The 46040-nt window shown below is 67.5% G+C and carries 37 protein-coding genes and 1 pseudogene; 17 read left to right on the top strand and 21 right to left on the bottom strand.

The features are described 5' to 3' along the window. The first annotated feature begins 2 nt into the window (after positions 1 to 2). The 4 genes from AOZ53_RS21665 to AOZ53_RS21650 all read left to right on the top strand — a co-directional run bounded on the left by AOZ53_RS21665 (position 3) and on the right by AOZ53_RS21650 (position 3592). On the top strand, positions 3 to 539 hold the full coding sequence (locus AOZ53_RS21665; RefSeq protein ID WP_054432010.1) for a YaeQ family protein: 537 nt from the start codon (positions 3 to 5) through the stop codon (positions 537 to 539). Positions 540 to 708: 169 nt separating this feature from the next. After that, a complete protein-coding gene (locus AOZ53_RS21660; RefSeq protein ID WP_054432009.1) occupies positions 709 to 1308 on the top strand; it encodes a TetR/AcrR family transcriptional regulator in 600 nt (199 codons plus the stop codon). 124 nt (positions 1309 to 1432) lie between these two features. After that, positions 1433 to 2131, top strand: a complete 699-nt coding sequence (locus AOZ53_RS21655) for an SDR family oxidoreductase (RefSeq protein ID WP_054432008.1) — start codon at positions 1433 to 1435, stop codon at positions 2129 to 2131. A gap of 48 nt (positions 2132 to 2179) precedes the next feature. After that, positions 2180 to 3592, top strand: a complete 1413-nt coding sequence (locus tag AOZ53_RS21650) for a DHA2 family efflux MFS transporter permease subunit (RefSeq protein WP_054489270.1) — start codon at positions 2180 to 2182, stop codon at positions 3590 to 3592. Between the two features lie 19 nt (positions 3593 to 3611). On the opposite strand, the gene AOZ53_RS21645 is transcribed toward AOZ53_RS21650, so the two are convergent. Continuing rightward, positions 3612 to 4235 carry a chorismate--pyruvate lyase family protein gene (locus AOZ53_RS21645; protein WP_369815886.1) on the bottom strand — a complete coding sequence of 208 codons (624 nt, stop codon included), beginning with the start codon at positions 4233 to 4235 and terminating at the stop codon, positions 3612 to 3614. Positions 4236 to 4364: 129 nt separating this feature from the next. Here AOZ53_RS21645 and AOZ53_RS21640 point away from each other — a divergent pair, with 129 nt between their 5' ends. Then, positions 4365 to 5096, top strand: a complete 732-nt coding sequence (locus tag AOZ53_RS21640) for a pseudouridine synthase (protein ID WP_054489268.1) — start codon at positions 4365 to 4367, stop codon at positions 5094 to 5096. Between the two features lie 89 nt (positions 5097 to 5185). On the opposite strand, the gene AOZ53_RS21635 is transcribed toward AOZ53_RS21640, so the two are convergent. Continuing rightward, positions 5186 to 6091, bottom strand: a complete 906-nt coding sequence (locus AOZ53_RS21635) for a LysR family transcriptional regulator (protein WP_054489266.1) — start codon at positions 6089 to 6091, stop codon at positions 5186 to 5188. 336 nt (positions 6092 to 6427) lie between these two features. Here AOZ53_RS21635 and AOZ53_RS21630 point away from each other — a divergent pair, with 336 nt between their 5' ends. From AOZ53_RS21630 to adeC, 3 genes are read left to right on the top strand one after another with little or no spacing between them, the layout of a single operon-like run. After that, a complete protein-coding gene (locus tag AOZ53_RS21630) occupies positions 6428 to 7621 on the top strand; it encodes an efflux RND transporter periplasmic adaptor subunit (protein ID WP_054432004.1) in 1194 nt (397 codons plus the stop codon). A gap of 14 nt (positions 7622 to 7635) precedes the next feature. Continuing rightward, positions 7636 to 10818: an efflux RND transporter permease subunit gene (locus AOZ53_RS21625; protein WP_054478982.1), complete on the top strand. Its 3183-nt coding sequence runs from the start codon at positions 7636 to 7638 to the stop codon at positions 10816 to 10818. Next, positions 10815 to 12305 (top strand): AdeC/AdeK/OprM family multidrug efflux complex outer membrane factor, encoded by a 1491-nt coding sequence (gene adeC, locus AOZ53_RS21620; RefSeq protein WP_054489264.1) that lies wholly within the window; start codon positions 10815 to 10817, stop codon positions 12303 to 12305. Before AOZ53_RS21625 ends, adeC begins: the two co-directional genes overlap by 4 nt. Positions 12306 to 12378: 73 nt before the next feature. Here the strand turns inward: adeC and AOZ53_RS21615 are convergent. Both AOZ53_RS21615 and AOZ53_RS21610 read right to left on the bottom strand, forming a co-directional pair. Beyond that, positions 12379 to 12631 (bottom strand): annotated as a pseudogene (locus AOZ53_RS21615) (GlsB/YeaQ/YmgE family stress response membrane protein). Between the two features lie 143 nt (positions 12632 to 12774). After that, positions 12775 to 13389 (bottom strand): SCO family protein, encoded by a 615-nt coding sequence (locus AOZ53_RS21610; RefSeq protein WP_054432000.1) that lies wholly within the window; start codon positions 13387 to 13389, stop codon positions 12775 to 12777. Between the two features lie 221 nt (positions 13390 to 13610). Between AOZ53_RS21610 and AOZ53_RS21605 the strand changes: the two genes are divergently transcribed. Next, positions 13611 to 14348 (top strand): class I SAM-dependent methyltransferase, encoded by a 738-nt coding sequence (locus tag AOZ53_RS21605; RefSeq protein ID WP_197286506.1) that lies wholly within the window; start codon positions 13611 to 13613, stop codon positions 14346 to 14348. A gap of 144 nt (positions 14349 to 14492) precedes the next feature. Here AOZ53_RS21605 and AOZ53_RS21600 read toward each other — a convergent pair whose 3' ends face one another. The 4 genes from AOZ53_RS21600 to AOZ53_RS21585 all read right to left on the bottom strand — a co-directional run bounded on the left by AOZ53_RS21600 (position 14493) and on the right by AOZ53_RS21585 (position 19984). Continuing rightward, positions 14493 to 16559, bottom strand: a complete 2067-nt coding sequence (locus AOZ53_RS21600; protein ID WP_054489262.1) for a M3 family metallopeptidase — start codon at positions 16557 to 16559, stop codon at positions 14493 to 14495. A gap of 199 nt (positions 16560 to 16758) precedes the next feature. Beyond that, positions 16759 to 17610, bottom strand: a complete 852-nt coding sequence (gene folD / locus AOZ53_RS21595) for a bifunctional methylenetetrahydrofolate dehydrogenase/methenyltetrahydrofolate cyclohydrolase FolD (RefSeq protein ID WP_054489260.1) — start codon at positions 17608 to 17610, stop codon at positions 16759 to 16761. After that, positions 17607 to 18233 (bottom strand): response regulator transcription factor, encoded by a 627-nt coding sequence (locus AOZ53_RS21590; RefSeq protein WP_006219003.1) that lies wholly within the window; start codon positions 18231 to 18233, stop codon positions 17607 to 17609. Before AOZ53_RS21590 ends, folD begins: the two co-directional genes overlap by 4 nt. Further along, entirely contained in the window at positions 18230 to 19984 is a 1755-nt protein-coding gene (locus AOZ53_RS21585; protein WP_025138923.1) for a PAS domain-containing sensor histidine kinase, read from the bottom strand. Before AOZ53_RS21585 ends, AOZ53_RS21590 begins: the two co-directional genes overlap by 4 nt. Before the next feature lie 357 nt (positions 19985 to 20341). On the opposite strand from AOZ53_RS21585, the gene aceE reads away from it, so the two are divergent. From aceE to AOZ53_RS21560, 5 genes are all read left to right on the top strand, one after another. Beyond that, positions 20342 to 23050 (top strand): pyruvate dehydrogenase (acetyl-transferring), homodimeric type, encoded by a 2709-nt coding sequence (gene aceE, locus AOZ53_RS21580; RefSeq protein ID WP_054489258.1) that lies wholly within the window; start codon positions 20342 to 20344, stop codon positions 23048 to 23050. 12 nt (positions 23051 to 23062) lie between these two features. Next, positions 23063 to 24724: a dihydrolipoyllysine-residue acetyltransferase gene (gene aceF, locus AOZ53_RS21575; RefSeq protein ID WP_054489256.1), complete on the top strand. Its 1662-nt coding sequence runs from the start codon at positions 23063 to 23065 to the stop codon at positions 24722 to 24724. Between the two features lie 12 nt (positions 24725 to 24736). Next, positions 24737 to 26506: a dihydrolipoyl dehydrogenase gene (gene lpdA, locus AOZ53_RS21570; RefSeq protein ID WP_054489254.1), complete on the top strand. Its 1770-nt coding sequence runs from the start codon at positions 24737 to 24739 to the stop codon at positions 26504 to 26506. Positions 26507 to 26690: 184 nt separating this feature from the next. Beyond that, positions 26691 to 27464, top strand: a complete 774-nt coding sequence (locus AOZ53_RS21565; RefSeq protein ID WP_054431995.1) for an SDR family oxidoreductase — start codon at positions 26691 to 26693, stop codon at positions 27462 to 27464. 133 nt (positions 27465 to 27597) lie between these two features. After that, positions 27598 to 28506, top strand: coding sequence for a LysR family transcriptional regulator (locus AOZ53_RS21560; RefSeq protein WP_054489252.1), 909 nt, complete (start codon positions 27598 to 27600; stop codon positions 28504 to 28506). Positions 28507 to 28569: 63 nt separating this feature from the next. Here AOZ53_RS21560 and AOZ53_RS21555 read toward each other — a convergent pair whose 3' ends face one another. From AOZ53_RS21555 to rfbG, 8 genes are all read right to left on the bottom strand, one after another. After that, entirely contained in the window at positions 28570 to 28764 is a 195-nt protein-coding gene (locus AOZ53_RS21555) for a putative motility protein (RefSeq protein WP_054489250.1), read from the bottom strand. Positions 28765 to 28896: 132 nt separating this feature from the next. Beyond that, on the bottom strand, positions 28897 to 29784 hold the full coding sequence (locus AOZ53_RS21550; RefSeq protein WP_054489248.1) for a hypothetical protein: 888 nt from the start codon (positions 29782 to 29784) through the stop codon (positions 28897 to 28899). 120 nt (positions 29785 to 29904) lie between these two features. After that, complete coding sequence (locus tag AOZ53_RS21545; RefSeq protein ID WP_054431991.1) at positions 29905 to 30405, bottom strand: acyltransferase; 501 nt, start codon at positions 30403 to 30405, stop codon at positions 29905 to 29907. Positions 30406 to 30424: 19 nt separating this feature from the next. Then, positions 30425 to 31180 carry a cephalosporin hydroxylase family protein gene (locus AOZ53_RS21540; protein WP_054431990.1) on the bottom strand — a complete coding sequence of 252 codons (756 nt, stop codon included), beginning with the start codon at positions 31178 to 31180 and terminating at the stop codon, positions 30425 to 30427. Beyond that, positions 31181 to 32005 carry an NAD-dependent epimerase/dehydratase family protein gene (locus AOZ53_RS21535; RefSeq protein ID WP_054489246.1) on the bottom strand — a complete coding sequence of 275 codons (825 nt, stop codon included), beginning with the start codon at positions 32003 to 32005 and terminating at the stop codon, positions 31181 to 31183. Next, positions 32002 to 33246, bottom strand: coding sequence for a class I SAM-dependent methyltransferase (locus AOZ53_RS21530; RefSeq protein ID WP_054431988.1), 1245 nt, complete (start codon positions 33244 to 33246; stop codon positions 32002 to 32004). Before AOZ53_RS21530 ends, AOZ53_RS21535 begins: the two co-directional genes overlap by 4 nt. After that, on the bottom strand, positions 33243 to 33800 hold the full coding sequence (gene rfbC, locus AOZ53_RS21525; protein WP_054431987.1) for a dTDP-4-dehydrorhamnose 3,5-epimerase: 558 nt from the start codon (positions 33798 to 33800) through the stop codon (positions 33243 to 33245). The genes AOZ53_RS21530 and rfbC overlap by 4 nt, the downstream gene beginning before the upstream one ends. Continuing rightward, complete coding sequence (gene rfbG / locus AOZ53_RS21520) at positions 33797 to 34867, bottom strand: CDP-glucose 4,6-dehydratase (RefSeq protein WP_054489243.1); 1071 nt, start codon at positions 34865 to 34867, stop codon at positions 33797 to 33799. The genes rfbC and rfbG overlap by 4 nt, the downstream gene beginning before the upstream one ends. 254 nt (positions 34868 to 35121) lie before the next feature. Here rfbG and AOZ53_RS21515 point away from each other — a divergent pair, with 254 nt between their 5' ends. Then, entirely contained in the window at positions 35122 to 35871 is a 750-nt protein-coding gene (locus AOZ53_RS21515) for a class I SAM-dependent methyltransferase (RefSeq protein ID WP_054431985.1), read from the top strand. A gap of 78 nt (positions 35872 to 35949) precedes the next feature. Here AOZ53_RS21515 and rfbF read toward each other — a convergent pair whose 3' ends face one another. The 5 genes from rfbF to AOZ53_RS21490 form a co-directional block, all read right to left on the bottom strand. Then, positions 35950 to 36720 carry a glucose-1-phosphate cytidylyltransferase gene (rfbF, locus tag AOZ53_RS21510; protein WP_054431984.1) on the bottom strand — a complete coding sequence of 257 codons (771 nt, stop codon included), beginning with the start codon at positions 36718 to 36720 and terminating at the stop codon, positions 35950 to 35952. Further along, on the bottom strand, positions 36717 to 40118 hold the full coding sequence (locus tag AOZ53_RS21505; protein ID WP_054489241.1) for a bifunctional class I SAM-dependent methyltransferase/glycosyltransferase: 3402 nt from the start codon (positions 40116 to 40118) through the stop codon (positions 36717 to 36719). The genes rfbF and AOZ53_RS21505 overlap by 4 nt, the downstream gene beginning before the upstream one ends. A 246-nt stretch (positions 40119 to 40364) precedes the next feature. Beyond that, positions 40365 to 42044, bottom strand: coding sequence for a flagellin N-terminal helical domain-containing protein (locus AOZ53_RS21500; RefSeq protein WP_054431982.1), 1680 nt, complete (start codon positions 42042 to 42044; stop codon positions 40365 to 40367). 279 nt (positions 42045 to 42323) lie between these two features. Continuing rightward, entirely contained in the window at positions 42324 to 43928 is a 1605-nt protein-coding gene (locus tag AOZ53_RS21495) for a methyltransferase regulatory domain-containing protein (RefSeq protein WP_054460763.1), read from the bottom strand. A 194-nt stretch (positions 43929 to 44122) separates the two neighbouring features. Beyond that, positions 44123 to 44878 (bottom strand): RNA polymerase sigma factor FliA, encoded by a 756-nt coding sequence (locus tag AOZ53_RS21490; RefSeq protein ID WP_035360284.1) that lies wholly within the window; start codon positions 44876 to 44878, stop codon positions 44123 to 44125. Positions 44879 to 45308: 430 nt separating this feature from the next. On the opposite strand from AOZ53_RS21490, the gene flhD reads away from it, so the two are divergent. Continuing rightward, positions 45309 to 45632, top strand: coding sequence for a flagellar transcriptional regulator FlhD (gene flhD, locus AOZ53_RS21485; RefSeq protein ID WP_006219025.1), 324 nt, complete (start codon positions 45309 to 45311; stop codon positions 45630 to 45632). 31 nt (positions 45633 to 45663) lie between these two features. After that, positions 45664 to 46040 (top strand): FlhC family transcriptional regulator (locus tag AOZ53_RS21480; RefSeq protein WP_054489287.1); only part of this gene is annotated, 377 nt, incomplete at its 3' end.

Below are 46040 nucleotides of genomic sequence, written 5' to 3'. Positions count from 1 at the left end.
CCATGGCCCTGCGCGCCACTATCTACAAGGCCGACCTCAACGTGGCCGACACCGATCGGCACTACTACGGCAGCCACTCGCTGACGGTCGCCCGCCATCCTTCCGAAACCGACGAGCGCATGATGGTGCGCATGGTGGCCTACGCGCTGCACGCGCAGGAAGAGCTGGCCTTCACCAAGGGCCTGAGCGACACCGACGAGCCGGACCTGTGGGTCAAGGACCTGACCGGCGCCATCACATTGTGGATCGAAGTCGGCCAGCCCGAAGAGCGCCGCATTCTGCGCGCCTGCGGCCGCGCCGAACAGGTCATCATCTACTGTTACGGCGGCTCCGCCAGCAAGATCTGGTGGGACGGCGTGCGCAACAAGCTCGAGCGCACCCGCAACCTGAAGGTCATCAACCTGCCGTCCGAGCAGACCCGCGCCCTGGCCAGCCTGGCCGAACGCACCATGCAGCTGAACGCCAATATCTCGGACGGGGTGGTGTATTTCTCGGCCGACAAGGGCGAAGTCAGCATCGAGCCCGAAATCTGGCGCTGACGCCGCCAGGCTTTTTGTCCCCGTTTTTCCAACGGCCGGCCCGGCTTTCCGCGGCCGGCCGTTTGCCGTCCTGGGCGGCCACGGCAATTAGTGCGCCGCAACAAAAAAGGCGTGCAAAGTGCGCGGGGCGGATTTATATTATGGGCATCATATTAAAGGAGTCCCGACCATGGCCGGCCCCGCTTCCCGTAAAGAGCTGTCGCACGAGCGCATCGTGGACGCGGCCGCGCGCGCGATCCGCCGCGAGGGGTATGCCGGCGTGGGCGTGGCCGACGTCATGAAGGAAGCCGGGCTGACGCACGGCGGCTTCTACGCCCATTTCCCGTCGCGCGACGCCATGTTGGTGGCGGCGATGGAACGCGCCGGCCGCGATGGCGCCGCCCGCATGACGCAGGGCATGGCGCGCCGCCGCGCCGAAGGCGCCAGCCCGCTGCGCGCCCTGGTCGAGAGTTACCTGTCCGAGACCCACCTGACCAGCTGCGAGGGCGGCTGCCCGATTTCGGCGCTGGCGTCCGAGATGCCGCGCCAGTCGCCCGAGGTGCGTGAGATGTCCGCCAGCCGCGTGCAGGGCCTGGTGGAGGTGGTCGGACGGGCCTTGCCGGCCGACGCCGCGCCGCACGTCGCCATGGCGGTCACCAGCAATCTGGTGGGCGCCATCCAGCTGGCGCGCGCGCTGGGCGACAACGCGCAGGGCCGCGCCATGCTGGCGGCGGCGCGCGAGTCCATCCTGGCGCAATACGACAGCGAGGGGCGGCAAGCGTCGCACTGACCCGGTTCATCCCAGGCCGCATCGCGCGGCCATTCTTTCCATCGTAAATATGATGATCATCATATTTATATAACCGGCCGGCATCACCGGCCACAACCCGAATGCAGCACCCAGGAGATCCATCATGGAATTGAAGAACGCCACCGTCCTCATCACCGGCGCCAACCGCGGCATCGGCCTGGCCTTCGCCCGCGAGGCGCTGGCCCGCGGCGCCCGCAAGGTCTACGCCGGCGCGCGCGATCCGGCCAGCGTCACGCTGCCGGGCGTGCAGGCCATCAAGCTCGACGTCACCAGCGACCAGGACGTGGCCGCCGCGGCCGCGCTGGCCCAGGATGTGACGCTGGTCATCAACAACGCCGGCATCGCCGCCATCGGCGGCTTCCTGGCCGAGGACAGCATCGAATCGGCGCGCCGCCACCTGGAAACCAACCTGCTGGGCTCGCTGCGCGTGGCCCAGGCGTTCGCGCCGGCGCTCGCGGCCAACGGCGGCGGCGCGCTGCTGAACGTGCTGTCGATCGCCAGCTGGATCAACCGGCCGCGCCTGGGCGTGTACGGCATGAGCAAGTCGGCCGCCTGGGCCCTGACCAACGGCCTGCGCCACGAACTGCGCGAGCAGGGCACGCAGGTGCTGGGCCTGCACATGGGCTTTGTGGATACCGACCTGACGCGCGACCTGGACGCGCCCAAGCTCGCGCCCGAGGACGTCGTGGTCCAGGCCTTCGACGCACTCGAGGCCGGCGCCGAGGAAGTGCTGGCCGATGACGCGACGCGCCAGGTCAAGCAGGGCCTGTCGGCCAGCCCGGCCTCCTATCTGCTGGCGTAAGCCGCTCCTTTTCCTTCCGATCCCTCGTTTCCTCCAAGCCCGACCGCCATGCACTCCCACGCCACCCCCGCGGCTTCCGCCGCCTCGCCGTCCGCGGCCGCGTCGCCCTGGCCGATCTTCTGGATCGCCAGCGTCGCCGTGTTCCTGGCCTCGCTCGACGCGACCATGCTCTACGCCGCGTTCAGCGCCATGCGCGCCGGCTTTCCCGAGGCCTCGGCCGCCGACATGTCGTGGGTGCTGAATGCCTACACCGTGGTCTACGCGGCCATGCTGATCCCGTCCGGCGGCCTGGCCGACACGCACGGGCGCAAGCGCATGTTCATGATCGGGGTGCTGCTGTTCCTGGCCTCGTCCGCCGCCTGCGGCCTGGCCGGCACGGTCGGCTGGCTGATCGCGGCGCGCGTGGCGCAGGCGGTGGGGGCGGCGCTGCTGACGCCGGCCTCGCTGTCGATCGTGCTGGCGGCGTTCCCGGCCTCGCAGCGCTCGGTGGCGGTGAGTCTGTGGGGCGCCGTGGCCGCGCTGGCGGCGGCGGTCGGCCCCAGCCTGGGCGCGTTCGTGGTCGATGCCGCGGGCTGGCCGTGGGCGTTCTACATCAACCTGCCGCTGGGGGCGTTGTCGCTGTGGTTCGGCGCCGGCCGTCTCAAGGAATCGGTGCGGCCCGAGGCGCGCCGCCGGGTCGACGGCGTGGGCATGGCCCTGCTGATGGTGGCGGTGGGCGCGGTGGCGCTGGCCATCGTGCAGTCGGAATCGCCGCACTGGAGCCGCGGCGAGCTGTGGATGGTGGCGGCGATGGGGCTGGTGTCGCTGGCGGCCTTCGTCGGCTGGGCCCGCACCACGCCGCATCCGCTGGTCGACCTGGCCTTGTTCAAGCACCGCACCTATCGCTACGTGAACCTGGCCACGCTCAGCTTCGGCATCGCCTTCGCGATGATGTTCTTCGCCTTTTTCTTCTACATGACCGGGGTCTGGCACTACAGCCTGCCAAAGGCCGGCCTGGCGGTCACGCCGGGGCCGCTGCTGGTGATGCCGACCGCGATCATCACCGGCAAGCTGGCCGCGCGCCTGGGCCATCGCCCGTTCCTGGTGGGCGGGTCACTGGTGTACGCCGCCAGCGGGCTGTGGTTCCTGCTGGTGCCGGGCGCCGAGCCCGCCTATCTGGCGCATTGGCTGCCCGGGTTGATCCTGAGCGGGCTGGGCGTGGGCCTGGTGCTGCCGTCGCTGGCCGGCGCTGCGGTCAACCGCCTGCCGCCGCAGCACTACGCGGTCGGCAGCGCCGTCAACCAGGCCACGCGCCAGATCGGCGCGGTGCTGGGCGTGGCGCTGACCGTGCTGCTGCTGGGCAAGGGCGCGCTCAGCCATGCCGATTTCGATCCGCTGTACCTGGGCCACGTCGGCCTGGCGCTGTTGACGGCCCTGCTGTGCCTGGCGGTGGATACCCGGCCGCGTCCCGCGCATGCCTGAGCGCGGCGCGGCGGGCCGGTCAGCGCGGGGTGCGCTGGTGCGGCACCAGGGGCGGGGCCTGACGGCCCGCCTGCAGGGTCCAGAAGTCGGGCAGGAAGCACTCGGCCACCAGCAGCGGCTGGCCCTGGCGCCAGAACACCGAGCGCCGCGCCCAGACGCGCTGCGCGTCGCGCTCGCGGCCATTGCGCACCAGCACGCCGGCGGCGGTGGCGTGGAACGGCACCGGCGAGGCCAGCAGACGGCAGGCGAACGGCGATCGCACCACGGTGCTGTCGTGGTAAAGCATGTCGGCCAGCGGTCGCGTCAGCAGGCGCCGCATGCCTTGCCAGGCGCCGTGCGAGGCGCGCAGCGGCGTCAGGCTGCGCGCCGGCACGCTGTCGATGCCGTCGACCGACATCAGCACCTCGCGCACCCACACCGGCGCGCCGGGGGCGATGCGCATGGCGCGGGCCTCGTCGGCCGGCGCGCCGTCGGCGTATTCGGCCAGCACCCGCAGGCGCACCTGGCCGACCTGGCGCAGGCCGGCGGTCAGGGCGCCGGGACGGAACAGCCAGTGGCGCTGGGTGAGCGACAGGCGCGGCGGCGCGCTGGCCAGCCAGCCTGCCGCGAGGGGAGGACGATGTGTTGCTGCTGAGGTCATCATGGCTGCGTATTATGCCAAGGCCGGGGCGCCGGTTCGATGCCGGCCCCTGTGGCCGATTGCCGCAGGCCCCCGCATCGGCCCGCGCCGCCGCCTGGGGACGCGGGGTGCGCTCCGCATACAATACCGGCCATGGAAAAAGTACGAATCTCCAAGCTCATGTCCGAGCGTGGACTCTGTTCGCGCCGCGAGGCCGACAGCTATATCGAACGCGGCTGGGTGCGGGTCGACGGCGAAGTGGTGTCCGAACTGGGCGCGCGCGCCTTCCCCGACCAGGTCATCACGCTGGAACGCGCCGCCCAGGCGCGCCAGACGTCGCGCGTCACCATCCTCATCAACAAGCCGGTCGGCTACGTCTCGGGCCAGGCCGAAAAGGGCTACACGCCCGCGGTGGCGCTGATCGACGCGCGGTCGCGCTTTGCCGGCGACCGCAGCTCGCACCGCTTCGAGCGCGGCCACCTGGACGGCCTGGCCGTGGCCGGGCGGCTGGACATCGATTCGCAGGGCCTCCTGGTGCTGACACAGGACGGCCGCGTGGCCAAGCTGCTGATCGGCGAAGACTCCAGCATCGACAAGGAATACCTGGTGCGGGTGCAGGGCGAGCTGTCCGAGAACGGCCTGGCGCTGCTCAACCACGGCCTGTCGCTGGACGGCAAGGCGCTCAAGCCGGCCCAGGTGCGCTGGCAGAACCACGACCAGTTGCGCTTCGTGCTGCGCGAAGGCAAGAAGCGCCAGATCCGCCGCATGTGCGAACTGGTGGGCCTGAAAGTGGTGGGCCTGAAGCGCGTGCGCATCGGCCGCGTGGCCCTGGGCGACCTGCCGCTGGGGCAGTGGCGCTACCTGCGCGACGACGAACGCTTCTGATCGGGACGGCGGTCCGGGGCCGCCGCGCGCATGCCGCGCCGGGGCCTACCGGCCGCGAGCAAATTTTTCAGTCTGTTTCCGAGCCGCCGTCATTTCATGAATGGCGCGGTATCCTTCGCCTGCCCGTCCCCGCCCAGGCGCTCCATCAGGAATTCGATGAAGATCCGGGTCTTGGCGGGCAAGAGCCGGGTTTCCGTGACGGCATACACCAGGAACGGTCCCAGCTGCCAGTCCGGCAGCACGCGCCGCAGCTGGCCCGATTTCTGCTCGGCGGTCTGGCCGCCGACCAGCACGGTGATGCCGGCGCCCAGCATCGCCAGGCGGCGGGCCATGGCCACGCCGTTGACGGAAAAGCGGTTGCCGGGCGTGAACTGGATGTGCTGGTCGCCGCTGTTCAGCGGCCAGCGGGTGACGCGGCCGGCGCCTTCGGCGCGGAACTCGATGCACTCGTGGCGGGTCAGGTCGCTGGGGTGCCTGGGTTCCCCGTGCTTCTCCAGGTATTCGCGCGAGGCGTACAGATGGGCGGGCAGCATGCCCAGCAGCCTCGCGATCTGCGTCGAGTCGGGCAGGTCGCCGATCTCGATGGAAATATCGCAGGTCTGGAACACGCGCTGGGCGTGGTCCGGGTTGGCGAGGTCCAGGAAAAAGGTGACGTCGGGATAGCGGCGCGAGAATTCCATGAACGATTCGGCCAGGAAGTCCGTACCGAAATCCGCTGGCATGTTCACCCGCAGCGGCCCCGACGGCGTGTCGACCAGCTTCTGCAGTTCCTCGTGGGCGATCTGGGCCTCGGCGACGATGCGTTGGCAGCGTTCGAAGTACAGCCGGCCGGCGTCGGTCAGCTCCACCTTGCGGGTGGTGCGGCTGAGCAGGCGCAGGCCCACGGACCGTTCCAATTCGGCCACCTGGCGAGACAATGTCGATTTGGGCACTCCCAGGGCGGCCGCCGCACGGCTAAAACTGTGCGTCTTGGCGACCTCCACGAAGAGCTCCATGCCTTGTAGACGTTTCATGGAAGGGATTCTGTCACACGATGGGGTGATTTATTGTCCCATATCTGGAATGATGTTTTCTCAATATGCCTCTTTGTTTCTCGGGCGGGATAACGCAAAATGCGAATTCTGCAATGCAGCAAAGCGTCGATGCCCTGCCTGAATGTCTGAGGCGAAACCACACCCCAGTCAATCCTCACGAGCCGAACCGATGCACGGTTCGGGTCGCGCCGTTGTTGCCGCCAGATGTCCGGCGGCCGCCGCGGTCTCCCTGTGGGCGCAGGCCCCGGCGGGCGGGCGTGAGGCTACCTTTTTAGTTGGAAATCGGGAATGCAATCTATGAACAAGAAAAGCGCGATGTGGCGCGGTGCGGCGGTGCTTACGCTGACGGCATCGGCCCTGACGTTGGCCGCTTGCGGCAAGAAGCAGGACGCGCCCCAGGCGGGCAAGCCGCAGGTGACGGTCGTCACTCTGACCACCAAACCGGTTTCCCTCACCACTGAATTGCCGGGCCGCACCTCGCCGTTCCGCGTCGCCGAAGTGCGGCCGCAGGTCAACGGCATCGTGCAGAAGCGCCTGTTCACCGAGGGCGGCGAGGTCAAGGCCGGCGAACAGCTTTACCAGATCGACCCCGCGCTCTACCAGGCCAGCTTCGACAGCCAGAAGGCCGCCCTGGCGCGCGCCCAGGCGCAGCAGAAGACCGCCGCGCTGCTGGCCGAGCGCTACAAGCCGCTGGTGGCCACCCGCGCCGTCAGCCAGCAGACCTACGACAACGCCGTGGCCTCGCGCGACCAGGCCGTCGCCGACGTGCTGTCGGCCAAGGCCGCGCTCGACACCGCGCGCATCAACCTGGTCTACACCAAGGTGCTGTCGCCGATCGACGGCATCATCGGCCGCTCCTCGGTCACCGAAGGCGCGCTGGTCACCGCCAACCAGGCCACGGCCCTGGCCGCCGTGCAGCAGATCGATCCGATCTACGTCGACGTGACGCAGTCCAGCGTGCAACTGCTGCGCCTGCAGAACGCGCTCGCCAGCGGCCAGCTCAAGAAGGCCGAGGGCGAGCAGGCCGCGCTGGTCACGCTGACGCTGGAAGACGGCTCGCAATACACCCAGCAGGGCAAGCTGCAGTTCTCCGAAGTCACGGTCGATCAGGGCACCGGCTCGGTGACGCTGCGCGCGGTGTTCCCCAACCCGGACCGCCGCCTGCTGCCGGGCATGTTCGTGCGCGCCCGCCTGGTCGACGGCGTCGCCGCCGACGGCCTGCTGGTGCCGCAACGCGGCGTGACGCGCAACCAGCGCGGCCTGCCGACGGCGCTCGTGGTCAATGCCGAGAACAAAGTCGAATTGCGTGAACTCAAGACCGACCGCGCCATTGGCGACCAGTGGCTGGTCACCGACGGCCTGAAGGCTGGTGAAAAGGTCATCGTGGAAGGCGTGCAGATGGTGCGCCCGGGCGTCGAGGTGGTGGCCACGGAAGCCGGCGCCAAGCCGGCGCAGCAACCGCAGGCGGGCGCCGCGGCGGCCAAGCAGTAGTCAGGGAGCCTTGCATGGCAAAGTTTTTTATCGATAGACCGGTCTTCGCATGGGTGATCGCGATCGTGCTGATGATGGCCGGCGCGTTGTCCATCCTGAAGCTGCCGGTTTCGCAGTATCCGAATATCGCGCCGCCGGCCATCGGCATCGCGGTGACCTACCCGGGCGCCTCGGCGCAGACGGTGCAGGACACCGTGGTGCAGGTGATCGAACAGCAGATGAACGGCCTTGACGGCCTGGAGTACATTTCCTCGGAAAGCAACTCCGACGGCAGCATGTCCATCACGCTGACGTTCCGCCAGGGCACCAACCCCGACACCGCCCAGGTGCAGGTGCAGAACAAGCTGTCGCTGGCGCAGCCGCTCTTGCCGCAGGAAGTGCAGCAGCAGGGCATCCGCGTCACCAAGGCCACCAAGAACTTCCTGATCGTGGCGGGCTTCGTGTCCACCGACGGCACGATGACCAAGGACGACCTGGCCGACTACGTCGCCTCGTACGTCCAGGATCCCATCAGCCGCACCCAGGGCGTGGGCGACTTCCAGCTGTTCGGCTCGCAGTACGCCATGCGCATCTGGCTGGATCCGGCCAAGCTGGTGAACTACGGCCTGACCACGGTCGACGTGGTCAACGCCATCAAGGAACAGAACGTCCAGGTCTCGTCCGGCCAGTTGGGCGGCCTGCCCGCGGTGCGTGGCCAGCAGCTGAACGCCACCATCATCGGCCCCTCGCGCCTGGAGCGTCCGGAAGACTTCGGCCGCATCCTGCTCAAGGTCAACACCGACGGCTCGCAAGTGCGCCTGGCCAACGTCGCCCGCATCGAGCTGGGCGGCCAGACCTACGCCATCGACAGCTACTACAACGGCAAGCCCGCCTCGGGCCTGGCGATCAAGCTGGCCCCGGGCGCCAACGCGCTCGACACGGCGCAGGCGGTGCGTGACACCATCAACAACCTGAAGCCGTATTTCCCGCCCGGCATGGACGTCGTCTATCCGTACGACACCACGCCGTTCGTCAGCTTGTCGATCGAGGAAGTGTTCAAGACGCTGGTGGAAGCCATCATCCTGGTGTTCCTGGTGATGTACCTGTTCCTGCAGAACTTCCGCGCCACGCTGATCCCGACGCTGGCGGTGCCGGTGGTGCTGCTGGGCACCTTCGGCGTGCTGGCGGCGTTCGGCTATTCCATCAACACCCTGACCATGTTCGGCATGGTGCTGGCCATCGGCCTGCTGGTGGACGACGCCATCGTGGTGGTGGAAAACGTCGAGCGGGTGATGGCCGAGGAGGGCCTGACGCCCAAGCAGGCCACGCGCAAGTCCATGACCCAGATCACCGGCGCGCTGATCGGCATCGCCATGGTGCTGGCCGCGGTGTTCATCCCGATGGCCTTCTTCGGCGGCTCGACCGGCGTGATCTATCGCCAGTTCTCCATCACCATCGTGTCCTCGATGGTGCTGTCGGTGATCGTCGCCATCGTCTTCACGCCGGCGCTGTGCGCCACGCTGCTCAAGCCGATTCCCAAGGGCCACCATGGCACCAAGCGCGGCTTCTTCGGCTGGTTCAACCGCGCCTTCGACCGCAGCAGCCACGGCTATGCCAATACCGTGGCGCGCGGCCTGGGCCGCACCAAGCGCCTGATGGTGGTGTACCTGGCCATCGTCATCGCCATGGGCTGGATGTTCACCCGCATCCCGACCGCGTTCCTGCCGGGCGAAGACCAGGGCATCCTGTTCGCCCAGATCCAGACGCCCGCCGGCGCCACCGCCGAACGCACCAAGGCCGTCATCGACGAGGCCACCAACTACCTGCTGACCGAAGAGAAGGATGCGGTCACCTCGGTGTTCGCGGTCAACGGCTTCAACTTCGGCGGCCGCGGCCAGAACGCCTCGATCCTGTTCATCAAGCTGCGCGACTGGGAAGACCGCGGCGCCGCCAATCTCAAGGCGGCCGCCGTGGCGGCGCGCGCCAACGCCCATTTCAGGAAGACCGAGCGCGACGCCCAGCTGTTCGTGGTGCCGCCGCCCTCGGTGATGGAACTGGGCAACGTCGACGGTTTCGACTTCCAGCTGATGGACCGCGCCGGCGTGGGTCATGAAAAACTGCTGGCCGCGCGCAACCAGCTGCTGGGCGAGGCGGCGCAGAGCAAGATCCTGCAGGGCGTGCGCCCCAACGGCATCGAGGACGCGCCGCAGTACCAGCTCGACATCGACCGCGAAAAGGCGCGGGCGCTGGGCGTGTCCGTCTCGGACATCAACAGCACGCTGTCCACCGCCTGGGGTTCGTCGTACGTCAACGACTTCATCGACCGCGGCCGCGTCAAGAAGGTGTTCGCGCAGGGCGAGGCCTCGGCGCGCATGCTGCCCGACGACCTGGACAAATGGTACGTGCGCAACAGCAATGGCGACATGGTGCCGTTCTCGGCGTTCGCCAAGGCCACCTGGAGCTTCGGCCCGCAGAAGCTGAACCGCTACAACGGCGTGCCGTCCTACAACATCCAGGGCCAGGCGGCGCCGGGCTACAGCTCGGGCGCGGCCATGAACGAAATGGAACGCATCGCCAGCAAGCTGCCGGTGGGCGTGGGTTTCGAATGGACCGGCATGTCGTACGAAGAACGCCTGTCGGGCGCCCAGGCGCCGGCGCTGTACGCGATCTCGCTGATCGTGGTGTTCCTGTGCCTGGCGGCGCTGTATGAAAGCTGGACGATTCCGTCCGCGGTCATGCTGGTGGTGCCCCTGGGCATCATCGGGGCGCTGGGGGCGACGCTGCTGCGCGGCCTGTCCAACGACGTGTACTTCCAGGTGGGCCTGCTCACCACCATCGGGTTGGCGGCCAAGAACGCCATCCTGATCGTGGAGTTCGCCAAGGAGCACTACGAGGCCGGGGCGAGCCTGACGGAATCGGCGATCCACGCCGCCCGCCAGCGCCTGCGCCCGATCCTGATGACGTCGCTGGCGTTCATCCTGGGCGTGGTGCCGCTCGCGATCTCCTCGGGCGCCGGTTCGGGCAGCCAGAACGCCATCGGCACGGGCGTGATCGGCGGCATGCTGACCGCGACCTTCCTGGCCATCTTCTTCGTCCCCGCGTTCTTCGTGATCATGCTGCGCCTGTTCAAGGTGGAACGCATGAGCGCGCGACGCGACCCGCACGACCCCAGCGCCAACGACGCGCAGGACGTGTCCGTCGAAGGAAAACCGCAATGAAGCTGCAGATGAGAACCCTGGTTTCCCTTTCCCTGGCGGCGGCCCTGGCGGGCTGCTCGCTGGCCCCGACCTACGAACGGCCCGACGCGCCGGTCTCGTCGGCCTATCCGACCGGCCCGGCCTACAAGGCCGACGCCGCCGGCGCCGTGGCCACGGCCGACATCGGCTGGCGCGACTTCTTCGCCGATCCGCTGCTCCAGCAGCTGATCGAGCAGTCGCTGGCCAACAACCGCGACCTGCGCGTGGCGGCCTTGAACGTCGAGGCGGCGCGGGCGCAGTACCGCATCCAGCGCGCCGACCTGATGCCCAGCGTCGGCATCGCCGGCAAGGAAACGGCCCAGCGCACGCCGGCCGACCTGTCGCCCAGCGGCCAGGCCACCACCAGCCACAACTACCAGGTCGGCGCCGCGCTGTCCTCGTGGGAGCTGGATCTGTTCGGCCGCATCCGCAGCCTCAGCGACAAGGCGCTCGAATCGTACCTGGCGCTGGACGAGACCCGCACGGCGACGCAGCTGACGCTGATCGCCGAGGTGGCCAACGCCTACCTGACGCTGCGCGCCGACCAGGAACTGCTGAACCTGACCCGCGGCACCTTCAAGAGCCAGGAAGATTCCTACAAGCTCACCCAGCAGAGCTATGACCAGGGCCTGTCCACCGCGCTGGACCTGAGCCAGGCCGAAGTGTCGCTGCGCACCGCGCAGGCCAACCTGTCGCAATACACGCGCCAGGCGGCCCAGGATCGCAATGCGCTGGTGCTGCTGGTGGGTCAGCCGCTGTCGCCGGAACTCTCGGCGTCGCTGGACAGCGCCGTCAAGCTCGACGACGGCATGCTGCCGACCGCGCTGCCGGCCGGCCTGCCGTCCGAACTGCTGGCGCGCCGCCCGGACATCCGCGCGGCCGAGCACCAGCTCAAGGGCGCCAACGCCAATATCGGCGCGGCCCGCGCGGCGTTCTTCCCGACCATCAGCCTGACGGGCAACGCCGGCACCGCCAGCGCCAGCCTGGGCGGACTGTTCAACGCCGGCTCCGGCGCCTGGAGCTTCGTGCCGCAGATCACGGTGCCGATCTTCGCCGGCGGCTCGCTGCTGGCGGGCCTGGACCTGGCCAAGGTGCAGAAGAACATTCAGGTCGCGCAGTACGAGAAGACCATCCAGACCGGTTTTCGCGAAGTGGCCGACGCCCTTGCCGGGCGCGGCACGCTGGACGAGCAGATCCAGGCCCAGCAACTGCTGGTGGCCGCCAACCAGCGCGCCTATGACCTGTCCGAGCAGCGCTTCCGCCAGGGCATCGACGACTACCTGACGGTGCTGGATTCGCAGCGTTCGCTCTACAACGCCCAGCAGACGCTGGTCAACACGCGCCTGTCGCGCCTGTCCAACCTGGTGACCTTGTACAAGGTGCTGGGCGGCGGCTGGACCGAGCGCACCGTCACGGCCGCGCAGCCGGCGCCGGACGCGGCGCCCGCGGGCGCCGGCCAGCCGGGCTGAGCGTCATCGCGGCATGAAAAAAGCGGGCCGATCGAAAGATCGGCCCGCTTTGCTTGATGCGTGCGCCGCGGCGTCAGGCGCGCTTCTTGGCGATCAGGCCGACCACGAACAGCACGATGATCGCGCCGACGATCGATCCGATCCAGCCGGCCGGTTCGCCCGGGGCGTACCAGCCCAACTTCTGGCCGAGGAAGCCGGCCACGACCGCGCCCACGATGCCCAGTATGGTGGATCATGATGATCCCCATGTTCTGGTCTCCGGGCATGATCGCGCGGGCGAGCAGCCCGACGATGAAGCCAACGATGATCATGATGATGATGCTCATGCGCGTACTCCTTGCGAGGGTAAAGGGGCGATGTGCCCCGATATTACTCATGCACGCGGCGGCGGCGCTGTAACAACTGGTGTGTGGGGCAAGGGCGCAACATGCTGCGCCGCATCGTCGATGCAGCAATGTTGCAGGCGGCCTCACGAGGTCAGGTCGATCAGCTGGCGCAGGTCCTTGGTCATCGCCTCGATGCTGTCGGTGTCCGAGGCCAGCAGGCGGGCGCGGCCCTGGTTGTCGAAAATATACACGCCGCGGCTGTGGGTCACTTCGTACTGGTCGGGGTCGTCGCCGGGACGGGGCTTCTCGATCTGGTAGGCGACGCGGTAGCGGCGCGCCAGGTCGGCCACCTGCTTTTCGTTGCCGGTGACGCCGATGGCGTTGCTGTTGAAGGCGTTGACGTAGGCCTGCAGGATATCCGGCGTGTCACGGTGCGGGTCGACGCTGACGAACAGGATGCGCACGTCGCGCGCCTTGTCGCCCAGGTTCTGCAGCACCGCCGTCAACTGCGCCATGGTGGTCGGGCAGATGTCGGGGCAACTGGCGTAGCCGAAGAACAGCAGCACCGTCTTGCCCTTGAGGTCATCGCTGCTGACCGTCTTGCCGCCGGCGCCCGGCAGCGAGAACTTCAGGTCGGGCAGGTGGCCCTTGACGTTGTAGAGCGTCCAATCGACATTGCGGTCGCCGCAGGCGGCAAGCAGCATGCACAAGGCCAACAGCAGACCGCGCCAGGCGCGGCCGGTAATCAGGTGTCGCATGGGTTCCATCGCCGGTTGAGGGATAAACCCGTCGATTCTACCCGCAGGCGACGGGGCGGCCGCCGGGTCGCCCAGCACCGGGCTTGTCCTGGCGCAAGGCAGGGCGGGGCGCAGTTGTGAAGCTTTGTCGGAATATTGTTGGGGATCTGGCAAATCGGCCCACGCGGCCGTCGCGGATCGGTACATTCAGGGCCTTGTCAGTGACCGGCGAGGTGCCCTCCATGAATGCCACGGCCAATCCCGCGCTGGGCTATCCCTATTTTCCGTATTACCCGGTGGTGCTCGACATCCTGCGCAGCCGGCTGGCCGACAGCGTGCTGGACGCGCCCTGTGACCGCGGCTGGCTGGGCGACATGGCGCGCCCGGCGACCGGACGCCTGGTCGAGGTGGACGGTATCGGTCCGGCCACGCTGCCGGCGCCGGCCAACGGCTACCGGCGCCTGACCGTGCACGATCTGGAAACGCCGTTGCCCGCCACCGTGGCGTACGACGCGGTGGTCTGTAGCGAAGCCATCCACCGCGCGATCAACCCCGGCCTGCTGGTGCGCGGCTTTCGCGACGTCCTGCGGCCGGGCGGCACGCTGGTGTTGACCGCGCCCAATGCCTGGCATGTGCGCGGCCGGCTGCAGGCGCTGCTGCGAGGCTTTCACGCGGATCCGTGGACCGGCGCGGGCCGCGCCGACGCCGGCGCGCGCGCCGCGGTGCTGCCCTGGGGCTTCGCGCAGTTGCACCTGCTGCTGGCGCGCCACGGCTTTGGCGACATCACCCTGCACCACGTCGCGGAAGCCGGGCGGCGCGGCTGGCTGGAGCGCATGCTGGGCTGGCCGGCGCGGCGCTATTGCCAGACCCGCGTCAAGCACGCGCAGGACGAGGACAGCCGCCACTTCTGGCGCCAGGCCGGATCGGACCCATCGGTGCACGGGCGCTGGCTGGTGGTGTCGGCGCGGCGGCCGGCCTAGGGCGCGTCGAGATTCAATGGCGCCTTGAACTGGCCGGCCATCGGTCGCCAGGCGCGGCGCGGTGGCGGCGGCCTGTTGCCGCCGCCACCGCATGAAAAACGGCCCGCGCGAGGCGGGCCGTCGTGTCTTGCGGGCGCGGCGCGGTCAGGCGGCGCTCATGCCGCTGTGGCGCAGCAGGGCGTCGATGCGCGGGGCGCGGCCGCGGAAGGCCGCGAACGACTCGGCCGCGGGGCGCGAGCCGCCGACGGCCAGCACTTCGCGGCGGAAACGCGCGCCGGTGGCCGGATCGAGCGTGCCCAGGGCGTTGCCAGCCTGCTTTGCCGCGGCTTCCTCGAACGCCTCGTAGGCGTCGGCGGACAGCACCTCGGCCCACTTGTAGCTGTAGTAGCCGGCGCCGTAGCCGCCCGCGAACAGGTGCGAGAAAGCATGCGGCAGGCGGTGCCAGGCGGGCGGGAACAGCACCGCGACCTCGGCGCGCACTTCCTGTAGCAGAGCCAGCACTTCGGCGATGCTGGCGCCCTTGGCGCGGTCGTGCATCAGCATGTCGAACAGCGCGAACTCGATCTGGCGCACGGTCTGCATGCCGCTCTGGTAGTTGCGGGCCGCGACCAGGCGGTCGTAGAGCGCGCGCGGCAGCGGCTCGCCGCTGTCGACGTGGGCCGACAGCTTCTGCACCACGGCCCATTCCCAGCAGAAGTTCTCCATGAACTGCGAGGGCAGTTCGATGGCGTCCCATTCGACGCTGGCGAAGGCGGCGGCGCCGGGCTCGTCCACTTCCGACAGCAGCGCGTGCAGGGCGTGGCCGGTTTCGTGGAACAGGGTGATGACGTCATCGTGCGTCAGCACCGCGGCGCGGTCGCCGTTGGGGCGCGAGAAATTGCAGGTCAGGTAGGCGATCGGCGTCTGCACGTGGCCGGCAACCACGCGGCGGGTTCGCTCGCTGTCGACCCAGGCGCCGCTCTGCTTGCCGGCGCGGGCGTACAGGTCCAGGTAGAGGTAGCCGATCAGGTCGCCCTGGGGGCTTTCGACGCGCACGCCGCGCACGTCGGCATGCCACGACGACACCGGCGTTTCGGCCAGGCGCACGTCGAACAGGGTCTCGATGACCTCGAACAGGCCGGCCAGCACGCGCGGCTCGGTGAAGTACTGCTTCACCTCGTCTTCGGAGTAGGCGTAGCGCGACTCGCGCAGGCGCTCGGAGGCATAGGCCACGTCCCAAGGCTGCAGCTCGGCCAGGCCGAGCTCGGCGGCGGCGTAGGCCTTCAGCTCGGCCAGGTCGCGCTGGGCGTAGGGCTTGGCGCGGGCGGCCAGGTCGCGCAGGAAGGTGGTGACCTCCTTGGCGTCGCGCGCCATGCGCGTCTGCAGGCGCAGCGCGGCGAAGGTGCCCAGGCCCAGCAGGGTGGATTCCTCGGCGCGCAGCGACAGCAGTTCCTCGATCAGGGGCGAATTGTCGAACTGGGCATCGCCCTGTTCGGACGCCACCGTGCCGTAGCCGCGGTACAGCGCCTCGCGCAGCGAGCGGTCCTGTGCGTACTGCATGACGGGCAGGTAGCAGGGCATCTTCAGCGTCAGCTTCCAGCCCGGCTGGCCGTCTTCCTCGGCGGCGGCGCGCGCGGCCGCCTGCACGTCGGCGGGGATGCCGGCCAGGCGGGCCTCGTCCTCGATCCGCAGCGACCAGGCGTCGATGGCGTCCAGCACGTTCTCGGAGAATTTCTGCGAGGCCTGCGCCTCGCGGTCGGAGATGACGGCGTAGCGTTCACGGTCGGCGCCGCGCAGTTCGACGCCGCTCAGGCGGAAGTCGCGCAGGGCCATCTCGACGATGCGGCGGCGCACCGGCGACCACGACGCGAAATCGGGCGCGGCGGCCAGGCGCTGGTACTGCTGGTAAAGGCCTTCGTGCAGGCCGACCCAGGTCGAGAACTCGGTCACCAGGGGCAGGGCGGCGTTGTAGGCCTCGCGCAGCTCGGGGGTGTTGACCACGGCGTTCAGGTGGCCGGCTACCGACCATGCGCGCCACAGCCGTTCGGAGGCGGTATCCAGCGGCTCGACCACGGCTTCCCAGGTGGGCGCCAGCGCCGGATCGGCGGCATGGTCGACGGCCTGGCGGGCGATGCCCAGCAGTTCCTCGATGGCGGGCACCACGTGCGCGGGCTTGACCGCCTGGTAGTCGACCAGTTCTGAGACGGGGGCGAGCAGGGGATTCTGGGTCATGGTGTTACCAATTGCGTGAGAGGGGCGGGCGGCGCGGGATCGAGGCGATACGGCCGGCGGGCATGGGAATCAGGTTGGGGCGATCGGGCCAAAAGCAAGGGCGCGGCCCCCGAAACGACTGTGGGTTTGCCCCACCGGCCCTCCGGGAGGGCGCGGGACAAACCCACAGGGGTGCCACGGCGGGGCGCGGGACCGGTCTTCAGGCGGCGGCCCGTTCCGCCGCTTCGACGGTGTTGACCAGCAGCATGGCGATGGTCATGGGGCCGACACCGCCCGGCACGGGGGTGATGGCGCCGGCCACCTGGCTGGCGGAGGCGAAATCGACGTCGCCGCACAGCTTGCCGTCAGCGCCGCGGTTGATGCCCACGTCGATGACGACGGCGCCGGGCTTGATCATCGAGCCGTCGATCATGCCGGGCTTGCCGGTGGCCACCACCAGCACGTCGGCGCGGCGGGTCTGGGCCGCCAGGTCGCGGGTCTTGGAGTTGCAGATCGTGATGGTGGCGCCGGCGGCCAGCAGCAGCATGGCCATGGGCTTGCCGACGATGTTGCTGGCGCCGACGATCACGGCCTCGGCGCCGCGCAGGGCCACGCCTTCCGATTCCAGCATCTTCATCACGCCGTAGGGCGTGCAGGGGCGGAACAGCGGCTGGCCGGTCATCAGCAGGCCGGCGTTGCTGACGTGGAAGCCGTCCACGTCCTTCTCGGCGGCGATGGCTTCGATGACCTTGTGCGCGTCCATGTGCTTGGGCAGCGGCAGCTGCACCAGGATGCCGTGGATGGACGGATCGCGGTTCAGCTTGTCGATGCGGGCCAGCAGTTCGGCCTCGGTCATGTCGGCGGGGTACTGCTCCTTGATGGAATGCAGCCCGGCCTTCTCGCACGCCGCGACCTTGTTGCGCACGTACACCTGGGAGGCGGGGTCTTCGCCCACCAGCACCACGGCCAGGCCGGGGCGGGTGCCCTTGGCGGCCAGGGCGGCGACGCGTTGGGCGACTTCTTCGCGAATGCGCTGCGACAGGGCGGCGCCGTCGATGATCCTAGCGGTCATGCGTGTGCCTCGGGTTTGGCCAGGGCCACTTTCATCAGGTCGGCAACGGTGGTCACTTCAAGTTTTTCCATGATGTTGGCGCGGTGCGCCTCGACGGTCTTGATGCTGATGCCGAGGTCGTCGGCGATCTGCTTGTTCAAGCGGCCGGCGACGATGCGCTCCAGCACCTGCTGCTCGCGCGCGGTCAGGCGCGCCAGCATGGCTTCGTGGTCTTTCTGGGCCTGGTGCTTGCTCACGCGCTGCGTGGCCTGCTCCAGCATGCGCGCCACGATTTCGCGCAGATCGGATTCGTTGAACGGCTTCTCGAGGAAGTCGACGGCGCCCTTCTTCATGGTCGACACGGCCATCGGCACGTCGCCGTGGCCGGTGATGAAGACGATGGGCAGCGGGGCGTTGCGGGCGATCAGCTGTTCCTGCAGTTCCAGGCCGCTCATGCCGGGCATGCGCACGTCGGCGATCAGCACGCCGATCTGGCTGGCGTCGTAGTCTTCCAGGAACGACTCGCCGCTGGCGTAGGCGCGGACGCGGTAGCCGTTGGCTTCAAGCAGCCAGCGCAGCGAATCGCGGACCGCTTCGTCGTCATCAACAATGAATACCGTGCTCGACAGGTGGGGCGTGTTCATGCGTGCAACTCCTCGGACTGATCATTCTGAGCCTGCGTCTGAGACGCAGCGCAGGGCAGGGTAAAGCGGAAAATAGTACCGCCGGCGGGGTTCGGGTCCGCCCAGAGGCGGCCGTGGTGCGATTCGATAATGGTACGGCAGATATTCAGTCCCATGCCCAGGCCCTGGGTCTTGGTGCTGAAGAAGGGTTCGAACAGGCGCTCCGGCTCGGCCAGGCCATGGCCGCGGTCGACCACCGCGACCTCGATGTGCTGCTCGTGCAGGATCACGGCCACCTTGAGCTCGTCGGACTCGCTCTTTTCCATGGCTTCCAGGCCGTTCTTGAGCAGGTTCAGCAGCACCTGTTCGATCAGGATCGGGTCGGCCAGCACGTCCGGGGCGTTCGATGGCACGAAGCTGTCGATGCGGATGCGGCGCTTGCGGGCGTCGATCTCGGCGAAGCCGATGGCGTTGTCGACGATGCGGCCGATCGCCACGCGCTGGCGGCGCGGCTCGCTGCGCTTCACGAATTCGCGGATGCGGCTGATGATCTTGCCGGCGCGCTCGGCCTGCGAGGCGGCCTTTTCCAGTGCCGGCAGCAGCATGTTGGGGCTGGTGTGGCCGGCCTTGACCAGCGCCACCGCGCCCATGCTGTAGTTGGCGATGGCGGTCAGCGGCTGGTTCAGTTCGTGCGCCAGCGACGAGGCCATCTCGCCCATGGTGGTCAGGCGGCTGGTGAGCTGGATCTTTTCCTGCTGCACGCGCGAGGCTTCTTCGTGGCCGCGGCGCTCGGTGATGTCGCGCGCCACCTGCATGCGCACGCGGCGGCCGTCGGTCCAGGCCAGCATGCGGTGGTGCACTTCGAACCAGCGCTGCACCGAGGGCGCGAAGACTTCCACGGATTCATCCGTGAAGCGGCCGCGGCGGCCGGCCAGCAGCTCGTCGTGGCCGCCGGTCTGGGCGCCGAACACGCGGCGGTAGGTGCGGTTGGCGAACAGCAGCTCCAGGCCGTCGTGGGTGTCGGCGGTGACCGAGATGGCGTCGTCCAGGCCTTCCAGCACCGTCATGAAGCGCTCGTGCGCGGCGGTCAGGGCCTCGCGGATGCGCTTGGGCTCGGTGATGTCGGTCATCGACGTCATCCAGCCGATCTGGTTGCCGTTGGGGTCGAGCAGCGGCGACACGTACATGCGCGCCGTGAAGCGCGAGCCGTCGCGGCGCTGGGCCTCGACTTCCAGGCCGCTGCTGGGCGTCTTGCCGGACATCAGCACGTCCAGGGTGTGCTGGTGCTGTTCGTGGCGGCCAGGCACCCAGTAGGGGAAGGGCGGGCTGCGGCCGATCAGGTCGGCCTCGTTCCAGCCGATCATGCGGCAGAAGGCCGGATTGACGTAGGCGATGCGGCCTTCCATATCCAGCACGCGCATGCCGGTGGACATGGAGTTCTCCATGGCGCGGCGGAAACCGGTCTCGGCGATCAGGGCGGCCTCGGCGGCGGAACGGAAGCGCGTATAGCGCCACAGCATCAGCAGGCTGATGACGATCACGCACGACAGCGCCAGCACCACCCAGATCAGGCGCTGCTGCCGCATTTCCTGGTCGATGGTCACGAACATGACGCTGTCGTCATGGATGCGCTGCAACCAGAAGAACACCCCCATCACACAGATATAGAGGATCAGCACCATCGCGGGCGTGACCCAGTACACCCCGCGTCGGCGCGTGCGGGCGTGGTCGTGGAACGGCGTGGGTATATTGGACTTGGGCGCGCTGGACATGGAATTCGGGCCGGATAGACCGGGCATTTTAGTGCGTGTCGGCGGGGAATTGCCGGGAATCAAGCCCGTCGGAAGGGGGATGGGCTAAAAAAGTGCCTTCCGTTCTTTTCAGCTTGCGTTCATATTTTCGCATTATGAAATGCCGTACCGCAACATGAAATTTTCCTTGCGACCGGTTAATCTTCTTTCTTAGAATGCCGGCTGATAGGGAAACCGCTCCCGAGTAGCTGGTCTCTAGCACAACACCCCGACCCATGCATGGCATGGTAGCCCGGATGATCCCGACTACCATGGCATGTCCGCGAGTAGATAAATAAGCGGGTGTGGTCACGAACGAACCCCAACAGGAGACACACGATGTCCTCTTTCGCCCAGGCTGGCGCCGTGCAGGCTGCCAACGACGAAGACACCCTAGAAACCCAGGAGTGGCTCGAAGCCCTGGCGGCAGTCCTTGATCGCGAAGGACCGCAGCGCGCGCACTACCTGCTGGAACGCCTGATCGACGAAGCCCGTCGTTCCGGCGCCCACATCCCGTTCTCGCCCAACACCGCTTACGTCAACACGATTCCGCCCGGCCTGGAGCCGGCGCATCCGGGCAACCTGGAACTGGAATCGCGCATCCGCTCGTACGTGCGCTGGAACGCCATGGCCATGGTGGTCAAGGCCAACAAGCACAACCCGCCGGACGGCGGCGACCTGGGCGGCCACATCGCCTCCTTCGCCTCGCTGGCCACCATGATCGGCTGCGGCCAGAACCACTTCTGGCACGCCGAGAACGAAAACCACGGCGGCGACCTGGTCTACTTCCAGGGCCACACCTCGCCCGGCATGTACGGCCGCGCCTACCTCGAAGGCCGCCTGACCGAAGAACAGCTGAACCACTTCCGCCAGGAAGTGGACGGCAAGGGCCTGTCCTCGTACCCGCATCCGAAGCTGATGCCGGACTTCTGGCAGTTCCCCACGGTGTCGATGGGCCTGGGCCCGCTGATGGCCATCTACCAGGCCCGCTTCCTCAAGTACCTGCACGCTCGCGGCATCGCCGACACCAGCAAGCGCAAGGTCTGGGTGTTCTGCGGCGACGGCGAAATGGACGAACCCGAGTCGCTCGGCGCCATCGCCCTGGCCGCCCGTGAAAAGCTCGACAACCTGATCTTCGTCATCAACTGCAACCTGCAGCGCCTGGACGGTCCGGTGCGCGGCAACGGCAAGATCATCCAGGAACTGGAAGGCGACTTCCGCGGTTCGGGCTGGAACGTGATCAAGCTGATCTGGGGCGGCTACTGGGATCCGCTGCTGGCGCACGACAAGGAAGGCATCCTGCGCAAGATCATGGAAGACACCGTCGACGGCGAGTACCAGGCGTACAAGGCCAACGACGGCAAGTTCGTGCGCGAGCACTTCTTCGGCAAGCACCCCAAGCTGCTGGAAGCCGTGTCGCGCATGAGCGACGAGGACATCTGGCGCCTGAACCGTGGCGGCCACGATCCGCACAAGGTGTTCGCCGCCTTCGACTCGGCCTCCAAGCATGAAGGCCAGCCGACCGTGATCCTGGCCAAGACCATCAAGGGCTACGGCATGGGCCACGTGGGCCAGGCCAAGAACCCGACCCACCAGCAGAAGAAGCTGGAGCTGGATTCGATCCGCGAATTCCGCGATCGCTTCGGCATCCCCATCCCGGACGACCAGCTGGCCGACCTGCCATACTTCAAGCCGGCGGAAGACTCGCCCGAAATGAAGTACCTGCACGAGCGCCGCGCCGCGCTGGGCGGCTACCTGCCGCGCCGCCGCGCCAAGGCCGACGAGCAACTGCAGGCCCCCGCGCTGGACGCCTTCAAGGCCGTGCTGGAGCCCACCGCCGAAGGCCGTGAGATCTCCACCACCCAGGCCTTCGTGCGCATCCTGAACCAGGTGCTGCGCGACAAGCAGCTGGGCCCGCGCGTGGTGCCGATCCTGGCCGACGAATCGCGCACGTTCGGCATGGAAGGCCTGTTCCGCCAGATCGGCATCTACGCGCCGGAAGGCCAGAAGTACACCCCGGTCGACAAGGACCAGGTCATGTACTACAAGGAAGCGGCCGACGGCCAGCTCCTGCAGGAAGGCATCAACGAAGCGGGCGCGATGAGCTCGTGGATCGCGGCGGCCACGTCGTACTCCTCGAACAACCGCATCATGATCCCGTTCTTCATCTACTACTCGATGTTCGGGTTCCAGCGCATCGGCGACCTGGCCTGGGCCGCCGGCGACATGCAGGCGCGCGGCTTCCTCCTGGGCGGCACCGCCGGGCGCACCACGCTCAACGGCGAAGGCCTGCAGCACGAAGACGGCCACAGCCACATCCTGGCCTCGACCATCCCCAACTGCGTCTCGTACGACCCGACCTTCGGCCACGAACTGGCCGTGATCATCCAGCATGGCCTCAAGCGCATGGTGGAAGACCAGGAAAACGTCTACTACTACCTGACGGTGATGAACGAAAACTACCCGCAGCCTGGCCTGACCGCCGGCGACGAGGAAGGCATCATCAAGGGCATGTACAAGCTCAAGTCGCACGGCAAGGGCAAGAACCGCGTGCAACTGATGGGCTCGGGCACGATCCTGCGCGAAGTCATGGCCGCCCAGGAACTGCTGGAAGCCGACTGGGGCGTGGCCTCGGATCTGTGGAGCGTCACCAGCTTCACCGAACTGCGCCGCAACGGCCTGGACGCCGAGCGTCACAACATGCTGCACCCCGACGAGAAGAAGCCGCAGGTGGCCTACGTCACGGAACAGCTGGCCAAGACGGAAGGCCCGATCATCGCGTCGACCGACTACATGAAGCTGTTTGCGGACCAGATCCGTCCGTTCGTGCCCAAGGGCCGCGAATACAAGGTGCTGGGCACCGACGGTTTCGGCCGTTCGGATTTCCGCGCCAAGCTGCGTGAGCACTTCGAAGTGGACCGCCACTTCGTCGTGGTCGCCGCGCTGCGCGCGCTGGCCGACGAAGGCAAGGTGCCGGTTGCCAAGGTGGCCGAGGCCATCAAGAAGTACGGCATCAACCCGAACAAAGCCAACCCGCAATACGCCTGAGGGTAAAGAGACATGAGCAACGTCGTGCAAATCAAGGTTCCCGACATCGGCGACTTCAAGGAAGTGGAAGTCATTGAAGTGCTGGTGGCGGTGGGCGACACGATCAAGGCCGAGCAGAGCCTGATTACCGTCGAGTCCGACAAGGCTTCGATGGAAATTCCCGCCTCGCAGGGCGGGGTGGTGAAGTCGATCGCGGTCAAGGTCGGCGACAAGGTCGCCGAAGGCGCCGTGGTGCTCGAGGTGGAAGCGGCCGACGCCGCCGCCGCTCCGGCCGCCAAGGAAGAACCCAAGGCCGAAGCCCCCAGGCAGGCTGCCGCCGCCGCGCCCGCCGCCAAGGCCGAGGCCGCCGCGCCGGCCGCCAGCAGCGGTCCGGTCGAGATCGAAGTGCCGGACATCGGCGACTTCAAGGAAGTGGAAGTCATCGAAGTCATGGTCGCCGTCGGCGACACCATCAAGGCCGAGCAGAGCCTGATCACCGTCGAGTCCGACAAGGCCTCGATGGAGATCCCGGCCTCGCAGGGCGGCGTGGTCAAGGAAGTGAAGGTCAAGGTTGGCGACAAGGTCGCCAAGGGTTCGATCGTGGTTGTGGTGGAAGGCAGCGCGCCCGCCGCCGCGCCGGCCGCCAAGGCCGAAGCCGCGCCGGCCAAGGAGCAGGCGCCGGCCGCCAAGGCCGAGGCGCCGGCTGCCGCCGCGCCCGCCGCCGCGTCGCGTCCGGCCCCGGCCGCCGCGCTGGAAGACGCCAACCTCAAGCCCGGCCAGCTGCCGCACGCTTCGCCGTCGGTGCGCAAGTTCGCCCGCGAACTGGGCGTGAACCTGAGCAAGGTCAAGGGCTCGGGTCCGAAGGACCGCATCACCGCCGATGACGTGCGCGGTTTCGTCAAGCAGGCGCTGGCCGCCGGCCCCGTGGCCGCCGCCGCGGGCGGCTCGGCCGATGGCGCCGCGCTGGGCCTGTTGCCGTGGCCCAAGGTCGACTTCACCAAGTTCGGCCCGGTCGAAGCCAAGCCGCTGTCGCGCATCAAGAAGATCTCCGGCGCGAACCTGCACCGCAACTGGGTCATGATCCCGCACGTCACCAACAACGACGAAGCGGACATCACCGACCTGGAAGCGCTGCGCGTCACGCTGAACAAGGAAAACGAGAAGTCGGGCATCAAGGTCACGATGCTGGCCTTCCTGATCAAGGCCGTGGTCGCGGCCCTGAAGAAGTTCCCCGAGTTCAACGCCTCGCTGGACGGCGACAACCTGGTGCTCAAGCAGTACTACCACATCGGCTTCGCCGCCGACACGCCCAACGGGCTGGTGGTGCCGGTGATCCGCGATGCCGACAAGAAGGGCATCCTGCAGATCGCCCAGGAAATGACCGACCTGTCCAAGAAGGCGCGCGACGGCAAGATCTCGCCGGCCGACATGCAGGGCGGCTGCTTCTCGATCTCGTCGCTGGGCGGCATCGGCGGCACCTCGTTCACGCCCATCATCAATGCGCCCGAAGTGGCCATCCTGGGCGTGTCGCGTTCGTCGCACAAGCCGGTCTGGGACGGCAAGCAGTTCGTGCCGCGCCTGATCGTGCCGCTGTCGCTGTCCTATGACCACCGTGTCATCGACGGCGCCGCCGCTGCCCGCTTCAACGCCTATCTGGGCGCCTTGCTGGCCGACTTCCGCCGCATCGCGCTGTAAACGGGGAGCCCTATGAGCAATACCGTTCAAATCAAAGTGCCGGACATCGGTGACTTCAAGGAAGTCGAAGTCATCGAGGTGCTGGTCGCCGTGGGCGACACGATCAAGGCCGAGCAGAGCCTGATTACCGTCGAGTCCGACAAGGCCTCGATGGAAATTCCCGCCTCGCAGGGCGGGGTGGTGAAGTCGATCGCGGTCAAGGTCGGCGACAAGGTCGCCGAAGGCGCCGTGGTGCTCGAGGTGGAAGCGGCCGACGCCGCCGCCGCCCCGGCCGCCAAGGCAGCGCCCAAGGCCGACGCGCCGAAGGCCGAGGCTCCCAAGGCCGCTGCCGCCCCGGCCCCCGCCGCCGCGACCTTCAAGGGTTCGGCCGACGCCGAATACGACATGCTGGTGCTGGGCGCGGGCCCCGGCGGCTATTCGGCCGCCTTCCGCGCCGCCGACCTCGGCCTGTCCGTGGTGCTGGTCGAACGCTACGCCACGCTGGGCGGCGTCTGCCTGAACGTGGGCTGCATCCCGTCCAAGGCGCTGCTGCACAACGCCGCCATCATCGACGAGGCGCGCGAGCTGGCCGCCCACGGCATCAGCTTCGGCGAGCCCAAGATCGACCTGGACAAGCTGCGCGGCTACAAGGACAGCGTGGTCGCCAAGCTGACCGGCGGCCTGGCCGGCATGGCCCGCGCGCGCAAGGTCACGGTGGTGACGGGCGTGGGCGAATTCGCCGATGCCAACCACCTGGCGGTCAAGGGCGCCGACGGCAAGTCGCAGACCCTGCGCTTCAAGCAGGCCATCATCGCCGCCGGCAGCCAGTCGGTGAAGTTGCCGTTCCTGCCGCAGGACGAGCGCATCGTCGATTCCACCGGCGCCTTGCTGCTGCGTGAAATCCCCAAGAAGATGCTGATCATCGGCGGCGGCATCATCGGCCTGGAAATGGGCACGGTGTACTCCACGCTGGGCGCGCGCCTGGACGTGGTGGAAATGCTGGACGGCCTGATGCAGGGCGCCGACCGCGACCTGGTCAAGGTCTGGCAGAAGAAGAACGCCGGCCGCTTCGACAACATCATGCTCAAGACCAAGACGGTCGGCGCGGAAGCCAGGAAAGACGGCATCTACGTCACCTTCGAGGGCGAGGGCGCGCCGAAGGAACCGCAGCGCTACGACCTGGTGCTCCAGGCCGTGGGCCGCAGCCCCAACGGCAAGAAGATCGGCGCCGACAAGGCGGGCGTGGCCGTGACCGACCGCGGCTTCATCGAGGTCGATCGCCAGATGCGCACCAACGTGCCGCACATCTTCGCCATCGGCGACATCGTCGGCCAGCCGATGCTGGCGCACAAGGCGGTGCATGAAGGCCACGTGGCGGCCGAAGCCGCCGCCGGCCAGAAGTCGTTCTTCGACGCCCGCGTGATCCCGTCGGTGGCCTACACCGATCCGGAAGTGGCGTGGGTCGGCCTGACCGAGGACGAAGCCAAGAAGCAGGGCATCAAGGTCGAGAAGGGCGTGTTCCCGTGGGCCGCTTCCGGTCGCGCCATCGCCAACGGCCGCGACGAAGGCTTCACCAAGCTGCTGTTCGACGCCGAGTCGCACCGCATCCTGGGCGGCGGCATCGTCGGCACTCATGCCGGCGACCTGATCAGCGAAGTGGCGCTGGCCGTGGAAATGGGCGCGGACGTCATCGACATCGCCAAGACCATCCACCCGCACCCGACGCTGGGTGAATCGGTGGGCATGGCGGCCGAAGTGGCCGAAGGCGTGTGCACCGACCTGCCGCCGATGAAGAAGAAGTAAATCGCCCTGGCCGGCCGGATCTTCGCATCCGGACGCAGGCGCCGCAGCCCGAAGCGCCTCCCGGCCTTCGGGCTGTTTTTCATTGGAACGATTTCCTGGATGATCCATCCGGCCGCGCCCGGCTGATCCCGGCCCGCTGCCTGCCTAGAATCGAATCTCCATCGACACATGCGGGAGATTTTCCATGGCAGACCATTCCATCAAGGGCAAAGTCGCACTGATCGCCGGCGGCGCCAAGAACCTGGGCGGCCTGATCGCCCGCGACCTGGCGAAGCAGGGCGCCAAGGCGGTCGCCATCCACTACAACAGCGCGGCCTCCAAGGCCGACGCCGACGCCACGGTGGCCGCGATCCAGGCCGCCGGCGCCAAGGGCGTGGCATTCCAGGCCGACCTGACCACGGCCGGCGCCATCGAGAAACTGTTCGCCGACGCGGTGGCGGCGGTGGGGCGGCCCGACATCGCCATCAACACCGTCGGCAAGGTACTGAAGAAGCCGCTGACCGAGATCAGCGAAGCCGAGTACGACGAAATGAGCGCGGTCAACGCCAAGACGGCGTTCTTCTTTCTCAAGGAGGCCGGCCGCCACGTCAACGACAACGGCAAGGTCTGCACCCTGGTGACCTCGCTGCTGGGCGCGTTCACGCCGTTCTACGCCGCCTATGCCGGCTCCAAGGCGCCGGTCGAGCACTACACTCGGGCCGCCGCCAAGGAGTTCGGCGCGCGCGGCATCTCGGTGACGGCGGTGGGGCCGGGCCCGATGGACACGCCGTTCTTCTATCCGGCCGAAGGCGCCGATGCCGTCGCGTATCACAAGACCGCCGCCGCGCTGTCGCCGTTCTCCAGGACCGGCCTGACCGACATCGAGGACGTGGTGCCGTTCATCCGCCACCTGGTCAGCGATGGCTGGTGGATCACCGGGCAGACCATCCTGATCAACGGCGGCTACACCACCAAGTGAACGTCGCGCCCCGCCATGCCGCCGTCATCGCGGCGTGCGGGGCGGCGCTCCCTGGCGTCCGCCTTGCCTGTCGGACCGGCTATGCTGTCACGGGCGGCGCCGTGCCGCCGGCGGTGGCGCAAACCGGGAAAGCATGGATAGATTCGAACAGTATCGCGTCTTCGCGCAGGTGGCGGAGATGGGCAGCTTCATCAAGGCCGCCAACGCGCTGGAGCTGCCGCGCGCCTCCGTCTCGGCCGCCGTCCAGCAGCTCGAGGCCCAGCTGGGCGCGCGGCTGCTGCACCGGACCACGCGCCAGGTGCGCCTGACGGCCGATGGCGCCCAGTTGCTGGAACGGGTGCGGCCCCTGCTGGCCGAGGTCGAAGACATTGACCACCTGTTCCAGCAGAGCCAGCGCCAGGTGTCCGGACGGCTCAACGTCGACGTGCCCAGCCGCATTGCGCGCCGCCTGGTGGCGCCCGCCTTGCCGGGCCTGTTGCGGCGCCATCCCCGGCTGCAACTGGCGTTGGGTTCGAGCGACCGCGCCATCGATCTGATCCAGGAAGGCGTCGATTGCGCGGTGCGCATCGGCGCGCTGCATGACAGCAGCCTCGTGTCGCGGCCATTGGGCAGCATCGCCCTGATCAACTGCGCCAGCCCCGCCTACCTGCGCGAGCGGGGCGTGCCGCGGGCGCCGGACGCGCTGCCGGCGGAGCACTGGATGGTGGGCTACGCCTCGCCGACCACGGGCCGCGAACTGCCCTGGGAGGTGGCGGACGGCGACGGCGGCCGCCAGGCCATCACGGTGCCCAGCCGGGTGGTGGTCAACAATGCCGAAAGCTACATCGCCTGCTGCCTGGCGGGCCTGGGGCTGATCCAGATTCCGCGCTTCGACGTGCGGGACCTGCTGGATGCCGGCGAACTGGTGGAAGTCATGCCGGCGCATCGCGCCGCGCCCATGCCCGTGACGCTGCTCTATCCGCACCGGCGGCAGCGTTCGCGCCGGCTGGCGATCTTTCTGGAATGGTTCGAGGAATTGATGCGCGGGCACCTGGAGGCCTGACGGCCTCGGGCGAAGACGGGAAAAAGCGGAAGGAAGAGGGCGCGGCCGCGCGCGCCGGGGCGGTTACGCCTGGGTATTGATGCGGGTGCCGATCTTGCCGTCGATGGCGACCACCGGCAGCGATTGCATCAGCGTGGCGACGGTGTTGGCCTGGGCGTTGATGGCTTTCTTGGTGACGCGGGCCTGGACTTCCTGCATCAGCTGCGCGTCGCGCATGGCCAGGCCGGTGTTCACGGTGTTGCTGATGGAAAGATCCATGGCGGATGTCCTGTGGAAGACTGTCCGGGCCGAAGCCCGAGGTTCAGCGATTATCGCAAAGTTTGCGGCATCGCGGCAGAATTTTCCGGCGTCGGCGTCGGCGTCAGCGTCGGCGTCAAGGCTGCGGCGGCGTCAAGGCTGCGGCGGGCATTCCTTGACCGCGCCCCAGCCCCGGTTGGGGCCGCAATATTGCTTGCGCGCGGCCCAGGCGCAATCGGGGCGGTCGAAAAAGCCCAGGGAGGCGCAACGCGCCAGCTCGGTTTTCAGACTGTCGAGCCAGGCGAGCGGATTCTCGGCGGGAATCTCGGTGATCCGCAGCGTCGGCTTGGGCGCGCCGGGCGCGCCGGGCGCGGCTGCCGGCGCGGGGTCGCGGGCCGCGGCCGGCATGGCATTGCCGCCAGCGGCGCTGGCGGGGCGCGCGGCCGGACTGTCGGCGGGGGCCGCCGGCGCGGTCGTTTCCGGGGCGTCCTCCTGGGGCGCGCTGTGCGGCGCCTGTTCCGGGGAGGGCGGCGGTTCGGTGTCCTTGAGGGGCGTGGCGGCGCCGTCGCCGCTGTTCCGGTCGGTCGGGGCGGCGGGGCTCGCCGGCTCCTGGCCGGCGCCCTGCGGGGCGTCCAGCGGCACCCGCACCGGCCCGGCGGCGTTCACCCCGGTGCGCGCGGCGTTGGGCGTGCTCCAGGACACCACCAGCAACACCAGCGCGCCGTAGATCGCCAGCGTATAGAGGACGGTCAGGGTGGCGTAGCCCACGCGCTTGCCGGTGATCGGGGTGGCGTCCTCGCGGCCGATCAGGCTGCGCCAGCCCACCAGGGCGGCGCCGGGCGCGCTGATCAGCGCCCAGCCCAGCCGCTTGAACAGGCCGGGCCGCGGGATCGAGGCCTGCACTTGCGCCGCCAGCAGTTCGCGCAGGGCGCGGTTCTCGTCGCGCAAGCGCTGGGTGTGCGCATCCACCGGCGCCTGGTCGTCTGGATCCGTGGTGCCGTCATGCCGCGTAGCGAGTGGATCGGGAGGCGTGGTGGTCATGTTACGAAAAATATAGATACAAAAGCGTACGAACGCAATTATGACCGCCTGCCTGGCCGGGCAAAAAAGGAATAAGCCGGCAAAAAGCCGGCTTCCAACCAATCATGTCGTGGGGGGCGCTCAGTCGCCGGTCTCTTCGCGCCAGCCGAGTACCGCCATGGGGTTGCCGCCCTGTATCGAGAAAGCGGCGATTTCTCCGCGCACGATGCTGCCGGCGGCAATGACGCAGCCTTCGCGCAGGATGGCGCCGTCCAGCAGCACGCAGTTGGCGCCGATCCAGACGTCGTCCTCGATGACGATGCCGCCCTTGCTGGGGCGGAACCCCTGTTGCCGGATCGGCAGGTCGCGGCGGCGGAACTCGTGGTTGGCGGGGGCGAAGGTGCAATTGGCCGCGACCGCCACGCGCGCGCCCATCCGGATGCCGTTGCCGGTATAGAGCACGCAGCCGGAATTGATGACACAGTCCGGGCCGATGATGACGTCCCCGGCGCCGCCGGCGGGCTTGATCTTGACGAAGGAATCCACCACGGCGCCGGGGCCGATCACGATCCGCGTGCCGCGGGTGGAATCCTCGATGTCGGCCAGCGGCGATACGCGGGCGCTCGGATCGATCTCGATCATGATGCCGCCTGTGGCGCGGTCAGGCCTTGCGGCGCAGGAAGCCGTCGGGCGCCGAGGTCACCAGCAGCCGATCCTCGACCGAGCGGTCGATCTCGAATTCCGGGTGGCTCTTGATCCACTCCCAGACGGCGGTCTTGGGGTTGTTGCCCTTGCCCCAATGGCGGCCCGGCCATTCGTAGTCGGCCGGCATGTCCTCGACGAAGGTGTCGAACACCACGCAGTAGCTGCCCACGCTGACCAGGTCGGCATAGGCGTTCAGCTCGGCCAGCACGTGGTCGTGCGTGTGGTTCGAATCCAGGCACACCATGATGTTCTTCTTGCCCTCGGCATGCGCGCGGACCTGGGCGATGGTGGCCGGGTCGATGCTGGAGCCTTCGATCAGGTGGATGCGGCCGGCCAGCGGGTGGGCCTCGATGGCGCGGCGGTTGTGCTCGCGGATCTCGATGTCCACGCCCACCACTTCGCCGGCGCCCAGCAGCTGCAGCATCGAGGCCGACAGCATCAGCGAGCCGCCATGGGCGATGCCGGTCTCGATGATCAGGTCCGGCTTGACCGCCCAGATCAGTTCCTGCATGGCCATGGCGTCCATGGGCAGCTGGATCAGCGGCCGGCCGGCCCACGAGAAGTTGTTCATGTACTTGCGCTCCAGCGCCATCTGGCGCCAGGCGATCGACAGTTCGCGGAACTCCTGGTCGGTCGCGAACGAGCCGATGCGGGCGGCCTTTTCCTGGCGGTATTCGGGATGCGCGTCGGGCGTGGTTTCGAGGTAGGACATTCAGATTCCTTTGCGTTGGCGGTACTGCGCCAGAAAATGCGGGAAATAGTCGGCGAACGCGCGCGGCGCGAGGCCGAAGCGGGTGCGCATGCGTTGGGTGTCGATATCGGCGAAGGCCCAGGGCTGCGCGTCGGCCGCTTCGGTGACGCGGTAGCCCAGGGCGGCTTCCAGGCACTCGGCGATGGCGCGGTTGTCCACGCCCTGGCCGTGAGCCACGTTGAAAATACCGGTGGCGTCCGATTGCGCCAGGGCCAGGATCTGGGTCACGGCGTCGTCGATGTACAGGTAATCCTTGCGCGAGGACAGCGTGGTGTGCAGCGTGATCCGGCCGTCGCGCGCGCCTTCCTCGAGCAGCTGGTCGAGGAAACTGTCGGGCGCGTCGCGCAGGCCCACGATATTGGACAGGCGCGCCACCCGGGCCCGCGGATGGCCGCCGTGCAGGCACAGGGATTCGCCCATCAGCTTGGACAGGTTGTAGAGATCGCTGGCGTGGTTCGGATTGACCGTCAGCGCGGCCTGCTCGCGGGTGTCGCTGGCGCCGGCATACACGCGGGTGCTGGACAGATAGGTCAGGCTGTCGAAGTGGCCGGCGGCGATCAGGCGCCGCAGCAGGCAGACGTGGGCTTCCACCGTGTCCAGCGGCCGGCTGCGGAAGTCCGAGGTCAGGCCGATGGCGTAGATCACGTGGCCCAGGGGGCGGTCGAACAGGCCGGCATCATCGCGCGCCGGCGCCTCGCAGGCGATGCCGTCGGCGCGCAGGCGCGCCAGCAGGTGGCGGCCGATGAAGCCCGTTGCCCCCAGGACGGTGACCGGCGCGGTGTTCATGCGTCGTGGCCGCCGTCGATCGCCAGGCCGGGCACGGCCGTGACCAGCTTGGCGTGCCAGCCCTCGCGCGCGTAGGCCAGCTGTTGCGAGACTTCCGTCTTCAGGTTCCAGGGCAGCACCACGATGTACTCGGGCTGGTCCTGCCGCAGGACTTCCTCGGCGACGATGGGGATATGGCTGCCCGGCAGGTACTTGCCCTGCTTGGCCGGGTTCAGGTCCACCACGTAGGGCAGCAGGTCCGGCCGCACGCCGGCGAAGTTCAGCAGCGTGTTGCCCTTGGCGGCGGCGCCATAGGCGGCCACCCGCTTGCCGTTGCGGCGCAGCTCCACCAGCAGCGCCAGCAGGTCGTTCTTGATGCGCTCGGCCTGCTGCTGGAAGCGCTCGTAGAAGGCCGCGCCGGTCATGCCGGCCTGTTGCTCCTCGTCCAGCGTGCGCGCCACCTCCGCCGTCACCTCGTGCTTGCCGGTGTCGAGCCGCTGGGCATACACGCGCAGGCTGCCGCCGTGGGTGGGCAGGTGCTCGACGTCGAACACCGCCAGGCCGTTGGCGCGGAAGATGCGCGCGACCGCGGTCAGCGACAGGTAGGAATAGTGTTCGTGATAGGCCGTGTCGAACTGGTTCTCGCGCACCATGCGCAGCAGGTGCGGGAATTCGAAGGTGGCCACGCCCTGGGGCTTGAGCAGCGCGGCGAAGCCCGAGACGAAATCGTTGATGTCCGGCACGTGCGCCAGCACGTTGTTGGCGGCGACCAGGTCGGCCGCGCGGCCGGTGCTGGCCAGTTCGTCGCCCAGTTCGACGCCAAAGAAGCGCTGCACGATGTCGATACCGCGTTCGCGCGCGGCCTGCGCCGTGCTGGCGGTGGGTTCGACGCCATAGCAGGGGATGCCGGCGGCCTTGACGTACTGCAGCAGGTAGCCGTCATTGGCAGCGATCTCGCACACCATGCTCTGCGGGCCCAGGCCGAAGCGGCTGGCCATGGCGTCGACGTAGCGGCGCGAATGCGCCAGCCAGGACGACGAGAACGAGCTGAAGTAGGCGTAGTCGTCGGTGAACAGGGCCTCGCGGCCGGCGTGGTCCTCGGTCTGGACCAGCCAGCACGATTCGCACACCAGCAGGCGCAGCGGAAACCAGGTTTCCGGGCCGCGCAGCGCGTCGGCGCTCAGGTAGGCATTGGACGGCGGCGCGTGGCCCAGGTCGAGAAAGGGCAGGCTCAGTTCGGCCTGGCAGTGGCGGCACTTCACAGTGCGACTCCCGGGAAAGCGGCATCCAGGCGCGGATGATTCAGGTCGCGCTCGGACACCAGGGTAGGGGGCAGGGGCCAGGCAATGCCCAGGCGGGCATCCTGGAAATGCAGGCCGGCCTCGGCCTGCGGGGCGTAGGCCGCGGAATGGCAATACAGCATCTCGACGTCGTCGCCGAGCGTCTGGAAGCCATGGGCGAAGCCCTGCGGGATCAGCAGCGCGCAGCCGTTGTCGGCGGACAGGCGTTCGGCGTGCCATTGCAGGAAGGTGGGCGAGCCGCGGCGCAGATCCACCGCCACGTCCCAGACTTCGCCGCGGATGCAACTGACCAGCTTCATCTCGGCATGCGGCGGCAACTGGTAGTGCATGCCGCGCACCGTGCCGGCCTGGGCGGTATGGGTATGGTTGACCTGCGCGATGGCACCGTCCCAGCCGGCGGCCCGCAGGGCCTCGGCATCGAACAGGCGCGCCAGGAAGCCGCGCGCGTCGCCGCGCGGGTGGCGCCGCACGCGCTTCAGGCCGGCCAGCGGCGTGTCGTGGATCTCCAGGCTCATCGCGGCCCCGCGTAGCGGTCGATGTCGGCCTGGCACAGCGCCAGCGCGTCCTCGCCCGCGTCGAAGCGGCGGTACCAGTCCATGCTGCGCGTCACCGCCGTGGCCAGCGGCCAGCGCGGCGCCACGCCAAGCACGGCGCGGGCCTTCGAGGTATCCAGCGTCAGCAGGCCGGCTTCGTGCGGTCCCTGCGAGTGCTCGGCATAGACCGTGCGGCCGCGGCCATAGGTGGCCTGCGCCAGGTCGATGACCGTGCGCACCGGCGCGGCCTCGGCGGCATCCGGTCCGAAGTTGTAGGCGTCGGCCAGCGCCGGATCCCGCCATAGCGTCTCCGCCAGGGTCAGGTAGCCGGCCAGCGGTTCGAGCACGTGTTGCCAGGGCCGCACCGACTGGGGCCGGCGCACGTGCAGCTCGCCGCCATCGCGCCAGGCGCGCACGGCGTCGGGCAGCAGGCGGTCGACCGACCAGTCGCCGCCGCCGATCACATTGCCGGCGCGCGCGCTGGCGACCGCCAGGCCTTGTTGTTTCAGGAAGGCGTCGCGGTACGAGGCGATGACCAGTTCGCTGGCCGCCTTGCTGGCGCTATAGGGATCGTGGCCGCCCAGCGTGTCGTGCTCGCGGTACGGGTAGGGCCATTCGTTGTTGCGGTAGACCTTGTCGGTGGTGACCATGACGGCCACCTTGGCGTCCGGCGCCGATCGCAGCGCGTCCAGCAGGTGCGCGGTGCCCATCACGTTGGTGGCGAACGTGTCCACCGGTTCGGCGTAGCTGGGCCGCACCAGCGCCTGGGCGGCCAGGTGCAGCACGATTTCGGGTCGCGCCTCCAGGACCTGTTGTCGCAGGGCGGCGGCATCCCGGATGTCGCAGTGCCGGCCGTCGATCAGGCTGTCGATGCGCGCGGCCTGGTGGAGCGCCGGAGTCGTTTCGGCCGCAAGGGAGATGCCCGTGACGCGTGCGCCCAGCCGGTGCAGCCACAGCGCCAACCAGCCGCCTTTGAAACCTGTGTGACCGGTCAGCAAAACGCGCTTGTCGCGCCAGAAAGTGGGAGAGGGCAAGGGGGACCCGGTCATGAGTACTTAAGTGGGAATCAGGTGCGAGCGATGGTGTGGATGGGATTTCTAGGGACGTTCTCCGCGACACTGCCCATTCTAGTGACATGGGTGCGCGGCAATAGGGGGATCAGTCGAGAAATCGGCCCCTAGTTTTTCGTCCAAGTGTGAGGTGCTTTCTGTAACATCAGTACCAAGGCAACCCAGCGCAAAACCATCCAATTTTCCGGATGATTGAGCGATCACATTCAATATTCGTTTTGAGCGTATCCGACATGAGCAAGAATCACCTGAAGACAGTGTTTTTCGGGCTGCAGGACCCCAATATGTTTTATGAAGGCATCCAGACGGCCCTGAATGGAATTGGGGCGGTGTCCGGGGCCTACGCCGGGGACAATCTCTTTACGTATCATCGTAATCTGGGCTTTCTGGAAGACGACGCTCTGATGACGGCATTTGGCAACCACGCCAGCACCTCGATCGAACAGGCGGTGCTGTGGCGGATTTCCGTCGTCCTGTGGGGTGTGCGCAATGGCCTGCGCCTGGAAGGCGATTTCGTCGAGTGTGCTTGTTACAAGGGCACGACGGCGCGGATCGTTTGCGATGCGGTCGATTTTTCGTCCCATCCCGATCGCCACTACTATCTTTACGATCTGTTCGATCACGATCCGTCCCAGCCGCATCACGCCATGCCCGAACACAGCAAGCAACTGTTCAGCTGGGTGACGCAGCGTTTTGCCGATCTGCCCAACGTCACCGTCAGCCAGGGCAAGGTTCCGGAAGTCCTGCACGATGTCGCGCCCGAGAAGATCGCCTTCATGCATCTGGACCTGAATAATGCCGACGCGGAAATCGGCGCGCTGGAAATACTGTTCGATCGCATGGTTCCCGGTGCGGTCCTGATCCTGGACGACTATGGTTGGTTGGCGTATCGCGCCCAGAAGGACGCCGAAGATCCCTGGTTTGCCAAGCGTGGGTATCGGGTATTGGAACTGCCCACCGGGCAGGGCCTGGTGATCAAATGAAAAGCGGGCGTTTCGAGTGACGCCGCGCCGCCCGCAAGGGCGCGCGCGGTGGTGGCAGGGACGTCGGGCCGTCCCTGCTTACCAGACTTTCCATGGCGCCTTGCCCGTGTTCCACAACGACTCGAGCAGGTTCTTCTCGCGCAGCGTGTCCATCGGCTGCCAGAAGCCCAGGTGTTCATAGGCGTGCAACTGGCCGTCGCGGCTCAGGGCTTCGAGCGGCGCCGCTTCCCAGCTGGTGTCGTCGCTCTCGATCAGCGACAGGACGCTGGGCGACAGCACGAAGAAGCCGCCATTGATCAGGCCGCCGTCGCCGCGCGGCTTCTCGGTGAAGCCGGTGACCCGGTCGCCTTCGCGCCGCAGCGCGCCATAGCGGCCGGGGGGCTGCACCGCGGTGACCGTCGCCTGGCCGCCATGACGGCGGTGGAACGCGATCAGGGCGCTGATGTCGATGTCCGCCACGCCGTCGCCGTAGGTGAAGCAGAACGCCTCTTCTTCCTTGACGTAGTCGGCCACGCGCTTGAGGCGGCCGCCGGTCATGGTGTTCTCGCCGGTGTCGACCAGCGTCACGCGCCATGGTTCGGCCTTGCGCTGGTGGACTTCCATGCGGTTGTCGGCCATGTCGAAGGTGACGTCGGACATGTGCAGGAAGTAGTTGGCGAAATACTCCTTGATCATGTAGCCCTTGTAGCCGCAGCAGATCACGAACTCGTTCACGCCGTGGGCGGAGTAGGTCTTCATGATGTGCCACAGGATCGGGCGGCCGCCGATCTCGATCATCGGCTTGGGGCGCGTATGCGTTTCTTCGGAAATCCGGGTGCCCAGGCCACCGGCCAGGATGATTGCTTTCATGCTTGGTTCTCGCACCAATTCGTGAACATGCCGCGCAGGGCGGCTTCGAACTTGCGGGCGAATGCCGGCTCGTCCATGAGGGGGCTTGCGCCCATCTGGTCGCGCAGCGTGCCGCGCAGGGCCTGCAACGCCGGGATGTCGCTGGCCAGCGCCACCACCTTGTCGACGTAGGCCGCCTCGTTGTCGGCGATCCATTCCGGATGGCCGACACTCTGAAGCACCGAGGCGCCGATGCGGCCGACGCTGGGACGGTCGGCCAGCGTCACGTAGGGCACGCCCATGTAGAGCGTCTCGACCAGCGTCACGCCGGAATTGTGGGGGAAACAGTCCAGGCCGATGTCCATGCCGCGCAGCACGTCCCAGGCCGGGCTGGTGCAGCCGATCTCCAGGCGCTGGCGCTCGATGCCGTGAGCCTCGAAGCGGCGGATCAACTGCTCGCACATCGGGCCGTCGCGGTAGCTGGTGCTGTTGACCACCAGGTGCGCCCGCGGCAGGCGGCGCAGGATCTCGGACCAGACCTTGACCGTGCGGTCGTTCATGCGGATCGCGCGGGTCAGCGTGCCCAGGGTCACGTAACCATTCTTCAGGGCCGGCAACGGGCCGGGGTCGCCCATGCCGCCGCCGGGCCGATAGATGAAATTGCCTTGCGGCAGGCGCCAGGGCTTTTCCGAGAACAGGTGTTCGTAGCCCTCGGGCAGCATGACGCCGTCGGTCATGATGTAGTCGATCGCCGACAGCCCGGTGGTGTAGCCGAAGCCCAGCCAGGTCAGCGATACCGGCGCCGGCTTGCGCGCGAACGCGCCCAGGCGGTTGCCGGCGGTATGGCCGGCGACGTCGATGAGGATGTCGATGCCGTCGGCGCGGATGCGTTCGGCCAGTTGCACGTCGGTCAGCGCCGCCGTGGGCACCCAGTGGTCGAAATAGGCCTTCAGGCGTGGCGTGGTGGCGTCCTCGGCCACCAGCTCCGCGTAGGCGGTCAGCTCGAAGCGCTCGCGGTCATGGTGGGCGAACACCGGCTCGATGAAGTAGTTGCCGGAATGCTGGCGGAAGTCGGGCGAGACATAACCGACCTTCAGCTTGCGCGCCGGATCCCGCTTGTTGGCGTGCGGCTTCCAGCTCGAACGCAGCGGCACGCACAGGTCGGTGTCGTAGTCGCGGTAGGCCTGGAACACCTCTTCGGCCGTGCGATCGTCCGAATAGTTCATGGCGAACAACAGGTTGTTGCGGGCCACGGGAGCAGTCGGATAGTGCGTGAGGGTCCGGCGGGTCATCAGCTCGGCCTGCGTTACCTCGCCCGAGTCGATGTAGATCTTGCTCAGGTTGATGAGCGCCTTGCGGTGGGTCGGATCGAGGGCCAGCGCGGTCTGATTGCAGGCCTCGGCTTCCTTGTAGCGGCGCTCGGCGGCCAGCGCGTCGGCCAGGGCCGAATGGGTTTCGGCGCTGCGCGGATCCAGTTCGATCGCGCGGCGGGCCACGCCGATCGCCTCGGAGGTGCGCCCCAGCTGGGTCAGGACGGCGGCGAGCACGATGTGGCTCTGCGGGTCGGCCGGCGCCAGGTCCAGCATGGTCAGCGCCGGCAGCAGGGCCTGCGGGCTGCGGAAGGTGCTGAACAAGGCGACGGTCAGGACTTCCCAGGCATCCCAGAACCGCGGCGACAGCTTGGTCAGCTGGCGCGCCACGGGTTCCGCCTCGAGGTAGGCCTTCTGCACCATCAGTTCGTGCATGCGCTTGACGGGGGCCGCGATGCTGGCGGGCGGGTTCGACTGGTGTCCGCTGGCCTGCAGCACCCGGGAATTCAGGCTCTGGCAGGCCCGCGCGCTGGCGTACATGCCCGCCAGCGGCATATAGGTTTCCCCCGCGGCCTCGAGCGTGCGGCGCAGCAGATCGGCCCAGGCCTTGGGGCCGCCTTGGGTCAAGGCATAACGCTTGAGCAGCGCCAGGGTCTCCGCCACGTCCGCGGGTTCGGGGGCGGGGCCGAGGTCGGCTGCGGCGCTGGGCAGGCGGCCCGCCGCGAGGTTGGCCACGACCGCCGCCTGCTCGGGCGGCGGCAGGTAGTTGACGGCCTCGTGCCAGAGATTGAAGCGGGGCAGCGCGGGTTCGCCGTCCGCCACCGCTTCGCTCATGAACGGCAGCAGGTGGAAGGTGTCGCCGCCCTCGGTGTCATAGGGTCCGCGGTCGAGGCAGTAGTGCGCCAGATCGTGCTCGAGCAGCGTCTGCAGGACGCGCTGCAGGATCCTGGTCCCGGCATCGTTGTCGATCTGGTTGCGGTACAGCAGGACCGCCAGCAGGGTGCTGTAGGGCAGCGAGCCAGGCCAGGCATGCGCCAACGTGTCCACCACCGTCACCACGTCGGCGTCGTGCGTGACCAGGGCGCGGCCCAGGTGATTCACATAGGTGGCGCCTTGTTCCTGGCCATTGGCGGCCAGCCGGATCGGGCCGGACGCGAAACGCAGGTCGCGCAGCCGCGCCAGGTCCGGACGCTGGACCTCGGCGGCCCGTTCGTCACGCAGCCAGAGGCCCTGGCGGAACGCGCGCCCGGTGGCGAAGTCGAGGTATTGCTGGCGCACCGTAACCGGCTGTCCCATGGCCAGCAGGCTGTGGTTGAGCGACACTCCCTGGCCGAACGACAGCGGCAATTCGCTCAGCGGCTGTGCATCACCCAGATAGGCGAGCCCCGCCTGGGCGGCCACGCCGGCCAGTTCGACGAAATAGCTGGGGTTGCAGGACAGCGGGTTGGCGCCGGCCGCCGTGTCGCTAAGGGCGCGGGCGAATTGCTCCGCCGCGGCCGCCAGGGTCGAGGCGTGCGGGTTGGACGCCGCCAGGCCATCCTTGAACAGGGACAGCGCCGCCGTGGCGCTCTGGCGCAGTTCGGCGTCGTTCTGCGCGGCGTGGCCGTGCAGCATGATGGCGTCGCGCACCACTTCCAGCGACTTGGCGCCCGGATAGACGTGGCTGTCCAGGTAGAGGATGCCCTGCGGCGACAGCAGCTGTCCGCAGGCCTGCAGCAATACCTGCTGCGCCGGCGCCGGCAGGTAACTATAGAGGCCGGTGACGATCACGTAGTCGAACTGGCCCAGCTGGGTGCCGATGTCGGCGGCTTCTCCCACGTACAGCCGCAGGTTGGCCGCGCCCAGCCGCTGGGCGGCCGCCGTGCCCTGGGTCACCAGGGCCTCGGATGCGTCGATGCCGACCGCCTGGGCCTGCGGATGGGCCAGGGCGAAGGGCAGCAGGCCGGCGCCGTCGCCGCAGCCGATCGCCAGCACGCGGGCATGTTCCAGGGGGACGCTGTCGACCCCGTACAGATGGGCGGTCGCGCGCAACCGGGCGGGGGAGTGGCTGGGAGCCAGGCGTCCGGGGTCGGCGGCGGCTTGTCGTTGGGTATGGGCCGGATAAGACATGTGGCGTGCGAAGGAGGGGCGAGCCTCGGGAGACTATTGCGCTCATTCTATGGACGCCGGCCCGCGCCCATTCAGCGAATCAGCGTGCCAATTCCCCGCCAGTTTGGATGAAACCGCTCGAAGCCAGCGGGAATGAAAAAACCCGCCGGGAGGCGGGTTCGAGGGGCCGGCCATGGCGCGAAGGGCCGTGGCCGGCTGGCCGGGGGGAAGCCGGAGCTTCCCCCGTCCGTACTGCTTTGCCGTGAATTAACGCAGCAGCGACAGAACGGTTTGCGGCACTTGGTTGGCTTGCGCCAGAACCGAGGTGCCAGCCTGTTGCAGGATCTGGGCCTTCGACATGTTCGACACTTCCGTGGCGTAGTCGGCGTCCTGGATGCGCGAACGGGCGTTCGACAGGTTGTTGACCACGTTGTTCAGGTTGGCGATGGTCGATTCCAGACGGTTCTGCACGGCACCCAGTTCACCGGTCAGCTTGTCCAGCTTGGTGAAGGCGGCGTCCAGCGTCTTCAGCGGATCGGTGGTCAGCGTGCCCTTGCTGGTCGTGTCCGTGGTCAGCTTGCCCGAGGCGCTGACGTAGGCGGTGGAGCCAACCTTGGGAGCGTAGTCGCCTGCGCCCGTGCCGCTCTTGACCGTGGCCTTGCCCGTGTTGGGGTCGACGGTGTAGACGGTGGTGTAGTTCTTGGTGGTCGTGAACGCGCCCTTGTCGTCGACGTACGTGTCGGACGAGGTGCCGTTGGCCAGCGTGACCGTGGCGCTGGTGATGCCTTGACCCAGCTGGATCGTCGAGTTGGCGGCAGCCTTGACGTTGGCCAGCAGCGCATCGGAAGCGATGGTGTTGGTGAACGTCAGTTGGTTGGCCGTACCCGTGTTGGAGTACGTCTTGCCATTGATGGAGACCGACGACGAACCGGCGGTGCCGGTGTTGTTCGACGCAGCCGTCATGACGGAGTCGAGCGTGGCGGCGGTGGCGCTGGCGCTGTTGGTCGTCAGGTTGCCGGCGGCGTCCAGGTAGGCGGCTTGACCGCCGACGGTGACCTTGCCCGTGGCGTCGACTTCGAACGAGGTCGAAGCGGAGCCGTTGCTGTGGGTGTAGGTGGCGGTCGTGGTGCCGGTGGCCGGGCGCAGCGAGTTGGCCAGCGAGGTGACGGTGGCGGCGTTCGAGGCCGACTTGTCGGTGAACGTGAAGTTCTTGTTGGCGGCGTCGTAGCTGTAGACGGTAGCGGCGGTGCCGGTACCGATGGTGACCTTGTTGCCGCCTTCCAGCTTGGCGAACACTTGGTCAGCGGTGGCGCTGGCGTGGTTCGTGGTCACGGTCCAGTCGTTGCCGGTGGCGGAACCGCCAGCGGCTTGCAGGTCGGACACGGTGGCGGTGCGGTTTTGCGTCACGCCGGTGCCGTTCACGTTGAAGCCGTCCAGACCCAGCGTCTTGACGCTGATTTCCGACAGGTTCAGGGTGATGGTTTCGCCGTCGTTGGCGCCGACTTGCAGCGTCAGGGGCTTGGCGTTGGCCGACAGAACCTTCACGCCGTTGAAGTCGGTTTGTTGCGAGATGCGGTCGATGTCCGACAGACGCTGGTTGATTTCGTCTTGCATCGAGTTCAGCTGCTCTTGCGAGTAGCTGCCGTTGCCGGCTTGCACCGACAGTTCGCGAACGCGCTGCAGGTGGGTGTTGATTTCGGAGGCGGCGCCTTCCGTCGTCTGGGCCAGCGAGATACCGTCGTTGGCGTTACGAGCGGCTTGGGTCAGACCCTTCACGTTGGCGGTGAAGCGGTTGGCAATGGCCATACCGGCGGCGTCGTCCTTGGCGCTGTTGATGCGCAGGCCCGACGACAGGCGTTCGATGGCGGTACCCAGGGAAGATTGCGACTTGTTCAGGTTGTTCTGAGCAACCAGCGACAAGTAGTTGGTGTTAATGACTGCAGCCATGTTTAGGCTCCCAAGAGAGAAAGGCTTCTTCAAACCGGGCAGCGGGGCCGCCCATCGTTGTAACGGGAAGAATTCGATTTCTTGCGTCTTCGAATTTCTCCGTTGCAAGGATTACGGCAGTCGCAAATCAATCTTTAGGGCTTTTTTTTGGTATTCACAAAATGTTGTTGGATACCACTTACAGACTGGTCTTACGGTCTGGCCGGTCGGCCGGACGGGTGAGGAAGCAACATATACAGACTTGTCCGACGGCCGGAGCACGGCCGCCGGACGGGCCTGTCAGTGCAGCAGCAGGCCGGCGCGGCGCAGGGCGGCCAGCAGGCTGTTGACGATTTCCTGGGCCACCGGATCCAGGTTGCGGGCGCCCTTGTAGGATTTGCCGTCCGGGTGCGGATGGCGTCCCGCGGTCAGCGCGTCGCGCGCCAGGGTGCGCAGTTCGGCGCTGCTGTGCTCGCCGTCGATGTGGCGCATCAGATATTGGTGCAGGGCGTCGGTGGGCGCCGTGACCGGGTGATGCCAGAGGTTGTGCATGCCGACCTGGGAATTCGGTTTTGTTACTTCTTGTAGTAATTGCAGGGCGCCGGGGATCAGGCGCGGCTTGGCCTGCGCGGGTTGGTAGGCGGCCGGTTCCAGGCGGTAGTGGAGGGCGCTGGCCTGCACCAGCGTCACCAGGTGGCCGATCATCGCGTTGGCCAGGGTGTCGGCCGCCGCGTCGGCCGCGTGTCCGCGCTGGGTTTCGAGCAGCGCGGCGAACGGCAGCGATCGCGGCCAGGCCTGGGCCAGCGTTTCCATCAACGCGATCATGCCCGGATCCTGGGTGGTGATGGCGGTCCCGGCGGCGGTGCGGAACTGGCGTTGCCCGGCCGGGGCGCCCGCCGCGCCGGGCAGCGGCGTCAGGTCGGCGGCGAAATGCATGGCGACAAAGGCGCCGCCCTCGGGTTGGTCGAGAATGTCGCCGGCGCGCTCGGCATGCACCAGCAGGCTCTTGCGGAACGAGCGGCCGATGGCGAAATCGAGGTATTGCTCGCGCATTTCCCGGCCGGCGTTGACCGACAGCCCGTTCAGGCCCAGCGCCACGGTGCCGCCGAACGTGGAGGGGAACGTCAATTGCGGTTCGGCATCTGTCACGTAGGCCAGGCCGGCTTGTTGCGCCGCGGCGGCGAATTCCAGGAAATAGCAGGGCGTGTTGATCGCCTCCAGGTATTCGTGCAGCAGATAGTGATCGGTCTGTCCGCGCAGCTTGCGGGCGGCTTCCTGCAGCGCCGAGCGCAGCGGGTTGCTCTGCCACAGGCCGCCCTCGATCAGTTCCAGCATGGCCTTGGCGCGAACCAGCTTGTCCTGCGGCGTTTCCGCGCCGAAGCTGTTCAGGATCATGGCGTCGCGGATCACGTCGGACGCCTTCCAGCCCGGATAGGTGTTGTAGCTGACGTAGGCGATGCCTTGCGGCGCCAGGTTTTCGCGGCAGATGCGCAGGATCGCGTCACGCACCTCCGGCGGCACCCAGCTGAACACGCCGTGGCAGATGATGTAGTCGAAAGTGCCGAAGTCGGCGGTGATGTCCGTCAGGCTCATGGCCCGCAGGTCGAGATTACGCGCGCCCGCCGCTTCCGCGATCAGCCGGCCCGCGTCAATCTGCTGCGGCGACAGGTCGATGCCGACGACGCGGGCCTCGGGGTAGGCCAGCGCGAATGGCAACAGGTTGCCGCCGGCGGCGCAGCCCAGTTCCAGCACCCGGGCCTGCTCCAGCGCCGGCGCCGGCAACTGGTACAGGTGCGCGACCGCGCGCAGGTTGCCGGGCGAGGTGTAGGAAAAGGGCAGGGAAATGTACGGGGTTTCGTCGTAGGCGTCGGAAATGGCCTGCGTCAGGACGTCGGGTGCGCTCATGGCGAAATTCCAGGGATCGCGGTGCGCGGCCGGCGGCGGATCGCCGCGCGCACCATTATTGGTGTCAGCGTGGAAGGCTAACAAGGGCGCCGGGGGCGTAATGGCATGAACAACGTCCGATTTTCCCGGAATTCCGGACGCAAGGCGCGCCGCCTGGGCGTCGGACGGGGCATCCGGTCCGGCGGCTGCGCCCGTCAGATGATCTGCGCGATCTGCCCTTCCTGGGGCAGATGCTGCCAGGCCTGTTCGCGCAGCTTGGCGCGGATGCGCGCGGTGGCCTGCGAGCGCAACTGGCAGACGCGGGCCTCGGTCACGTTCATGATCGCGCCGATTTCCTTCAGGTTCAGGCCCTGTTCGTAGCACAGCGACAACAGCAGTTTCTCGCGGTCGGGCAGGGTGTCGATGGCCAGGATCAGCGCCTGGCGGAAATCGCCGGCCAGCAGCGAGTCCAGCGGGTTGCCGCCGGCGGTGCCGTGATTCAGCGTGGCGGTCCAGTCGGTCTGGCCCGACGCGGCGTCGGGCTCGGTGGCGAAGTCTTCGTAGTGGACGATCTGCACGCCCTGGGCGTCGTGTAACAGCGTCTGATATTCGGCCAGCGGCATTTCCATCTGCTGCGCGATCTCGGCCTCGGAGGGCGCGCGCATCAGGCGCTGCTCGAGCTGCTGGATGGCCTGTTCGATCTTGCGGGCCTTGGCGCGCACGCTGCGCGGCAGCCAGTCCTGGCCCCGCAGCTCGTCGAGCATGGCGCCGCGGATGCGGGTGGTGGCGTAGGTCTCGAACTGGGCGTCGGCGGTTTCCTGGTAGCGGCGCACGGCATCCAAGAGGCCGATCATGCCGGCTTGGATCAGGTCGTCGAGCTCAACGCTGGCCGGCAGCCGGGCGAGCAATTGCAGGGCCAGCTTCCGCACTAGCGGGGCATATTCGACCAAGCTGTCATCTGCGTGGGGCATTGCGGGAGTGTCAGGCGGTGTCCATCGTGACGCATTGTCGGTTGTTGTCAATTTGCGACATTGTCGACAAACGCGCGGCTACGCTAAAGCTAGCAATATTTTGTGATCGGCAAGGTGTCATTGTCGGCAAAAGTCGGTATTTCATTCCTTAAAGCACGCAACGTTTTGAATGCTTATTTGCCAAATTGACGTACATTTGCCAGGACTTTCTATGTCAAGGTGTATCTAAAGTCTCTAGTTGCGCGATATCAACAAAGATTTGTCATATAAGTCATAGAAAATGACATGACCTGTGGTAAATTTTACTTAAATTGCGAACAAATGATACATTTCGCATTAAAACAGGATGCAGCGGATACTGTGCAACAAACGTTGCCATTGTCCTTGGTTATCAAGCCCCTTCGGTGGGATAGGGAATAGGGAGTCGGGCGTGCAACAAGTCGAAAATTCTTTGCTGGCAGATATCCGTGAAGTGAATCTGTCCTACCTTCTTCTCGCACAGCGCATGCTGCGCGATGACTATGCTGCATCGATGTTCCGCCTGGGTTTCAGCAACGAGGTTGCCGATATCCTGATGCGTCTTTCTCCGGCTCAGCTGGTGAAGCTGGCCAGCTCCAGTTCGCTCCTGTGCCGTTTCCGTTTCGACGACTACAGCCTGCTGTCCGCACTGACCCATGATGTGCTGGGCGGCGCGCTGCAGCAAGCGCACGCGACGATCCTGCTGGCCAAGCAACCTGTTGAAGAACTGGCCTGACGGCCTGTCGATTCCCACTCGGACACGTGTAATGGCCACCAAGAGCGTTTCGCAGGAAGCGGATGACATCCTGCTAGCCAGCTCCATGATCACTCTGGGCGCGCGGCTGCAGGTGTTGGAGGCTGAAACCAGCCTCAGCCACGACCGCCTGGCACGTCTGTACCGCGAAATCCGCGGCTGCTCGCCACCGAAGGGCATGCTGCCTTTTTCGGTCGACTGGTTCATGACCTGGTTGCCGAATATCCATTCCTCGTTGTTCTACAACGTGTATTCGTTCCTGAATACGCGCACCAGCAGCAAGGGCATCCGCGCCATCATCGACGCGTACCGCCTCTATCTCGAGAACGCCGGCGTGGACAGCGCCGAATCCGCCGAGCCCGTGCTGAGCTTCACCCGGGCCTGGATGCT

Origin of the sequence: Achromobacter sp. 2789STDY5608621 (genome assembly GCF_001299375.1) — a bacterium.
GTDB classification, from domain to species: Bacteria; Pseudomonadota; Gammaproteobacteria; order Burkholderiales; family Burkholderiaceae_B; genus Achromobacter; species Achromobacter insuavis.
Note: the sequence above shows the minus strand (reverse complement) of the source record. Positions and strands in the feature narration are given on the sequence as shown.

What these genes read in the sequence shown, in the direction of transcription:
- AOZ53_RS21665 (WP_054432010.1), top strand. Translation starts at nt 3, where the DNA reads ATGGCCCTGCGCGCCACTATCTACAAGGCCGACCTCAACGTGGCCGAC.
- AOZ53_RS21660 (WP_054432009.1), top strand. Translation starts at nt 709, where the DNA reads ATGGCCGGCCCCGCTTCCCGTAAAGAGCTGTCGCACGAGCGCATCGTG.
- AOZ53_RS21655 (WP_054432008.1), top strand. Translation starts at nt 1,433, where the DNA reads ATGGAATTGAAGAACGCCACCGTCCTCATCACCGGCGCCAACCGCGGC.
- AOZ53_RS21650 (WP_054489270.1), top strand. Translation starts at nt 2,180, where the DNA reads ATGCACTCCCACGCCACCCCCGCGGCTTCCGCCGCCTCGCCGTCCGCG.
- AOZ53_RS21645 (WP_369815886.1), bottom strand. Translation starts at nt 4,235, where the DNA reads ATGATGACCTCAGCAGCAACACATCGTCCTCCCCTCGCGGCAGGCTGG.
- AOZ53_RS21640 (WP_054489268.1), top strand. Translation starts at nt 4,365, where the DNA reads ATGGAAAAAGTACGAATCTCCAAGCTCATGTCCGAGCGTGGACTCTGT.
- AOZ53_RS21635 (WP_054489266.1), bottom strand. Translation starts at nt 6,091, where the DNA reads ATGGAGCTCTTCGTGGAGGTCGCCAAGACGCACAGTTTTAGCCGTGCG.
- AOZ53_RS21630 (WP_054432004.1), top strand. Translation starts at nt 6,428, where the DNA reads ATGAACAAGAAAAGCGCGATGTGGCGCGGTGCGGCGGTGCTTACGCTG.
- AOZ53_RS21625 (WP_054478982.1), top strand. Translation starts at nt 7,636, where the DNA reads ATGGCAAAGTTTTTTATCGATAGACCGGTCTTCGCATGGGTGATCGCG.
- adeC (WP_054489264.1), top strand. Translation starts at nt 10,815, where the DNA reads ATGAAGCTGCAGATGAGAACCCTGGTTTCCCTTTCCCTGGCGGCGGCC.
- AOZ53_RS21610 (WP_054432000.1), bottom strand. Translation starts at nt 13,389, where the DNA reads ATGCGACACCTGATTACCGGCCGCGCCTGGCGCGGTCTGCTGTTGGCC.
- AOZ53_RS21605 (WP_197286506.1), top strand. Translation starts at nt 13,611, where the DNA reads ATGAATGCCACGGCCAATCCCGCGCTGGGCTATCCCTATTTTCCGTAT.
- AOZ53_RS21600 (WP_054489262.1), bottom strand. Translation starts at nt 16,559, where the DNA reads ATGACCCAGAATCCCCTGCTCGCCCCCGTCTCAGAACTGGTCGACTAC.
- folD (WP_054489260.1), bottom strand. Translation starts at nt 17,610, where the DNA reads ATGACCGCTAGGATCATCGACGGCGCCGCCCTGTCGCAGCGCATTCGC.
- AOZ53_RS21590 (WP_006219003.1), bottom strand. Translation starts at nt 18,233, where the DNA reads ATGAACACGCCCCACCTGTCGAGCACGGTATTCATTGTTGATGACGAC.
- AOZ53_RS21585 (WP_025138923.1), bottom strand. Translation starts at nt 19,984, where the DNA reads ATGTCCAGCGCGCCCAAGTCCAATATACCCACGCCGTTCCACGACCAC.
- aceE (WP_054489258.1), top strand. Translation starts at nt 20,342, where the DNA reads ATGTCCTCTTTCGCCCAGGCTGGCGCCGTGCAGGCTGCCAACGACGAA.
- aceF (WP_054489256.1), top strand. Translation starts at nt 23,063, where the DNA reads ATGAGCAACGTCGTGCAAATCAAGGTTCCCGACATCGGCGACTTCAAG.
- lpdA (WP_054489254.1), top strand. Translation starts at nt 24,737, where the DNA reads ATGAGCAATACCGTTCAAATCAAAGTGCCGGACATCGGTGACTTCAAG.
- AOZ53_RS21565 (WP_054431995.1), top strand. Translation starts at nt 26,691, where the DNA reads ATGGCAGACCATTCCATCAAGGGCAAAGTCGCACTGATCGCCGGCGGC.
- AOZ53_RS21560 (WP_054489252.1), top strand. Translation starts at nt 27,598, where the DNA reads ATGGATAGATTCGAACAGTATCGCGTCTTCGCGCAGGTGGCGGAGATG.
- AOZ53_RS21555 (WP_054489250.1), bottom strand. Translation starts at nt 28,764, where the DNA reads ATGGATCTTTCCATCAGCAACACCGTGAACACCGGCCTGGCCATGCGC.
- AOZ53_RS21550 (WP_054489248.1), bottom strand. Translation starts at nt 29,784, where the DNA reads ATGACCACCACGCCTCCCGATCCACTCGCTACGCGGCATGACGGCACC.
- AOZ53_RS21545 (WP_054431991.1), bottom strand. Translation starts at nt 30,405, where the DNA reads ATGATCGAGATCGATCCGAGCGCCCGCGTATCGCCGCTGGCCGACATC.
- AOZ53_RS21540 (WP_054431990.1), bottom strand. Translation starts at nt 31,180, where the DNA reads ATGTCCTACCTCGAAACCACGCCCGACGCGCATCCCGAATACCGCCAG.
- AOZ53_RS21535 (WP_054489246.1), bottom strand. Translation starts at nt 32,005, where the DNA reads ATGAACACCGCGCCGGTCACCGTCCTGGGGGCAACGGGCTTCATCGGC.
- rfbC (WP_054431987.1), bottom strand. Translation starts at nt 33,800, where the DNA reads ATGAGCCTGGAGATCCACGACACGCCGCTGGCCGGCCTGAAGCGCGTG.
- rfbG (WP_054489243.1), bottom strand. Translation starts at nt 34,867, where the DNA reads ATGACCGGGTCCCCCTTGCCCTCTCCCACTTTCTGGCGCGACAAGCGC.
- AOZ53_RS21515 (WP_054431985.1), top strand. Translation starts at nt 35,122, where the DNA reads ATGAGCAAGAATCACCTGAAGACAGTGTTTTTCGGGCTGCAGGACCCC.
- rfbF (WP_054431984.1), bottom strand. Translation starts at nt 36,720, where the DNA reads ATGAAAGCAATCATCCTGGCCGGTGGCCTGGGCACCCGGATTTCCGAA.
- AOZ53_RS21505 (WP_054489241.1), bottom strand. Translation starts at nt 40,118, where the DNA reads ATGTCTTATCCGGCCCATACCCAACGACAAGCCGCCGCCGACCCCGGA.
- AOZ53_RS21500 (WP_054431982.1), bottom strand. Translation starts at nt 42,044, where the DNA reads ATGGCTGCAGTCATTAACACCAACTACTTGTCGCTGGTTGCTCAGAAC.
- AOZ53_RS21495 (WP_054460763.1), bottom strand. Translation starts at nt 43,928, where the DNA reads ATGAGCGCACCCGACGTCCTGACGCAGGCCATTTCCGACGCCTACGAC.
- AOZ53_RS21490 (WP_035360284.1), bottom strand. Translation starts at nt 44,878, where the DNA reads ATGCCCCACGCAGATGACAGCTTGGTCGAATATGCCCCGCTAGTGCGG.